Source organism: Providencia zhijiangensis (assembly GCF_030315915.2).
Classification (GTDB): domain Bacteria; phylum Pseudomonadota; class Gammaproteobacteria; order Enterobacterales; family Enterobacteriaceae; genus Providencia; species Providencia zhijiangensis.
Map to the genome: position 1 here is coordinate 3,747,018 of NZ_CP135990.1, position 49,423 is coordinate 3,796,440.

The following is a 49,423-nucleotide window of genomic DNA, read 5'->3' on the forward strand; positions in this document are numbered from 1 at the left end:
ATTTTCTCGCGAATACCTTTAGCCATTTTTTAGCTCCTTAGTACTTCTCACCGCGGGTACGCAGTTCAGCAAGAACAGCATCAATACCCTTTTTATCGATAACACGCATACCTTTAGCAGATACACGCAGTGTTACGAAACGTTTCTCAGACTCAACCCAGAAACGGTGAGAGTGCAGGTTTGGCAAAAAACGACGTTTGGTCGCGTTTAATGCGTGTGAACGGTTGTTACCGCTCATTGGACGCTTGCCGGTAACTTGGCAGACTCGTGACATGTCTATTCTCCAAAAATCTAATCAGCTCGAGCTTTTTTGTTCTGGGCTTGACTGCCTCGTCAGGCTTAGGAGCCCATCTCAGCAAACTTTTAAGTGATCAACAAAATATCTTTATCTTAGCAAAAAAATTTACTGAGATAGGCTCTTCTCGTCAAACCCGAGATCCTTAAAGGTGGCGTAGTATACGCTTTCAATCGTTTTCACTCAAGCCCAACACAGCAAAAGTTGTCATTTTTTAGTCAAAAAAATGATTTTACAGCCATCCGCGCTCGGCAAATGAGGTACAAGATTTGTGTCCAACCACAAAATGATCAAGTAATTTAATCCCCATCATGTCACAAGCGCTCTGAATTTTCTCAGTAACGTACTTATCTGCCATGCTTGGCTCAGGGTTTCCCGATGGGTGATTATGGGCAAGCACTATCGCTCTGGCATTCATTTTCATGGCAAACCGGATAATTTCTCTTGGATGCACTTCAACACGATTGATTGTGCCTTTAAACATCTCTTCATGGCAAATCACCTGATGCTGATTATTCAAAAATAGCACCATGAAAACTTCTCGTTCCTGCCCTGAAAATAATTCAAGCAACCTCGATTTCAATGTATTGGGATTATCCATCACATCATCACAAAGCACTTGCGCAGAGAAACAACGCCTTGCGAGCTCACTAGCTGCTTGCAATTGGCTTAATTTACAAGCCCCCAACCCTTTACATTCAATCAGCTTTGCGTAGTCAGCTTGCACTAATAAATAGAGTGAACCAAACTCATGAAGTAAGCGCTGAGCAAGTTGTAAAACGGGTTCACCCCGTGTTCCAGTGCGCAGAAAAATCGCTAATAATTCTGCATCTGATAATGATACAGCCCCATACGCCAACATTTTTTCTCGTGGTAAAAGCTCCATATATTCGTGCATCGACTCACCCTCTTTCGCGTCGTTGCCCTCTTTGTAGCCAACCAACATGCTCAGGGCAATCATCTAAACTAGCCTTTGCGTAGCGCTTCGCAAAAATAGCATCGGGATACAAAATCGGCTCTCTCACCAAGCTCATTGATATGGTAAGATGCCCCCCATGTTGACCAAATCGGACAGAGACCATGACTCAACAAACTTCAGTTAACTCATTATTAGGTAAGCGAATTGTTCTTGGTATCAGTGGTGGAATAGCCGCTTATAAAATTCCTGAACTCACTCGCCGACTGCGTGATGAAGGGGCATCTGTACGTGTTGTCATGACACCTGCGGCAAAAGCGTTCATTACACCTCTCACTCTGCAAGCTGTTTCCGGTTATCCGGTCGCTGATGATTTGCTAGACCCCGCAGCGGAAGCCGCAATGGGTCACATTGAATTGGCAAAATGGGCTGATATAATTATTTTAGCGCCAGCAACTGCCGATTTAATCGCACGATTAAGCGCTGGCATGGCGAATGATTTACTCACGACTGTTTGTCTTGCATCTGCGGCGCCTATTGCCATCGTGCCTGCGATGAATCAACAAATGTATCGCGCAGCGGCAACACAGGATAATTTAATCAGACTGCAACAACGCCAGTGTATGATTTGGGGCCCTGATGAAGGCAGTCAAGCATGTGGTGATGTCGGTCCCGGGCGCATGATTGACCCATTAGCGATTGTGAAATTAGCTAGCCAGCATTTTCAATCATGTTTAGGTCAGCAATCCCGTTTAGATCTAGACGGGATTTCAATCATGGTCACGGCAGGCCCAACCCGTGAAGATTTAGACCCTGTACGCTTTATCAGTAATCACAGTTCTGGAAAAATGGGTTTTGCTATCGCGCAAGCCGCAAGTGAACGCGGAGCGAATGTCACTCTCGTTGCTGGCCCTGTTAATCTGGCAACACCGAATGGTGTAAACCGCATTAACGTGACGAGTGCCCTTGAGATGTATGAACAAGTACACCAGTCTATTACTGAGCAAGATATTTTTATCGGCTGTGCTGCGGTTGCAGATTACCGAGCTAAAACTGTCGCTGAAAATAAAATTAAGAAACAAGGGGATGAAGTTTCCATTACTCTTGTACAAAATCCTGACATTGTGGCAAGTGTAGGAAAACTGACGCAAAATCGTCCTTATGTAGTCGGTTTCGCGGCAGAGACCCAAAATGTCGAAGAATATGCACGACAAAAGCGCCAACAAAAGCAACTTGATTTAATTTGTGCGAATGACGTTTCCTTAGCGGATAATGGTTTTAATAGTGATAACAATGCACTACATCTATTTGATGCCCACGGTGATGTTCGATTACCACACAGTAGTAAAATTGAATTAAGCCACCATTTACTTGACGAGATACTCCAACGTTATGAAAAAAATCGATCTGAAAATTCTTGATGCCCGTATTGGGAACGAGTTTCCACTGCCAACTTACGCGACCACTGGCTCTGCGGGTTTAGATTTACGTGCATGTCTTGATGCACCTATCGATTTAGCGCCGGGTCAAACTGAATTGATCCCAACGGGTCTAGCTATCCATATTGCAGACGAGCAACTTGCCGCAGTGATCCTGCCACGTTCAGGTTTAGGTCATAAGCATGGCGTTGTACTGGGTAACTTAGTCGGTTTAATCGACTCTGACTACCAAGGCCAGCTGATGGTGTCTGTATGGAACCGTGGCGATAAAACATTCACTGTTGAACCGGGTGAACGTATGGCACAAATGGTCTTTGTTCCTGTTGTTCAAGCGCAATTCAATATTGTGGATGACTTTGACGCGACTGAACGCGGTGAAGGTGGTTTCGGTCACTCTGGTCGCCAATAATAGGCCTCCAATAAATCGAACCTATTCACGTTGAAATACCGAATATAGGCGCCCTACAAGCGTCTATATTTATGAATAAAAACAATCAGTACGGTATTTTTGTACCTCGTGAATGGATTAGATTTGGTTATAATCTCTACATATTTTAAACCTGTTTTATTCTGAGTGTGACTTTACTCAGAGCGAAATTTTGGATAGTTTGTCTTGCTGTTTTAGCAGGGGTCTTATCAGACATGGCAGAGAATACAATACAAAAACGTAACAGACGTGATGAGATTTTACAGGCTCTTGCGTTAATGTTAGAAAGTAGCGATGGTAGCCAGCGTATTACAACGGCAAAACTCGCTGCAACAGTGGGTGTCTCAGAAGCTGCGCTATATCGTCATTTTCCAAGCAAAATGAAGATGTTCGACAGCTTAATTGAATTTATTGAAGATTCACTTGTTTCCCGCATCAACCTGATTTTAGCGGACGAAAAAGATACACTTGTCCGAATTAAATTGGTTTTAGCGCTAATTTTAGGTTTCTCTGAGAAAAACCCAGGATTAACGCGTATAATGACGGGTCATGCGCTAATGTTCGAGCAAGATAGGCTGCAAGGACGTATTAACCAATTATTTGAACGTATTGAATCACAGCTACGACAAGTCCTAAAAGAGAAAAAAATCCGTGATGGTCAAGGCTTTACCCATGACGAATCATTATTAGCCTCTCAATTATTAGCCTTTTGTGAAGGTATGTTGTCGCGCTTTGTACGTTCTGAGTTTCGTTACCGCCCAACGGTAGAATTTGAAGCTCGCTGGCCTTTAATTTTGGCTCAGCTACAATAACCGCTTATTTATACTACTCACCCCGCCCATTATTGGGCGAGGGCTTTTTTTTCAATTAAATCCCGTACTGCTCACGATACGCTTTCATCGCAGCAAGATGCTGTTGCATATCTTCTTTCTCTGCAAGGTAAGTAATTAAGTCGCTCATTGTGATGATCGAATACACTTTGCAGCCATAATCACGTTCCACTTCCTGAACTGCCGAAATTTCACCTTTTCCTTTTTCTTGGCGATCTAAACACAGCAAGACACCACTCAACGTTGCTTTTTGCTGTTTGATAATTTCCATCGACTCACGAATTGCCGTACCTGCCGTAATCACATCATCAACAACCACAACACGTCCTTGCAGTGGGCTACCCACTAATGTGCCGCCTTCCCCGTGGTCTTTCGCTTCTTTACGATTAAAGCAATATGGCATATCGATATCATGATGTTCTGCCAATGCGACTGCTGTTGTAGTCGCAATCGGAATACCTTTATAGGCTGGACCAAAAATCACATCACACTCAATTGCACTTTCTTTTAACGCTTGTGCATAAAAACGACCGACAAGAGCCAAGTCACGCCCTGTATTAAACAGCCCCGCATTAAAGAAATAGGGACTCTTACGACCTGATTTCAGCGTAAACTCACCAAATTTCAGTACCTGTTTTTTCATGGCAAGTTCAATAAAATCGCGCTGATAGGCTTTCATTGGTCATTCTCCTCATTAATTTGTATTGGTCTTTTTTTGAAACGACTTTCGCGGCTTATCTTCATCAGTAAACAACTTCATCAATAAACTGCGGGCATAAAAAAGGCGACTTTTCAGCCGCCTATTTAATAATAAATTTATTTCAGCGCTTCTCGCTGAGCTTCGAAAATGGTATCTAGCCCCGTTTTCGCTAATGCTAAAAGAGCTAAAAGCTCTTCATGGCTGAATGGTTCACCTTCTGCGGTACCTTGTACCTCAATCATTCGACCATCATCCATCATCACGACGTTCATATCCGTTTCTGCAGCAGAATCTTCAACATACTCAAGGTCACACAGCGCTTCTTGGTTAACGATACCCACAGACACCGCAGCAACCATGGATTTCAGAGGGCTTTTTGCTAATTTACCCTGAGCAACCATGTTGTTCAGTGCATCAACCAATGCAACACACGCGCCGGAAATCGCCGCAGTACGTGTACCGCCATCTGCTTGGATAACATCGCAGTCTAACGTAATGGTGTGTTCGCCAAGTTTTTTCAGGTCAACCGCCGCACGTAATGAACGCGCGATCAGTCGTTGAATTTCCATAGTACGACCGGTTTGTTTCCCTTTTGCCGCTTCACGTTGGTTACGGGAGTTTGTAGCGCGAGGTAACATGCCATATTCTGCGGTTACCCAACCTTGTCCCTGACCTTTTAAGAAACGAGGAACACCCTCTTCAACGGTCGCGTTACATAACACCTTAGTGTCGCCAAACTCAATAAGAACAGAGCCTTCTGCGTGCTTTGTATAATTACGCGTAATTTTTATTGGACGCATCTGGTCTGCTAATCTACCTGCTGGGCGCATGGTGTTATCTCCGTTATCAACTCAAATTGGCACGTATTATACGTTGTTAATCGGATAATGCCTATCCTGTCATCCGTCATAGCGCTATAATCCTGTTATCTCAATGAATGATAGGAACGAATTATGATCCGTAGTATGACTGCTTTTGCCCGTCGTGATATCAAGGGTGAATGGGGGAATGCGGCTTGGGAGCTGCGTTCCGTAAACCAGCGTTATTTAGAAACCTATATCCGTTTACCCGAGCAATTTCGCAGCTTAGAGCCAGTTATCCGTGAACGCCTTCGTTCCCGCCTAACCCGTGGTAAAGTCGAATGTAATCTGCGTTTTGACTTAAATGGTGCTCACCGTGGTGAGTTACTACTCAATGAAGATTTAGCTCGCCAGCTGATTAGCGCAGCAAACTGGGTAAAAAATTACAGCCACGAAGGTGAAATTAACCCATTAGAAATCTTACGCTGGCCGGGTGTGATGTCCGCTGGTGAACAAGATTTAGACGCGATTAGTGAACAACTAATGGCAGGCTTAGATGAAACTATCGATGCCTTTATCCAAAGCCGTGAAGCAGAAGGTGCAGCGCTACAAAGCCTTATCGAGCAACGTCTGGATGGTGTTTTGGTTGAAGTTGCCAAAGTTCGCCAACATATGCCTGAAATCCTACAATGGCAGCGTGACCGTCTACAAAGCAAGCTAGACGACGCACAAATCCAAGTAGACAGTAATCGTTTAGAGCAAGAGCTGATTTTACTGGCTCAGCGCGTTGATGTCGCTGAAGAGTTAGACCGACTGGAAGCGCACGTTAAAGAGACACGCAATATTCTGAAGAAAAAAGAAGCTAGCGGTCGTCGTCTTGATTTCATGATGCAAGAATTTAACCGTGAATCAAACACCCTTGCCTCTAAGTCTATTAATAGTGAAGTGACTAACTCTGCTGTTGAACTTAAAGTGCTGATCGAGCAAATGCGCGAACAGATTCAGAACATCGAATAAAACTCACTTTTCAGAGTAACTTCAAGCCAGCTTATTCACTGAATTTGCTGGCTTTTTTGTTACTGGAAAATAAAAAAGCCCGTTGCTACAATTTGGTGTAATAGTAACCAACGTGACTTGCCGATAGAGTATTTCCCTCAATATCAAACCACGATGGGAAATGCGATATGAATCATCATGACCAGCCTTTTGATCAAATAAAAAAGTTTGACGACTCCGGTATAGAATATTGGTCTGCTCGAGAGCTTTCTAAGCTATTAGAATATTCGGAATACCGTCACTTTATCCCCGTATTAAAAAGAGCTAAAGAAGCATGTTTACACAGTGGACATAGCATTGATGACCATTTCGAGGATGTCCTCGATATGGTTAACATTGGCTCAGGAGCTCAACGAAAACTCAAAGGCGTCATACTGTCACGCTATGCTTGCTACCTGGTTGTTCAAAATGGCGATCCGAGCAAACCAGTCATAGCAGTTGGGCAAACCTATTTTGCGATTCAAACAAGACGACAAGAATTATCAGATAATAAAGCATTCAAAAAATTACGTGAGAATGAAAAACGCCTATATCTTCGTAATGAATTGAAAGAACATAACAAGCTGCTAGTCGAAACAGCTCAGCAGGCTGGAGTAGAAACAAATATTGATTTCGCCATCTTCCAAAATCACGGATATAAAGGCTTATATGGCGGATTAGATCAAAAAGGCATTCATCAGCGTAAAGGTTTAAAAAAGTCACAAAAAATTTTAGATTTTATGGGTTCAACAGAGCTCGCAGCAAACTTGTTTAGAACCACGCAAGCAGAAGAAAAACTAAAACGAGATAACGTACTAAATAAAGTACATGCAAACCAAACCCATTTTGATGTTGGGCGAAAAGTAAGAGAGACTATCCACGAGCTAGGAGGCACAATGCCAGAAGATTTGCCGTCTCCAGAAAAAAGCATTAAACAATTAGAAGCTATCGAGAAGAAAAAGCTTAATAAGTAACATTTAATCAAAAATGCACACTTTATTTTGAAGCCTCCATATAAAAGCCCCGATACAAGACGGGGCATTCACTATATTCAAAAGACCTTTCTTTAAACCATCAACCCACTTTTGCCATTTCCAACGGTTTCTCATGTTGATGCTTATAATGGAAAGAGAAGTAGAAGATCACGGCCAATATTACGGTGTAGGACGAGAACACCAGCCAAATTGACTGCCAATCCTTCACGCCATCCACACTAAAGTAGTCGACGACCAATCCGCTCAATATCGCCCCAAAATAGGCGCCCACACCATTCACCATGGTCATGAACAACCCTTGAGCACTGGCACGCATACGGTGATCCACTTCCTGCTCAATAAAAATAGAGCCGGAAATATTAAAGAAGTCAAACGCACAGCCATACACAATCATCGACATAATTAAGAACATCAAACCGATAGTCGATGGGTCACCGAATGCAAAGAAACCAAATCGTAATGTCCATGCCAACATACTGAGCAGCATGACGGTTTTAATGCCATAACGCTTTAAAAAGAATGGAATAGCAAGAATAAATGCCACTTCGGCCATTTGGGAAACTGACAGCAAAATCGATGGATACTGAACAATCAAACTGTCTTGATACAGCGGGTTACGCGCAAAATCATGCAAGAACGGGCTACCAAACGTATTGGTAATTTGCAGAACCGCGCCCAGTAGCATCGCAAATAGGAAAAATACCGCCATAATCGGCTTTTTGAACAACACTAAGGCATCTAACCCAAGCTTGCTCATCCAACTGGTGGTAATCGCCTGCTTATTCACTGCCATTTTTGGTAATGTCAGGGAATACATCGCGAGCAGCAGCGAGCAACTTCCCGCCACATACAGCTGCATACTACTCAACTCAAACTTCAGTAAACTAATGCTCCACATCGCGGCGATAAACCCAACCGTTCCAAATACACGAATTGGTGGGAAATTAGCAACAGAGTCTAGCTGATACTGACTTAGCGATGAGTAGCTAATAGTGTTCGACAGGGCAATAGTCGGCATAAATGCCATCGCATTAATTAACATTGCCCAGAACATCACTGAAGGATCCGCCACCGTCGCAGCGTAAAACAACGAACCCGCACAAATAATATGGCAAAGCATATACAGGCGGTTTGCAGGAATATATTTATCCGCAATGATGCCGATTAATCCGGGCATCAAAATAGCGGCAATCCCTTTCGAGCTGTACACCATACCGACTTCAGCCCCGGAGAAATCCAAGGTTTTCATCATGTAGGCACCCAATGTCACCAGCCAACTTCCCCAAACAAAATATTGCAGAAAAAGCATGACCTTTAAACGAGACTTAATATTCATACTAGGCTCCGTTTGGAGTGAATTTGGCGGGTAACATTCTCAGCTCGGCAATAATACCCCAAAGGAAAACCGCTCCCGCACTGTCTTTCTATTAATTTGATAAAAAGCTTAATTTGATAAAAAGCTAGAAACGCTCAATCACACCCGTCACTAATTTTAAGAAGGTTGCCTTCACTTTTTCTGCGGTTTCAATCACTTCATCATGGCTTAAAGGCTGTTCTAAAATGCCGCACGCCATGTTGGTCAGGCAGGAAATACCGACTGTTTTAATCTGAGAATGGTGAGCGACCAGCGCTTCAGGTACGGTAGACATTCCCACCGCATCAGCGCCAAGAGTTCTGATCATGCGAATTTCGGCTGGCGTTTCATAGGTTGGGCCTGTCCACCATGCATACACGCCTTGGCGCAGAGACACACCTTGCTCCTTCGCGACATCCAAAATCGTTTGGCGCAGCTCTTTGTTGTACACTTCGCTGACATCCAGGAAACGTACACCCAGTTCTGGGTTGTTTGGTCCCATTAATGGGTTATTCGCCGTCAGGTTAATATGGTCAGTGATAACCATCAGGTCGCCCGGATTAAAGTCAGTATTCACCGCTCCGCAGGCGTTGGTGATGATCAACTTTTCCACACCCAGCGCTTTCATTAAACGCACAGGGAACGTCACTTGATCCAGCGAAAAACCTTCGTAATAGTGAAAACGACCTTTCATCGCCACTACCGTTTTGCCTGCAATCGTCCCGATCACTAATTCGTTCGCGTGACCTACCGCTTCAGACTTCGCAAAATGTGGCACTTCGCTATAAGGAATATGCACCGCATTTTCTAACGTATCAGCAAATGGGCCTAATCCAGACCCTAAAATGATCCCAACAGTGGGCTTCATATCCGTACGAGATTGGATAAAATTCAGGCTTTCTAAGATATCTTTGGTGTTGTGCATAATGCGCTCCGCAATCAAATCAAATAAAGAAGATGATTGGGATAATAACGTAATTAGAAAATCTAACAGCGATCTTAATCTCATTTTGAGAAAATGTTAATAAACATGACATCTGTTAAAGTACTCGCCATGTGAATCTGTTAATCTTGAATGATTAGCTTTATAACTGGATATTCCACTAGCGAAAACAGGAGGGGGAGCCATTGTTACACCGTTTATTGAACGAATTTCGCACATCCAAAAATTCCAAAACTCAAAAACTCAAAACGCTGTATCGGCTGATCCTCAACCACGGACCAATTCGGGCAGAAGCGCTAACCTCCCTCGCGAACATGAAACCCGCGACCTGTGCCAGGCTCCTCGATGAACTAAGTAAATGCCAGTTACTCTCCACGTCAGAACTTGGGGAATCAACGGGAGGACGCAAACCCATTTTGTACAGCGTCAACCCGGCTGATGGCTACTTAATTGGCATTGAGATGAGTGATATCTACTCTACGATTGTTCTGCAAAATCTGAAGTTAGACATTCTTGGCAAAGTCAAAATCAAGTATGAGCACCTCGAAACCGCTGAAAACATGCTCGACCATCTATTGGACAACGTCGATGACCTGCTTGCTGAGCATCAGTTAGATACTCAAAAAATACTGGGTATCGGCATTGCCATCGACCATATTTTAGAGCGTGATAAAGTGCCTTACTCTGACTACAGCGCACGAATTCAAGCGCTATATCAGTACATTACTCAGCGCGTTCCCTGCTTTGTTCTGTTAGGAAGTGGCATCAGCTTCGCGGCCTTTGCGGAGTACCGTTTACGCTACGCCTCTGATAGCCAACGATTCTTACTCACCACTTGTGACACAGACATTCGCAGCTCGACTATTATCAATAACCAATATGCCCCAACGCCAATCAGCACCGCACAAGCGTTCGGCCATACGACTATCGACATCAACGGTCAGCGTTGTGAATGCGGTTCATTTGGTTGTTTGAAACAGTACAGTTCCTTGCACGCCATTAAATCTCGCGTGATTCAGCATCTAAGACTTGGCAAGCCATCGGTGATTAACCAGCTCGTCAAATCTGAGGATGAAATTAACTATCACACGATTTTTCAGGCGCTTGCCCAGAACGATGAGGTGTGTCTTAAAGCCTTGGAAGAAGCCGCGTATTACTACGGTATCGCCATTGCCAACGCGGTATTAATTACCCAAGCGGATGTGGTGGTTTGCGGGGGAACCCTTACCCCAAAAAACCATTTCTTTGAAATGACCAAAAAATCCATTGAGCAAAAACTCTCGATTTTCCCGCATATCAAACCGCGCATTTACCCAGCTAATGATTCTTATGAAATCGTCGCTCAAGGTGCAGGTGGGATGGTGATGGAAAGCTATCTCTCTGAGTGACGATGGATTCAAATAAAAAATGCCCCAACTTGTGGGGCATTTTCATTATAAATCACCGGTGACTATTTTAATCTTAGTCATTACCAAGCTTTAGTCATTACCAAACAGGTCACGGGTATAGACTTTGTCCGCCACATCATCCAGTTCAGGCACCATACGGTTTGCCAGAATAATGTCGCTTTCTGCTTTGAAGGTCTCTAAATCACGGATAACTTTCGAGCGGAAGAACTCCTCTTCTTTGAGTACTGGCTCGTAAACCACCACTTCAATCCCTTTGGCTTTGATACGCTTCATTACGCCCTGCACCGCAGAGGCACGGAAGTTATCAGAGCCCGCTTTCATCACTAAGCGATACACACCCACTTTACGCGGTGCTTTAGCAATAATCGCATCCGAGATAAAGTCTTTACGCGTGCGGTTAGATTCGACAATTGCGTTAATTAGGTTGTTCGGTACATCGTCGTAGTTCGCCAGTAACTGCTTGGTGTCTTTTGGTAAGCAGTAGCCGCCATAACCGAAGGATGGGTTATTGTAGTGGCTGCCGATACGTGGGTCTAAAGAAACCCCTTCAATGATTTGACGCGCATTCAAACCACGGCTTTCTGCGTAAGTGTCTAATTCGTTGAAGTATGCCACACGCATGGCTAAGAAGGTGTTGGCGAACAGTTTAACCGCTTCGGCTTCAGTCCCGTCTGTAAACAGCACCGGTACATCTTTCTTAATCGCGCCTTCTAACAGCAAGTCAGCGAAAATCTGCGCACGTTCAGAACGTTCTCCCACCACGATACGGGACGGGTACAGGTTATCCCACAGCGCACGCCCTTCACGTAAGAATTCTGGGGAGAAAATCACGTTGGTGTAACCGAACTCTTCACGCAGACGCTCTGTAAAGCCCACTGGAATAGTAGATTTGACGATAATAGTCGCTTCAGGGTTCAGTTTGTTCACATCATGAATAACGGATTCCACTGAATTGGTGTTGAAGTAGTTAGTTTTTGGGTCGTAGTCTGTTGGGGTCGCCACAATCACGTATTGCGCGCCAGTATAGGCTTCGACTTTATCTTCGGTTGCACGGAAATTAAGCTGTTTTTCCGTTAAAAACTGTTCGATTTCGGTATCGATAATCGGGGATTGCTTATTGTTAAGCATCGCCACTTTTTCAGGGATGATATCGACCGCCACCACTTCGTGGTGTTGGGACAGTAACATGGCGTTAGACAGACCGACGTAGCCGGTACCTGCGATTGCTATTTTCAAACTTGCCTCTCAAATCCTTCTGCGGATATTTCAGGTGGTTTATGATATCGATGGTCAGTATTAACGGTGATAATACGATTTATACCAGTCAACAAATGCCTGAACACCCTGTTCAATAGAAACTTGTGGGCGATAGCCGGTGACGTTAAACAGGTCTTCGGTGTCTGCCCATGTTGTATAAACATCTCCCGCTTGCATCGGTAAGAAGTTCTTAATGGCTTCTTTTCCTAACGCATTTTCCAATGCAGAAATAAAATCAATCAGCTTCACTGGCTGCCCATTACCAATATTATAAATGCGGTAAGGTGCGCTGCTTTGCGCTGGCGAATCAGAACGATTTTGCGGGTCTGCTTGCGGAATTATATCTGAAACACGGATAACACCTTCGACAATATCATCAATGAAAGTGAAATCACGGCTAAGATCGCCGTTATTATAAACATCGATAGGTTCACCCGCTAAGATAGCTTTGGTGAATTTAAACAGCGCCATATCCGGGCGTCCCCACGGACCATACACAGTGAAAAAGCGTAAGCCTGTCGTCGGCAGCTGATAAAGATGCGAATAAGAGTGCGCCATTAACTCATTGGCCTTTTTGGTCGCGGCGTACAATGAGATAGGGTGATCGGTGGACATGTCGGTGGTGAATGGCATTTTGTCGGTTACGCCATACACCGAACTTGAAGAGGCATACACCAAGTGTTTCACTTTCGCTTGGCGGCAGCCTTCTAAAATCGCCAAATGCCCATTCAGATTGCTATCAGCATAGGCAAATGGGTTTTGTAATGAGTAACGCACCCCTGCCTGTGCGGCAAGGTGGATAACGCGGTCAAAATTCTCTTGAGTACACAGCACCAGCACTTTTTCGCGGTCAGTGATATCAAGAGGAATAAACCGGAACTGCGGATATTGTTCAAGAATATGCAGTCGAGACTGTTTCAATCCCTGATCATAATAGGCGTTCATATTATCGATACCGATAACTTCATGCCCACTTTCTAACAGTCTTTGACACAATCTAAAACCAATAAACCCGGCACTTCCCGTGACCAAATATTTCATATTCGTTATCTTCTTACGTTATTAAATGATGGTTTATCAACATTCTAGCACTAATTAGAGATAAACTACTTGGTCTCATCTTTATTGGCGACACCGAGCACATGATAAATATAGTGGCGATAACCATCGAGTAACTGCTTATCTTCACAGTCATTCAGTTTACCGTCGCATAAATGGCGCATCTTAATATTTGCTTCATAGAATGGCGAAACTTTTAAGTTCGCGCGTTCCAATAACATGCCGCCAAGGAATGAAATATCCGTTAACTCACCCGTTTTAATTTCGGTACCCGCTTTGAGATTATCTCTTAGGGTAAACTGCGTCGCATAAGCAGGGGACGATAATGTGGACTGATATTTATCTAAGCTGATCCCCGGTTGATGGTCTCCAAAATAGAGGAACATCATTGGACGCTGGCGTTTTTCCATAAACGAAACAAAGTCACGGATCGCATCGTCGGAGTGGACGATTTTTTCCATATAATGACTAAATTCGCCCGCAGAATCTTTATTATCTAGCTTATCTTTAATTCCGTAATCATCACTGTGCCCTTCTTTATAAGGCCCGTGTTCATACATGGTTAGTGCAAAAATAAAGACGGGCTTATCCGTTTCCGTTGCCAAAATTTCTTTCACGTACTTCAGCATATCTTCCGTGCTGATCGTCCATAAATTATCTTGCAACTTACCGGGATAGCCTAACTCTTGAGGCTGAATGATACGGTCAACGCCCAGCGTTTCATAAGCGTGACCAGAATGATAAGCCCCTTTATTAAACGGCGTTAGGACGACTGTATAATAACCGTTGGCTTTCATCTCTTTAAATAAGCTGTTATTTAAATGATCGACCACAAAATAGAACACACCACTTTTTTGTGCCCCGAAATCATCGCTATTTAACCCCGTTAATGCGGAAAACTCAGATAACCATGTTCCACCACCAAAGGTTTGTACGCGCATCGGACTATGTGCAGTTAAATTGGCATCTTGCTGGAACATAAATAACTCTGGCAGTTTCGTTCCCGCAGGTAAATCATAAACTTTTGGGTCAACCGTAGATTCTTGTAATAACAGCAGAATGTCAGGCTTTTCGGTTTGTACATTATTTGCCACAGAAACATTGTTTGCTAAAGAAACATTCTCAGCCTTTTGCTCAAAATAGCTCGCATCACCGACAAAATGCGGTGATTTGTATTTCGCATTCTGTGCAGACATCACCAAGTTAGTCACTGTACCGCGGCCTTTCGGCAAGGTTTGTGACCATTTATCAAAGTAATGCGCACTTGCCCAATCCGCCCCGAAGTAGCCCACGATGACCATGAGCACACTAACCACGCGTGATACCTTGCGTTTACATGGTGTAGATAAACGCCAACTGATCACACCGTTGATGATAAGCAGAATAAATAACGCAAGTACCGCCACCCCCGCCAACCAATAGTGGCCTAATGTCCCTAAGTTGGAGGTATCCGTCATCAAATTAATATCAGTAAAGAAAAGTTGCTCTTTATAATAGTGAACTTTCAACTGGTTAAAGATTTTGATGATAATAAACAGGGTACTCGTAATAATTGCAGAGAAAACCCAGCGAGCAGTAACTGTAAATAAAACACCAAATATGACAGCGTAAACACAAATGGAAATCAGACCAGGATAAATAACGCCGCTTTTTTCAAAGACTAAAAATAGCGAGCCAATAAAAATCAGCGCCAGATAAATACTCGCAATTAGTTTTTTATTCATTTGACTTCCACAATTCACAAAAAGGTATCGAGGTTAATAAAACTGCCAGCATTATAATGGCGGAAACCCTACAATTTATTCAACAAAAATGCCTTTGTCTCGTAAATAATGCCCATCTTCTTTACGACGAGTAAAGCCGCTTTTATCAAAGAACTCGAGAATTTGAATCGCCAGTTTGCGACCAATACCCAATTCATTACGAAAATCAGCGGCAAAAATCACCTCGTGCTCAGCACAGTGGCACGAAATAATTTGGGCAAATTGACGGATCTGTTCGCTGCTATAATACCTATCACGCACAATCGCCACGATCAGCCCCATTTGTGCAGCTTTTTTCAATATACGGCGAATAGTATCTTCATCGTGACCCGTTTCTACGGCAATATCGCGTACCCAACGAGCTTCAGGATGCGTGAACAGCCCTTCCACTTGTTGCCAAATACCTTGCTGCTTGGCATCAAACACTAGCCCATGCTGCGGCATATGCAGCCAGCCACGAGTCTGCTTAATCGCCCCCTCGGCAATCAAATCATTAATCAATTTGAATACCAAGATTTCATCCATCGTGGGTAGCGCCATTCGTTTCAATCGCGCTTTACCTACACCTATCTGGTCGCTATGAACTTCATTGAAGTTTTCGAGGGATTGAATCAATTTATCCTTGGCAACCTGCGCCTTAAACGCAGAAAGTACGACATCGCCGACACGGACGATATCAACTTGTTCCAGCAAGGAATCTAATGCCAACTGAGTTAACTGACGCGACCAACCGTAACTGTTTAAGTCTAGCTCACCGCTGGGTAACTGTAGGTTAAGCTGTGTCAGCTCATCATCCGTTGCACATAAACGAGATAACCAATCGAGGAACTCAGGCTGTCTCTTACCACGACGCGGAGAGACTAAGCGAATAACACGCGCACCAGCCAAGGTGTGTCGCGCACTAATATCGCGAATAATTAATCGGTCATTATCCACCAGCCACAGTGGCGTATCTAAAATCAGCTCGGCCAACATCGGCGTTTCGCCTGATTCCGTCAGCAAAGAGACCCGCCCTGTAATGTGACTTGCACCGTGGTAAAGATGCACGGGTTGCCAATGCTTGAGTGGCGCATCGCAGGTCAACTCCACTATCACTCGAGAAGCGATAAAAGCAGGTTGCTCCGCCAGCAGCCAATCACCGCGGGTTATCGATTCTTTATCGATGTTTCCCGTTAAATTCAGCGCGACGCGATCCCCCGCTTGAGCAAACTCAGCGACTTGATTTTGGCGATGAATACCACGAATACGAACCGAAGTATCAGCTCCTGTAACCCATAAGGATTCACCCACACTCACTTTACCCGCAAGCGCCGTTCCCGTAACCACAATTCCCGCTCCTTTCACATGGAAAATACGGTCGATGGCTAAACGAAAACGCTGTTGCAGATCAGTAGAAGAATTTTGTTGTTGGTGCAGTTGCTGCAAGTATTGGCGCAGTGCACCAATGCCCAGCCCTGTACTTGCTGAAGTGATAAATAATGGCGCATTCAACCAGCCTTGGCGACGCAGTTCAGTGTGAACCTGTTGAGTGACCTCTGTCACTCGCTGCTCATCAACACGGTCGGCTTTAGTTAAAATCACAGAGACATCTTGGCAACCCGCAAGTCGTAAAATCGACAAATGCTCAAGGGTTTGCGCCATGATTCCATCGTCGCACGCCACTACCAGTAGGGCATGATTAACCCCACCGATCCCCGCCAACATGTTCGCGAGGAATTTTTCGTGTCCAGGGACATCAATAAAACCAATTGAGCTACCATCAGATTGCGGCCAATACGCATAGCCGAGGTCGATAGTCATTCCACGTTTCTTCTCTTCTGGAAGATGCGCGGTGTTCACGCCAGTCAGCGCTTGAATTAACGATGTTTTACCATGGTCAACATGACCGGCTGTCGCAAAAATCATGACAATAACGCCTGCACTAATTCGTGTTCATTCTCAAGGCAACGTAGGTCTAGCCACAGTTTGCCCTCTTTTAAACGCCCGATAACAGGCTGAGGTAATTGACGCCAGTGGCTGGCAAGGCGCTCTAAATTACCGCCTTTTCCATCAAGAGGCGCGAATGTAATCGCATAGCTGGGTAATCGGTCAACGGGAAGAGAGCCACTACCGATTTGCGATAAGCAAGGCTCAGCCTCGACAAAGAAGCGATCCCCATAATAGGCTTGCAGCTTCACGAGGATATTCTCGGCACTCTGCCTAATTTCTTCTTGGGAACGTGTTAGCCAACGTAATGTCGGCAGTTCAGTGGTGAGTTTTTCTGGAGTTAAATAGAGTTTTAGCGTCGCTTCTAACGCAGCAAGCACCATTTTATCTACGCGAAGGGCGCGTTTTAAAGGGTGTTTTTGAATGGCATCAATCCATTTTTTCTTACCGAGAATGATCCCCGCTTGAGGCCCTCCCAGTAATTTGTCTCCTGAAATAGAGACCAAATCAATGCCTTGAGATAAATATGCTTGTGGCATCGGCTCCGCTGGCAATCCATACGCGGTCATATCAATCATCGACCCACTGCCTAAATCAATCGCTGTCGGTAATTGGTATTTTTGCCCTAAAACAGCCAGCTCTTCCCCTTCAACTTCCGCGGTAAAGCCTTCAATGCTGTAGTTACTGGTATGTACCTTCATTAACAACCCTGTTTGGTCATTAATGGCATTTTCATAATCCCGTAAATGGGTTCGGTTAGTAGTGCCCACTTCAACCAATTTACAGCCTGCCTGTGCCATTACATCGGGAACACGAAATGCGCCCCCAATTTCCACCAGCTCACCGCGAGAGACAATCACCTCGCGCTGCGGGGCGACCGTGGCTAATAGCAGTAAAACCGCCGCCGCATTGTTATTCACAATACAGGCATCTTCTGCCCCTGTGAGTTGGCACAGTAAATCAGCAATGGCGCGGTCGCGATGCCCTCGCGTTGCGCCATCAAGAGAATATTCTAACGTGACTGGTGAACTCATCACTTGCGAAACAGCATGAATAGCAGAGTTGGACATCACTGCACGCCCTAGGTTGGTGTGCAACACAGTCCCCGTCAAATTAAAGACGTTTTTTAACGCACTGTGTTGCAACTCATCATGGCGAACAGAAAGTTCTGCTAACCAATCACCGTGCCAATCCGGTAAACATCCGTCTTGTGCAATAGACGCTCGCGCTTGTTCCTGCATTTCACGTAGGCATTCTGTTACCCAATGCAGACCCGATTTTTCCACCAATATCTGTGCTTCATCGCATTGTAAAAGCTTGTCGATGGCAGGTAACTGGCGGTATAGCGCGACATTCGATTCATCCATAGTCACTCTTCTCTTTTCTTACTGTGCAGCTAACAGATTATTTTTCGCCCGGGAATAAGAATGGGTTAATGCTGCTACGAGCAAAACCTTCTTCTTCCATACGCGCATCTAAAATGATCGAAGCTAAATCATCCGCTACCGCTTCCACTTTGGCTTCTTTCTCTTGGTATAACACTTTCAGATAGCTACCGCAGTCACCACAGCTTTCCGCTTTCACTGCCGCATTTTCATCATCCAGTGACCAGTAGTTAAGATCGCGAGTTTGTTCGCAGTTACTGCATTTCACACGAACCATGTGCCACTCTGTTTCACACAGTGTGCAGTGTAAATAGCGTAAACCTTGGCTAGTCCCAATTTGTACAATGCTGGAGACTGGCATGCTGTTGCACACTGGGCAGTAATGACGGTGATCGCCGTGCTCTGCGCGAGCTTTACCTGGGATATTGGCCGCCATTTGTGCCCAATAGACAGACAATGCCGCCCAAATGAACATGGATTTATCCGCAGGGACTTTTTCAAACTGTTCGTTTAACAGCGCAGTTGCCATCTCTTCGAGTTCAGCTTCTGAGGCTTTTTCTAAGTTTTCGAGGGCAGTACGAACAGAATCTGGCACGATCGGCATCAATTCGGCGATGATTGAACGTAATAATTTGTGCCAGTGACCAGTGCGTGGGAATGTTTTTGCATCTAATGGTGCGGTATTCGTTGCCATTGAACGTGCTAAAACCGCTTCCATATCCATCTCTAATGGATTGTCATGCTGCGCATTATTTTGCGCCGTTGCCACTTCCGCAGCGAAGTTCAGATAATCTGCAAAAGGATGTTCACCAACGCCTAACTCTTTTAATCTTTCTGCACGACGTTGATAAAGGCTTTTTAAATTCGGGAATAAAACAGGCGGAATAAAACCGATGCCTTTCTCTTTTAATCTCTCTTGACCTAATTCTTCTTTCGGGACGATACGAATACCCATTGCTCTCTCTCTTTTATATTTTTTATAACAACTTACCCCGAGAAATTGCCTATTCGCATTTCCCCGCAAGCCTCTAAGAAAATATTCGATTAACCAGCAAGTCTTGCCGTTGTACCCGTCAGGATAAAACAAAAGTCACTGATAGGCTACTCTAGCCCTCCGAATATTCACCGTTGTTAACCCTAGTTTGTCTGTGGAAATAACAAATTGGTACTAAGGCATTTTTATTTGATATAAATACTGTTATTCCCATGATGTTAATCCAATTGGCACCTATAATGGTGTGCTCTCTATCCGTATAAAGGGCAATAATATGTCGTCATTATTTCACTTCGAAGCGAAGTCTCACACACCCTTCTTTTTATTGCTTGCCTTTATTGGCGGATTTGTCGATGCCTGCTCATTTGTCATCTTTGAGGTGTTTACTGGCCATCTGACAGGAAATAGCATTTTAAGTATGATTTACCTCGCCAAAATGAATATTGGCATGTTGCTACTCTCTGCAATTTCCATATTAGGATTTTTTGCAGGAACATTTTTAGGTTCTTGGATTCGGCTCAAGCATAGCGCAATTGTGTTATATCGCTTTGTTCTAGGTCTGGTATTTTTAATATTTAGTGGTGTTTTCACTATTTATTTTTTCATCCAGCCTTTGTATTCACCTGATTTAGCCATTTTGCTGATCAGCTTATCAATGGGCATTCAAAATGGTTATTTTAATAAGGCGGGCACGGTTGGGATCCATTCCACCTATGTCACCGGCATGACCACATCCTGCATTAATGCCTTTTTAAAAAATGTGCCTGGGGACAGTAGCAAAAAAGTTTTACTCTTAGCGGTACTCTCTTTTATTACGGGGGGATTAGCGGGCGGGATTTTATCGGTGAATTACCAGTATGTCGGGTTTTCTGCTGTATTAGTTCTCTTGGGATGTGCGCTAATTTACAGCTTCACAATCCGTGATTGATTAACTTAGCCTTCGCCATAAAAAAACCCACAACTAATGTTGTGGGCTTGATTCATCGAGACAAAAACGCTTAGTTTTTCTCTTGCTGCTCTTGTTGCTGTTTCTCTTTAGCAACTAGCTCGCGGTACCAGCGTGGATGATGCTTTCTCGCCCAACCTCGTGTTACCCAACCTTCAACCATCGCACGCACAGAGCCTTTGACCCAAATTGCCGCATACGCATGCACAACAATCATCAGGATCAAGCCAATGGCTGACAGCGAGTGAATCAGAATCGCTGCGCGGTACACTGGAATTGGGAAGTAGTCCGCGAAGAATGGACGCCACATAATCACGCCAGTGACAACCAATGCCAGTAAGCAGATAGTGACCACCCAATACACCCCTTTCTGACCGAGGTTATATTGGCCCACGTCGCCAGCTTCTTCGTTTTTCAATACCTTACCGATATTTTTCCCCCATTTGATATCTTCTTTATTAATGAAGTTATGGTGGAAATAACGGAAGAACATAAAGACGAACAGCAAGAACATCGCCGTACCCACGAATGGATGCAAAATTCGAGACAGTTGTGGCGTGCCTAAAATGTTCATAAACCAGTTCAGCGATGGGAAGAAAAAGCCCAGTCCGCTGATAGCCGTGAACAAGAAGCAAATTACAACCGCCCAGTGATTGATCCTTTCAATCGGTTTGTGGCGAATAATTTTGTCGTTATCATCTGGCATCATTTCTGATCCTCCCCTTCTTTTGATTTCGAAGTGTCAGACGACATTGCGTTGTGCAAATCTTCTAGAGCCTCTTCTTCATCTTTCTTGGAGACGCGGTTTGGACCAATTCCCACATAGTGGAAAATTGCCGCCGCAAATGTTGCCGCAAAACCAACCGCAGCAATCGGCTTCCAGATACCTTTCCAGAAGGTAACTGTTGGGCTGATGGTCGGGTTTTCTGGTAATCCGTGATACAACTGCGGCTTATCCGCATGGTGCAATACGTACATAACGTGCGTACCGCCCACACCTTGTGGATCGTATAAACCTGCGTTTGCATAACCACGAGTTTTCAGCTCTTCAACACGTTCGCCAGCCATGCCAATCATGTCTTCTTTGCTACCAAAATGGATAGCGCCAGTTGGACATGTTTTCACACAAGCAGGCTCTTGACCGACTTCAACACGGTCAACACACAGCGTACATTTGTATGCGCGGTTGTCTTCTTTGTTGATGCGTGGCACGTTGAACGGGCAACCCGCGATACAGTAACCACAGCCGATACAGTGTTCAGATTGGAAATCCACGATACCGTTTTTGTACTGGACGATTGCGCCTTCTGACGGACATGCCTTCAGGCAACCCGGATCAGCACAGTGCATACAGCCATCTTTACGGATCAGCCATTCAAATTTATCGTTCTCTTCCACTTCAGAGAAGCGCATGACTGTCCATGACTTATCGGTTAAATCCGTTGGGTTGTCATACACCCCAACGTTTGTTCCGATTTTGTCACGGATATCGTTCCATTCGGAACACGCAACCTGACACGCTTTACAGCCGATACAGGTTGTGACGTCAATCAGCTTTGCAACTTCTTCCTTATAGTCCCGCACCTGAGGTGCGGGCGTCAGGGAATTGGTGGCAGAGCGACGAATAATGTCCTGAGATTGCATTGACATAATTTATCTCCTTACACCTTTTCCACGTTGACAAGGAATGATTTAAATTCCGGCGTCTGAGTATTCGCATCACCCACATATGGCGTTAATGTGTTGGTGATAAAGCCTTTCACTGCAACACCTTCAAAGCCCCAGTGAATTGGAATACCGATGGTATCGATGTCTTTTCCATCCACTTGCAGGGTTTTAATGCGTTTAGTGACCACGGCTTTCGCTTTGATGTAACCACGTTTAGAACTGACTTTAACCGTATCGCCTTGCTCGATGCCTTTTTCTTTCGCTAAACGTTCACCAATTTCAATGAACTGTTGAGGTTGGATAATGGCATTTAACAGCGCGTGCTTCGTCCAATAGTGGAAGTGCTCAGTTAAGCGGTAAGTGGTACCCACGTATGGGAACTCAGTCGCTTTACCCATTTGCGCCCAGTCGTCTTTAAACACACGAGCTGCAGGGTTTGACACCACATTTGGATGCAGCGGGTTAGTATCCAGCGGCGTTTCGATTGGTTCGTAATGCTCTGGGAATGGACCTTCTGCCATCTTATCCAGTGCAAATAAACGGCCCATACCTTCAGGCTGCATGATAAATGGACCGACACCACTTCCCGGCGCTGCTGTGCTGTAGTCTGGAATATCCATACCTACCCACTTGCTACCATTCCACTCAAGGATTTGGCGCTTCGGATCCCATGGTTTACCCATTGGATCAGCAGATGCACGGTTATAAATCACACGACGGTTCAGTGGCCATGCCCATGCCCAACCTAATGTGTTACCCAGACCGGTTGGGTCGGAGTTATCACGGTTAGCCATTTGGTTACCTTTCGGCGTCCAGCTACCAGAGAAGATCCAGCAACCACTTGCCGTCGTACCGTCATCACGTAATTGAGCAAACGAGCTAAGCAGTTCGCCTTTTTTCACAATTACGTTACCGTCGGCATCTTTCAGGTCTTCTAATGCGTAACCGTTACTTTCTTGAGCCACTTCTTCCGGTGTTGGATTATCGCGGTCGAGGTAATCCCAAGTCATGCTCAGAACCTGTTCAGGTGCTGCGCCGCCTTCGGTTTCATACATTTGACGCAGGCGATGGTAGATACCCGACAGGATTTCACCATCACTGATAGCTTCACCCGGGGCGTCCGCACCTTTCCAGTGCCACTGTAACCAACGTGCTGAGTTAACAATTGAACCGTTTTCTTCAGCGAAACAGCAAGATGGCAGACGGAACACGGTGGTTTGAATCTCTTCCGGTTTCACATCGTTCATTTCGCCGTGGTTTTGCCAGAAGTTTGCAGTTTCTGTGTTCAGCGGGTCGATAGTAATTAAGAATTTCAGCTTAGAAAGCGATTTCGAGACTTTATTCTTGTTCGGGAATGAGGCTAATGGGTTAAAGCCTTGGCAGATATAGCCGTTAACTTCGCCCTTATCCATCATTTCGAAATAACGTAGAACGTCGTAGCCCTGATCCCACTTAGGTAACAGGTCGAAGCCCCAGTTATTCTCTTTCTGCGCTTTATCACCATAGAAAGTTTTCATTAAGCTGACGAAGAATTTAGGGTAGTTACCCCAATAGTTCACCTGACCAGCAACGGTCGCTTTTGGTGTATTCGCCGCTAAATAGCTTTCTAAAGTTGTTTGTTTTTCTGATGGTAATGTCAGGTAACCCGGTAAGCTCTGAGATAACAGACCTAAGTCAGTCAGACCTTGGATGTTGGAGTGTCCACGCAGTGCGTTCACACCACCACCTAACATACCCATGTTACCAAGCAGTAACTGGATCATCGCCATGGTACGAATGTTCTGCGCACCAACGGTGTGTTGAGTCCAACCCAGCGCATATAAGAAGGACGCTGTTTTGTCTTTCGCGCTAGTTTCTGCAATGTATTCGCAGACTTGTAAGAAGTCTTTGATTGGCGTACCACAGATGTTGTTAACCACTTCTGGGGTATAACGGCTCACGTGCTCTTTCAATAAGTTCAGAACACAACGTGGGTTTTTCAGAGTCGGATCGCGCAGCGCTAAGCCGTTCTCATCCATCTCGTAGTTCCACGTGGTCTTGTCGTATTGACGTTTTTCTGCATCGTAACCGGTGAACAGACCGTCATCAAAACCAAAGTCTTCACGGATAACTAAGCTAGCGTTGGTGTACGCCTCAACGTATTCACGTTGAATTTTTTCGTTATCCAGCAAGTATTTGATAACACCTGACAGGAAGGCAATATCGGTACCTGAACGGATAGGCGTGTAAAAATCCGCCACAGCCGCAGTACGGGTAAAGCGTGGATCGATAACGATTAATTTTGCTTTATTGTGGATTTTCGCTTCCATCGCCCAGCGGAAACCGACTGGATGCGCTTCTGCCGCATTACCGCCCATAACGACGATCAGGTTTGCGTTTTTAATGTCAACCCAGTGGTTGGTCATCGCACCGCGACCAAATGTTGGAGCAAGACTTGCTACCGTTGGTCCGTGTCAGACACGCGCTTGGTTATCCACGGCAAGCATGCCGAGGGCGCGACTAAATTTTTGGGTGACAAAACCTGTTTCGTTACTTGCCGCTGATGCACACAGCATACCGGTGGTTAACCAACGGTTGACCGTTACACCATCTTTATTCTGTTTAATGAAGTTTGCATCACGGTCTTCTTTCATTAACTTGGCGATGCGGTCAAACGCGTCGTTCCAAGTAATGCGTTTCCATTCGTTAGTGCCTGGTTCGCGAACTTCTGGATACTTGAGTCGACTCTCACTGTGGATAAAGTCGATTAATCCTGCACCTTTAGGACAAAGTGCACCACGGTTTACCGGATGATCCGGGTCCCCTTCGATATGAAAAATGCTTTCTTTCGCATTCTTCGCGCCATCACCTAGGCTGTACATTAACAGCCCACAGCCGACAGAACAGTAGGTACAGGTATTTCGAGTCTCTTTAGCACGCAGTAATTTATACTGACGTGTAGAGGCTAATGCAGTTGCTGGAGCAAAACCCAGCGCTGCTGCCGTTGTACCTGCCATACCGCCAGCGCAGATCTTAAAGAACTGCCTTCTGCTGACTTGCATGGGGGATCTCCTCATATACATTGCTCATGTTTACCTAACTTCGTTATAAAATTTGAGGTAAACTGTTCTTATTCAACGTCTTCCTTACGTATTCAGGTTCATTGCCTGATGAATGGTGTAAATTCTTTTTACCCATATCGAATATTATGTATCATTAGTGATAGGAATTCATCTAATGTATGAAACAAATACTACAAATAACCCCAAATTATCTAAAATGATCGGCGCTCAATCCACAATCGTGCAACAAAAAAATAACCTCGGTTCGCTGGTTAATGATTTCGTTGCAGAGGAAATCCCTATCGCTCTCGTTTATAACGGGATATCTCATGTGGTAATGATGGCGACACCCAAAGATCTGGATGATTTTGCTGTCGGTTTTTCATTATCAGAAGGGATCATACAATCCCGTGATGAAATTCGCGGAATTGATATTGTGCAAGGTTGTCACCGAGGCATTGAAGTTCATATCGAGTTATCAAGCCGCCGTTTTATGGCGCTCAAAGAGCGTCGTCGTAATCTGACTGGGCGAACTGGCTGCGGTATTTGTGGTACAGAACAGCTCGATGAGATATTTAAGCCTATCACTCCGCTGCCATTCACTCAAACATTCTCATTATCTTATCTCGATAACGCCCTACAAGAATTGAAGACAGTTCAAGAAATTGGCGCATTAACGGGTTGCACTCATGCCGCTGCGTGGATCTCCCCAGAAGGTCGATTAGTGGGCGGATGTGAAGATGTGGGTCGCCATGTTGCGCTAGATAAATTGCTCGGAATGAAAAGCCGTTCAGACTGGCAGCAAGGGGCAATTTTAGTCTCCAGCCGCGCAAGTTATGAGATGGTACAAAAAGCCGCAAGCTGCGGTGCGGAAATTCTGTTTGCGGTTTCAGCCGCGACGTCATTGGCAATTGAAGTCGCCGAAAAAGCCAATTTAACGCTAGTGGGTTTTTGCCGCCAAGGTAAAGCCACTGTATTTACCCATCCGAGCCGGGTGATTGACTAGCCTATATCTACTCACCGCTTAAATGAATTCACTAGCAATTTCTGTGGACTCAAACCATTTTCCCGATGTCAGGAAAATGGTTTTTGTTTTTTATTTCACTTAATTACTTACCAATACAGAAACTAAAAATGTAAAACTATTCAAATTGTTAGAAGAATATTGGCGCACATGTGGAGTGCAACTCATTTGTCGGGTTTTGTCATGGAAGTATCTATTCTAGGGGATTCTCAATATTTTTAAAGTGGGATATCTGGGAAAGTGGGAAAAGAATATAAACTGCTATTGTTACCCATTTTGAAGTTTGTATTATCAGTACAAACTATTGATTTTTAATAATTATTTATCAAAATAGCTTGCATTTTACTACCTCCATGCGAATCTTTATAAAGCAGGAGGTAATCATGAAAAAATACCCATCTTTATCATTAATCGCTTTATGTGTGTCCTTGTCTGGTTGCGTAACTGGACCCCGTCATTATGCTCAAGATGAATCTCGGGCTTTAAATCTAGCGCGAGCCGGGGGCATCTACGATTTGGATTTGAGAGATTCCCACGATGGTGTCCACTCTTATAGCAAGGGTATGTTGGTTCCATTGCTTGATCTCGCCAGGCTAACGACTTCATTTGATGATCCGCTTAGGCGTCTTTCTGGTACGCAGACGTTCGCGTTTAACGCTACCGATATAATGATGACACCAGACAATCCCTCGGCTAGACCAAGTCTAATGGGATGGATGCCCGCATCTGCTGCTACTTCAGAATCTCAGGCTTATGAGAAATACGTGCATCTTGTCGACCAGGCTATCCAGCATGTGGCCGATGATATGGCGTTGAATGTCACTAAACTGAGTAATGTAGAAACACCGGAAATTGATGGCCATCCCATGATTCTTTGGTCTGTTGAAAGCGCTGAGCATGGATGCGGTATTGGTCAATGTGTGGTTGCTTACAACATTACGACTCCTTATCTCTGGAAAAGCCCGCTCTATATTAAAGGTGGTGAGTCCGAAAGCTATAACATCGTCGCCAATCACTCGAAGAACTATTCTCGCTTTGTTTTCCGCCAGTCAGGCCAACAAGACTTTCCAGTTGATGAGTTTTATAGAGCCGTCAGTGCTGCATTGCCATCGTGGATGGTGATCTATTACCCACCTAACCTTGTGGTTCAGGATGGCCAATCTCTCCCATATCCAGTGCTGTATGAACAAGGAAAACAACTGTTGTTTAAGGAGCCTGCTTTATGAATAGTGAATATCAGGATCTAGACAATATTGTTCTGGCGATGGATGAACTCCAAACTAACCCCATAATTATTACCTACCTGATCAGTCATCTACTGACGAGAGATTCGGTGTTTCATCAACCTAGAGTGGGATGTGTCAAATGCAAGAGCACGGGAGAATTAGTCTATCCACATAGTTGGATTGAGCTTCCTGGCGGTTGGATTATTGATCTCAGACTGAATCAGACTTTCAACACATTAGACAGCTATCCGCACGGCATTTTTGAGCCATCATCCTATCGTGACCTTCAGTATTTTGGCATGCCTCTTATAGTCCCTGAATTCGAATTATCTGAACTCGATGAAATGACTGATTCTATGTTTTCCAAGTTATTCAGTTTACAGGGAATGGATATTCGAGTGAGCGGAGGTCGTTATGACTGCATTTGACTGGGGAATGCTTGCGCTATTCCTATTTTTTAGTTTGGTCACCTTCTGGTGTCTTTACAGCTATAGCGCCAATCAGAAATTGTCAGGCCAAGACAAACCTCAAACCGAAGAGTTGGAGGGGAAACATGAGTCAAAATCTCAAAAATGATTTAGTAAATATAGTGTTGCTTGGTGTTTTGCTACTGGGATTTATGCTAGCTCAAGACTCTGGATGGGGATTCTTGCTCGCAGGTTTGCCATTGGTCATTTGGTGCTTTAAAGCTTTCGCATTTATCCAACGCAGATGGTGGTTAGCCGTTCCTTTTTGGTGTGCGCTCACTTATTTGTGTTGGCAAATGTCCTTGGCACTTTGGGCTGGCTATCTATTCGTTGCGTTTGTCAGAAATATGATGAAGTTAAATCAAACCTACCCAATACCAAGTCGTCATAAACGAATGAAACCAGATAGTTCCGTTTTCAAGGATAGTTTTGATTACGACTATAGAAACTATATTGGGTTTGATGATTGATTTTGGCACTTAGCTGGTTCCTTTTGAGTACACATCAACGGAACTAGCCATCAGACTGGTTTTACTACCAATAGAACCACCTAAACCAGACCAGAGATAAAGCACCACTTATAACAGACTGTGGAGACTTAGATGTTCATTCGAGCTTACCTTCGCGCATCAACCAAAGAACAAAATGCTGAACGGGCACGCGAATCACTCATCCAGTTTGCTGCTCAGCATGGCCAGCGAATTGCTGCCTTTTATATCGAGAATGTTTCTGGCGCCACGTTGCACCGACCTGAGTTGATGCGTTTGATTGCCGAGTCAGGTGAGGGTGACATTGTGTTAGTTGAACAAATCGACCGTCTGGCGCGGCTTAAGCAAAGTGATTGGGATACGTTGAAACAAAAGCTGGCCAGCAAACGCCTAGCCATTGTTTCACCGGAACTTCCTACCAGTTGGCTGGCTTTACAACAACATAGCGAAACTGACTTTACCGGTGCTATTTTACAGGCGGTGAATGCCATGATGTTGGACATGCTCGCTGCCGTTGCTCGTAAAGATTATGATGACCGGCGACGCCGCCAATCACAGGGGATCGCAAAGGCGAAATCCGATGGTAAATATAATGGGCGTCAACCAGATCTGAAACGTCATCAGCACATAGCCAGTCTATTGAAGACTGGGCATAGCTATAGTGACATTCAGGACATGTTGGGATGTTCGCGGCACCTGATTGCAACTATCTCGAAGAATATCGGTAGTACAGAGCAGTAATTCCACGACTTTCTGCCGTATCATTTTCTTGATTACGGCAATCTAACTTCCTCACATTGACAATCTGTTCTCACTTCTCTAAAAATTTGGTTTCAACTCAAATAAGTTGAGAAAAATCATAATAGTGATAGGGTATGCAACAGTGATAACATCCAGAGTTTATAGTTAAAACACCGTGGAGAAAGCATGATCCGCTGCCACCTTGCCCGCTTAATGGGTGAACAAAAAATGCGCATTAGCGACGTGATGCGAGAAACTGGCCTCAGCCGTACCACCGTGACGCTACTTTACAAAGAAACCGCGATCAAGGTGGATTTAGAAGCGCTCGATAAGCTATGCGATTTATTTAACTGCCCATTGAGCGACATATTGGAAAAAATACCAAGCGATAGACAGTGCTAAAAATTATCAAGGAGTGACGACATGTCGTCAGAAGCAGATACCAGAGCAAACTACATCGACCCAGCGTTAAAAGCCGCACATTGGCAACTGGGCAACATCATTCGGGAACATTACTTTACCGATGGCCGTAAGCTTGCTGGCGGTGTCCGTGGCCGTCGTTGTTTCGTCGATTATCTGCTCCACAAAGACAATCGTTACCTTGCAGTTGTTGAAGCAAAAAAAGAATCTGAACATCCAACCAAAGGCCTTCAACAAGCCATCGACTATGCCAAGAAGCTACTCGTTCGCTTTGTCTATTCAAGCAACGGCAAACAAACCTATGAGTTCGACTTAGAAACTGGTAAAGGCGACTACATCGAGTTTTACCCAACACCACAAGAGCTTGAAAGCCGCTACGCAGGTGTTAATTCGGATCTAGGCCAGCAGCTTCGTAATGTGCCCTTTCATTTAGAAGGCGCAATGCAGCCGCGTTATTACCAAGAATTAGCGGTACATGCCGCCACAGATGCTATTGGTAAAGGTAAGCCACGAGTGTTGTTAACGCTGGCTACTGGTACAGGTAAAACATTTATTGCCTTTCAAATCGTCCATAAACTGTTCCAGTCCCGTTGGAACAAAGAATCTCCGGGTACACGTAGGCCTCGAATCTTGTTTTTAGCTGATCGCAATATTTTGGCCGACCAAGCGATTAATACATTTAATCCGTACGAAAAAGATCTTATTAAAATTAATGGGGAGGAGGTTCGAAAGCGTAATGGTGTTGTGCCTACGAATGCTCATATCTTTTTTGCAATTTATCAAGCTATCGCAGATCGAACGGATAGAGAAAAAGAAAATATTGAAGGGTATTACAAGTCTTATCCAACCGACTTTTTTGATTTAGTAATGATTGATGAGTGTCACCGAGGTAGCGCCAATGACACTGGTTCATGGCGTGCAATTCTGGACCACTTTGGAAGTGCTGTTCACATTGGTTTAACTGCTACACCCAAACGAGAAGATAATATTGATACTTATGATTATTTTGGACAACCAGCTTTTGAATATTCTCTAAAAGCAGGCATTAATGATGGCTTCTTAACGCCATACCGTGTCAAACGGGTGCGCACCAACTTAGACGAGCTAGTGCTAACCAAAGATGACCAAGTGATCGAAGGTGAATCTGGGCAAGACGTCTATCAGGTTGAAGATTACGACAAAAAAATCATCGTGGATGATCGTACCGAACTGGTCGCCAAAGCCATTTTGGACAATATCAATCCACTAGAAAAAACCATCGTATTTTGCGAAAACCAAAATCATGCACTGACCATGCGTGACATGATCAACAAACACAAAAAAGTGAAAGACCCGCACTACTGTGTGCGCGTGACCAGTGATGAGGGCAAAGTCGGCCGCGAGCTACTGGAAAAATTCCAAGATAACGACAAAGACATTCCCACTATCATTACCTCATCGCAAATGTTAACCACCGGGGTAGATGCCCGCAATGTGCGTAACGTAGTGTTGGATAGAACCGTCGGCTCAATGGTGGAGTTTAAACAAATAGTCGGTCGCGGTACCCGTGTTTTTGATGGAAAAGACTATTTCACCATCGTCGATTTTCGCGGTGCAACCAATAAGTTTTACGACAAAGATTGGGATGGCGAACCTGAAGCACCGGAGCCCGGTGGCACTGGGGAGCCAACACCACCACCTTACACACCAGAGCCTCCCGGAGGAACAGATGGCCCAGAGCCTGAACCGAGAGAGCCAAAACCTCGGCTAAAAGTAAAGTTAGGCAAACACCGTGAACTGAAAGTCATTGACGTTGAAACTCGTTATATCGATGAAAACGGTAAACCTCTCACGGTGCAAGAATTTGTTGAGCGTCTAATTACTCAATTACCTGGGTTGTTTAGAACGGTTGATGAACTGCGGCAGATATGGTCAGACCCAGACGAGCGCGAAACTTTGCTCGGTAAACTCGTACAAGCAGGTTTTGATAAAGAGCAACTCGCCACACTACGACGCATGTTTGAAGCAGAAGAGTGCGATATCTTCGATCTGCTGGCTTTTTTAGCCTTTGAACAGCCCATGGCAACCCGTAAAGCTCGTGCCGATCAAGTACGTACTAACAGCACCTTCTTTAATCAGTACCAACAAGAAAAGGCACAGCAATTTTTGCACTTTGTGCTTAACCGATATGAGCAAACCGGCAGCACGGAGTTATCACGCGAGCGCTTGCCAGCGCTTATCGAGCTATCAGGGTTGGGTACTGTCAAAGATGCCTCAACAGCATTCGGTGGAAAACCAGCCTATTTGCTGGCGGCTTTTAAACAATTACAACAACAGCTTTATCACGTGAACTGAAATGGAATTAACACTCGCACCTAACCCGCTGTACGACCAGCCACAAACCTTAAATATCAATAAGGTTGCTACTTTAATTGGTGAAAATGGCAGCGGAAAATCCAGTATCTTACATTCGATCTTTAGAAAGCAGATTGAGGAACCTAGTGAAGCGCTTCAGCTGATCTGTGCTACTTCAGGACAAAATGAAAACTTTTCTTCCTTTTTCGAACGAAGACTAGCCTCTTTACGATCAAGAAAAGATATAAGTGACATTGATTTTTCTAGCCTTTTCTTTACTCAGAAAGATGTTCGATTCCTTACGTTTCTCGCCTACACATTCAAGAGTAACGGCTTAGTTTTTAATTTTGTTAACAACCACAAGGCATTCAAGGATCAAGTTTCAGTTAAATTGAGACTGAAAATATCTGTTCCTGATACTTACATAAAGAATGTACAACAAGACCAGATAGCTGAAGCTAAAGACTATGAACACCCATCGATAAGAAAAAGACCTTTTAATCAGCGACTTGATGCTTTTCTCGAGAAGATAGAAACACTTCCAGACCTTGATGCTCTGCTAGAAAAAGGCAAAGGCTTTAAGTCAACCGAAGTCGAGGTAACTAATGAGAAATTTTTTGATGTTTTTGATGGCTCTAGAGTTGATGCTATAAAATTTCTAATCGAAGGCTCATACAACGAATATTTCTTTTCAGCTTCTGAAAGTTTGCTTTACCTAACTGATAATATTGAATTTTCATTGCTCAGTGATGGTGAGTATCAGTTTCTATTCGTTGCTTCACTAATTGATCTATTTGATAGCACTTCTTCTCTTTTCATGTTTGATGAAGTTGACTCACACCTGCACCATAAAAACGTTGAGCTCCTTTGGGACATCCTAAGCAAAACTAAGGGTAAGGTCATAACCACAACTCATTTAGTCGACTCAATCGCTGAGAATGACTTCGAATCATTGTTTTTGGTTGAAAATGGGCAGATAAAAAATGAGCAAAAATCTCAAAAGTTATTGGAAAGATTGAAGGTTTTATCCAAAAGTAAAGTCGTCGAGTTAGAAATAGCCTCCAAATTGAACAACATTTGCTTGATTGATTACTACAATGATTGGAAGATTTTTGAGTTATTAGCAAAGCAGAAAGGGCTTGACTGGAGGCCTCTGTCCTCAATAAATCCTATAGCCAAGTCATCTGGTTACAATTCGGCGGGTGACAGCTTTGGTGCTTCCAAGATCAAGTGGCTGCATGAGTTGAGAGACATGAAGGAATATCTCAGAGTGTGCAAAGCTGAAGTGCACAAAAAAGATAAAGCTCTTCATCCACGCAAAATAACAAATGTGTTCTTGATATGCGATCGAGACGAACTGCCAGAAGCTAACATTCACGCACAAAGTGGTGTCAAGGTGATTGGAGTTGATTACCCTGACAAATTTGACTTAGGCTTGCCTTGTCCAGAGAGGATAAACTGCTATTTACTGACTTGGAAACGCCGCGAAATCAAAAATTATCTGCTTTCACATACAGCGCTATCGCATCACAACGTACTCGCTGCAATCAATAACGCTGATATTGCACTGCGAAATCATTTACAACCAAATAACCCAGGTGATAACGACGATATTCGCCGTTTGAACGCAAAAGATGTCATCGACCCTCTGATAAACACGAAGGGGGTTGGGCAAGACATTGCCAAGCTCCAAGCCTATATCGATCTGATTCCGCCCGCAGAAATCAGCGAAGATATCACTAATATGTACAATTTTATTATCGGAAAACTATAAGCCATGTCATTACAACAAAAAATTGACCGCATAACCGACATACTGCGCCGCGACGATGGCATTAGTGGTGCTATGCACTATACCGAGCAAACCTCGTGGGTACTGTTCTTAAAGTTTTTGGATGATTACGAGTCTGAAAAAGAAGATGAAGCAGTACTGTCAGGTAAAGACTATCAACCTGTATTGGATGAAGAGCACCGTTGGTCAAATTGGGCCTGCCCGAAAAATGTCGATGGCAAGCTAGATATCAACAAAGTTCGCACGGGCGATGACTTGACGGATTATGTTAATAACGAGTTGTTTCCGTACTTAAAGAGCTTTGCCAACTCGGCTATCACTGGTGCAGCAGCAGACCCAAAGTCCTTTGCCTATAAAATTGGTGCCATTTTCCAGTATTTAGACAACAAGGTGGCGTCTGGCCATACCTTGCGTGAAGTGTTGGATATTGTGGATAGCCTGAACTTCCAATCTGAGTCTGATCTGTTTGAACTCTCGTTGGTGTATGAAGGCCTATTGCAAAACATGGGCGATGCCGGGGGCTATGCGGGCGAGTTTTATACCCCACGCCCAGTGGTACGAGCCATGATTAAGGCTGTTGATCCACAAGCAGGGCAAACCATTTACGATGCAGCTGCTGGCTCATGCGGATTCCTAGTCGAAGCCTTTGACCACCTAAAAGCTAAAAAGAGTGCGCTTTCAACCGAGCAATGGGACTTTATCCAGCGTGACACCTTCTTCGGTTACGAGAAAACCTCGCTGGCGTACGTGATGGGTATGATGAACATGATTTTGCATGGCATCGAATCCCCAAACCTGTTCAGGGGTAATACGCTGACCCAGAATATCCGTGATATTCAGGAAAAAGACCGTTACGACATTATTCTGGCTAACCCGCCATTTGGTGGTAAAGAAAAGTCGCAAATTCAGCAAAACTTCCCTATCCAAAGTAACGCTACCGAATTGCTGTTTTTACAGCATTTTATGAAAACCCTGAAAAGTGGCGGCAAAGCTGCCATCGTAGTACCAGAAGGCGTGCTGTTCCAAACCAATAGTGCGTTTAAACAGGTCAAACAGGAACTGCTGGAAAACTTTAACCTGCACACTATATTAAGCCTGCCCGCCGGGGTATTTTTGCCATATTCAGGTGTTAAAACCAACGTGCTGTTTTTTGAGCGCAGCGGCGGCACCAGCGATGTGTGGTACTACGAATGTGAGCCTGAGCAAAAGCTCACCAAAAACAAACCGATCACCGATGAACACTTAAAAGAGTTTGTTGAGCTGTATAGCAGCCGCGAAACCACAGAGCGGTCGTGGACGGTTTCCGCCAGCAAACTGGCAGAAGACTATGATCTCTCTGCTAAAAACCCTGCCAAACAAAAAGATGCCGAGCACTTAGCGCCCAGCGATATTCTTAAGCAGATCCGCACCAAAGAAAAACTGGTATCAGGCCTGTTGGATGAAATTGAAGACCTGTTGGCGGAGAAATAATCATGGAACAGGTTTTATATAAACTACCGGATGGGTGGGAGTGGCATTCAGTCAAGAAGCTTAGCCATAACATTCAGTATGGGCACACGGCTAAAGCAGAAAGTAACGGTAACGCAAAGTTCTTGCGTATTACTGATATTCAAGATGGAAAGATCGACTGGCAGGGAGTTCCAACCGTATCCCTAGAAAAAAAAGAAATCAACAAGTACGCGTTGAATGATGATGACTTGATCTTTGCCCGTAGTGGTGCAACTGCGGGAAAATCTATTCTAATCAAGAATGCGCCAAAGGATGCCGTATTCGCATCTTACTTAATTAGAATTGTTCCAAACAAAAAGTACATTATTCCAGAATATTTAAGTTATTTCTTTCTAACACCTGCTTACTGGGAGGTTGTTGGTCAGAATGCCGCAGGCGCAGCTCAGCCCAACATCAACGGCACAAAGCTTTCAGAGTTTATTGTACCGGTGGCTCCTCAAGGCGAACAAAAACGCATCGTGGAAAAGCTCGGTGCACTGCTCACCCGTATCGACACCGCCATTGAGCATTTGCAGGAAAGTGTCACATTGGCTGATGCGCTATCTCAGAATGGGCTTGATGTCTATTTTGCTGAACTCACAGAAACAAACCCCGAGTTAACCTTGTCAAAGTTAGCTGATTTTATATCTGGTTATGCATTCAAAAGCGGTGACTTCAAATCGGAATCCGGAATTAAGCCGATTAAAATAACCAACGTTGGTGTTAATGAGTTTTCTGAAAATGCAGAAGAGTTTCTGCCAGCTAGCTATGAAACTGAATATCAGAGATTTGCAGCAAAGACGAACGATATCGTAATCGCATTAACTCGTCCGATAATTAATGGCGGGTTGAAAGTCTGCCGAGTACCTGAAGCTTATAGCGGAGCGCTAGTGAATCAGCGTGTCGCTGCAATAACTTCACACAACAAACACGTATTAGATTTCATTTATCTTTACTTGCAGTCATCCCGCACTAAAAATTATGTGCTGGAAAAATCTAAGTCCCTGAATCAGCCGAATTTATCAATAACAGACCTTAAGAACCTCACGCTTCCTTTACCGGTTAATGACGAGGCCATTGCTAAAGCGGTTGCTGATTGCAATGCTTTGATATCCAAAGCAAGAAAGAGCAAAGCTGAAATTTCTGAAAAAATAACAATGATGCAGCAACTAAAAGCATCAATTCTCGATTCCGCCTTTAAAGGCGAGCTCTAAGGAGGGAGTATGAGTTTACAAACCAATCTCAAAGGTCGCTTACGCAACACTTCTCTATCCAAAAGCCACGGCTTAATGCCGGTCTTTGAGGCGGTGGTAAACTCTATTCACTCGATTGAAGAAAAAGGGAATAGCGATAACGGTAAGGTTGTTCTTCGGATCGATCGCGCGACTCAGGAGAGTCTAGATTTCGATGCCAAATCGCTACCCCCTATCTTGGGTTTCACAATCACTGATAATGGTTGTGGTTTTAATGAAACCAACTTTAAGTCATTTGAAACACTGGATTCCGACCACAAAATTGACAAAGGCTGCCGAGGTGTAGGTCGTTTGATGTGGTTGAAGGTATTTGACCTAGTCGAGGTGGAAAGCCATTTTTTCGATGGGGATGGCCAGCTTAAAAAACGTGTATTTCGCTTTAACGATAAATCAGGTGTTCACAGTGAAAATGTTCAGGTAGCTACCGAACAGCAACCAGGTACTCAAATCAAACTGGTGGGATTTGATGAAAGTTATCGAAAGCAGGTACCAACCAAAGGGCTAACAGTGGCTAATCAGCTACTTGAACATGTGCTCTGGTACTTTGTTCGTCAAGGCAGTGCTCCCAAGATACTGGTAGAGGATGCAGATGAAGTATTCGATCTTGATGACTTGCTTACAGAGCATATGCACGCGAGTTCGTTTCCTGAAACGATTACCATAGGTGACTTCTCATTCGATCTTACTCACATCAAGTTTCGAGCATCAGTAAATAAAAAGCATCAGTTAGCCTTGTGCGCCGCAAATCGTTTGGTTAAAGAAGAATCCATTCAAGGAAAAATTCCCGGCTTGTACGGCAAAATATCTGACGAATCTGGGGAATTTACCTATACCTGTTACGTGTCTTCAGGCTACCTAGATGAGCGTGTACGTAGCGAGCGAACCTCTTTTGATATTGCCGAAAACGTAGAGGACATGCTCAATGAGGTAAGCTTTAAAGATATTCGCGATGCAGTGCTCGCACGAACGAAAGAATATCTGCAAGATGTTTTGGCAGAAAATGTCTCAGCAGGTCGTAAACGTGTAGATGATTTTATTAATAGCCATGCCCCCCGATACCGGCCTATTGCTCACTATGTTGCAGAAGAACAGCTCATTGTTGACCCAGAAAAGTCGGACAAAGACTTAGAGTTACACCTGCATGCTCAGTGGTATGAGGTCGAACGACAGTTAGTCAGTGAGGGTCATGACATCATGCAACCTCAAAATGAGGAGCACGTAGAGGAGTACAAGGGACGGCTGAGTGAGTATCTGAAAAAAGCTGAAGACCTTAAACAATCAGACCTCGCTAATTACGTATCGCATCGCAAGGTTATTATTGACCTGCTGCAAAAATCCATCGAGCGACTGGATGATGGCAAGTATGCCCGTGAGGATATAATTCATGAGCTAATCATGCCGATGCGCAAAGATTCTAGTGAGGTTTTACTGGACTCTTGCAACCTTTGGTTGATCGATGAACGTTTGGCATTTCACAACTATTTGGCTTCCGACAAAACGCTGAATGCAATGCCGATTACTGGTAATGATTCGACAAAAGAGCCCGATTTGCTCAGCCTGAGGGTATTTGATAACCCACTACTGGTTAATGATCAAACCAGCTTTCCCTTAGCATCTATCACCGTTGTCGAAATCAAACGGCCAATGCGCAATGACATGCGCGAAGGTGAAGATAAAGACCCAATAGCTCAAGCCCTCGGTTATGTAGAGAGAATTCGTGATGGGCAAGCGAAAACAAAATCAGGACTACTTATCCCTAGAAATCATGATATCCCCGCATACTGCTATATTGTGTGCGACCTGACCTCAACAATGGTAACGCGCTGCAAAAACTTTAGTTTAACCATGACTGCGGATGGCATGGGATTCTTCGGGTACAACCCCAATTACAAAGCTTATATCGAGGTCATAAGTTTTAATCAGCTTGTGAGGGCCGCAAAGGAACGTAACCGTGCATTCTTTGACAAGCTTGGACTTCCCTCTATGTAAGTAAAAAGGTTGATTGCATGACAGATAATATCCCCCAAGCTCCTCATGGTGAGTTTGTTCTTTTCACCAGTGCTGACGGTCAAACCCGCGTTGAGTGTCGTTTTGAGTCGGACACGTTGTGGCTTTCTCAGGCTGCAATGGCTGAGCTTTATGATAAAGACGTTCGCACAATCAATGAGCATCTAATCAATATCTACAACGAAGGTGAGCTTGTACAAAACGCAACCATCCGGAAATTCCGGATAGTTCGATTGGAAGGTACTCGCCAAGTATCTCGCAAGATCGACCACTACAATCTCGATGCCATTCTGTCTGTTGGCTACAGAGTTCGTTCGCAACGTGGAACACAGTTCCGCCAATGGGCAACGAAAATCCTGAAAGAATACCTGATCAAGGGATTTGCCATGGATGACGAGCGCCTCAAAAATCCACCCGTTGGTCACTCTGCGGTGCCTGACTACTTTGACGAGATGCTTGAACGCATTCGCGATATCCGAGCCAGTGAGCGTCGTGTTTATCTGCGAGTTAAAGAAATCTTTACCATGGCAGCCGATTACGAGCCATCCAACCAAGATACTAATCGCTTCTTTCAAACCATTCAGAACAAGCTGCATTATGCCTGTACGCACATGACGGCTGCTGAGCTGATTGCTAGCCGTGTGGATGCCAGTAAGCCAGATATGGGGCTAACCAGCTATAAAGGCGATGAAGTGCGTAAGACCGATGTCACCATCGCCAAAAACTATCTGCGTGAAGACGAAATCAAAGAGCTTAACCGCATCGTCAATATGTGGCTCGACTTTGCTGAAGACCAAGCGCTTCGCCGCAAACAGGTATTTCTAAAGGACTGGGCCGATAAGCTAGACCAGTTTTTAAGTTTTAATGATCGGGACGTATTAAGCGGAGCGGGGAAAATTACCAAGAAAGACGCAGATGATAAGGCGAAATTAGAGTTTGATCGCTTTGCCCAGCAACGCCGCCGTTTGAAAGAAGCTGAAGGTTCACGGGCCAATATTGCAGCACTCAAGGCTATACTCAAAAAAGATAAATAGCCGATATAGTACAGCCCTGATTTCGAATGAATTGAGGGCTGCGTTGTAAGAGGATAACTATAAAGGATTATCCATCTTAAAATCGTCGATATCGCCTGTCATTTTGAATAGATTGGTGTCATTCCACCTACATAGCTGGCGAATTCTCATCAGATTGGCATTGGCTCTACGGATGATGGCAAAAGCTTCCTCTACTACGTTAATCACAGGTTTTTCCCAGTATTGTGCTTGGGTAAACGTAGTTTTGGGGTATCGGAAATGCCCATCTCGCGGAAGATAATGGCTGATCACTTGGAATCCATCAGCATTTTTTTTAGGCTTAAACTGGTTATAAACCCAAAAAATTTCGAGTTTTTTGTTTCTTAGCCTTACACGACAACCAAAATGACCCGGATAACCTGGTGAGTTTTTACCTCTATGTGCAACGTTGTTCTGCCAGAACAAGTCTGCAATTTTTTGTGCTATGTAGAAGTAGCGGAGCTGTTCTATTTCGGTTGATTTATGGGTGTAGTGTAGATATTGCTCTGATATGGTTAAGGAAAAAAGCATTGCGTCGTCTTGATTAACATTTGTGCTATTGGCAATAAAGGTTTCCCAGATACTAATCTGTGTTTCTAGTGCTTTTAATGATTTTGAGAAGGCTTTTATGTACTCAGATTGTGGTTGATTTCCCCCATTTAGTGAGGCACTAAATGCAACAATTTGTTGTTCTAAAAATGAATAATTTTTGGTCATGACATAATCCTCTGTATTGTGAATTCAGAGTTAGTCTATTGTCTCATTATCTAATTCATCGCCTGTCTTCATGCCCTTTTTGGGCACTTAGGTCTTTTGGTATGACGCCTTAGCCAGAAGACCCAGCCAATTCCTTTCCAATAACTATCTGATGGGGGACCTTGGACGATTTATTCCATACAAGCTTTATCGCCAATAAAAGACCTGAGCTAAACGATTCCATTTTTAATGGGGGACATGGCTTTAAGAGTTGTAAATCGCCAGGTCTCTAAACTTTCACATGTGAAAGTTTTCTCTGGTTATTCACTGGCGCATAAATTGATACGCTAATGTCGAGAAACTCATTAGTGGCTTAGCTTTTTGCTCCTCAGAGGCTGTTTTTTATCTATATATTGAATAAATGTCATTAAATATTAGCGTGTTGAAATTTATTATTGAAATTCCCCAAAAGGGCAGTTCCAGCGGTCTGCTTAACAACTGATTTTTAGGATGATGCTGCATGAAGGTTCAATAATTTTCAGGAGGCATTATGAATCAAGTTACACCCACCACTGACGAAAGACTACTCACATATCGAGAGGTGTGTTCTCTCACTCAAATATCACCAGCAACACTGCGACGTTATGTCCAAAGTGGAAAATTTCCTTCACCAATCAAACTCAATGCTCATGGCCGATCAGTCCGTTTCCGACACAGCGAGGTATTGGCTTGGATGCAATGTTTGTAGGAGGAAAAATGCAGCTTGAACTACGTAATAATGGTTTATTCCGCATACAGGATGGTGAAGAACGGAAAATTTCCGATCCAATTTGCGTGCTTTTTAGAGTGCGTAGTGATGACCGAATTCGGAGTAGTGGCGTGTTGTGCGAGTGGCTCAATCTGGATGGCTATTCCGTCCAGGAGGTATTTTTAATGAAGATATTGAATGGTAGCCAGTCCATGTTAATCCGAGAACGGTTATTAGACAGTGGTTTTTGGATAGAAACTGGCATCGATACGTGGAAACTGATTCAACAATATTTAGTTCAAGAATCGCGCAAAGCGAGTACTGCAACCATAGTGGAAAGGACTGGTTGGCATCGTGAGGTATTTGTTACGCCCAGTTGGATTTCTGGTAGGAGTGATGAACCGTATCTATATCTATCTCCGCGTGTTGCCCCAAATTTTCAGCAAAAAGGATCTTTGGACGATTGGCGACAAGAAGTCGGGCGTTTTTGTCGTGGTAACCCATATTTAATTTTCGCTATTGGCTGTGCCCTTACAGGACCACTGTTAAAACCCGCCGGTTTGGAGAATGGCGGTATTCATATTGTTTCCAATTCTGCTGATGGTAAAACCGCACTTCTCCAAGTGTGTGCAAGTGTCTGTGGTGGTTCTGACTTCATGAAAAGTTGGAGTGGCACTGCCAATGGTATTGCTGCTGTCGCAAGTGAACATCACGACCTAGTTTTACCGCTTGATGAAATTGGCATGGCCAAAGCGGAAGATATCGATACCTGTTTGTATCAAATTTTTAATGGTGCTGGGAAATTGCGGGCAGATAAAACCGGCAAGCTTGCTGAATCTGAGCATTGGCGTGTGCTGGTATTAAGTTCAGGTGAAAAGTGGCTCTCAGAGATATTTGAAAGTTTGGGTCGTAGCCCGATGGCCGGGCAAGAAGTTCGTTTGATTGAACTTCCGGTAATTGGTCAGCATGGGGTGCTGAATGATCTTCACAGCTTTTCCACACCTCAAAAGGCCATTGATCATCTGAAGTCTGCAAGTGCGAGAACGTACGGATCATTGCTGAGATCATTCATCGAATTGATCACGACTGATGTAGTGGATCTTAATCAATACGTGCCAAAGGAATTACAACGCATTGTTGATAGCTGGCTACTGCCGGATTCATCCTCACAGGTGCAGCGAGTCACCCGGCGTTTTGCGCTGATTTTAGTGGCCTTGCAGCTTGCCTCTCGTAACTTTCTGGTTAATTGGAGTGAGGACGAATCAGAGCAAGCAGTGCACAGCTTATATCGGGTTTGGTTGGGAAGTCGCGGTCATTTAATGAATCTTGAGGAATATAGCTTACTACAAAAGATTGGCGGTGTTCTCGCTAAGTGGGACAAACGACTTGCTAAAGAAGGCGATGTATATAGGCCAACAAGCATAGGATATCGACGGTTTATCGATGGTGAGGAGCTTTGGCTCATCCACAAAGATGAATTTTTGAAAGGCTTAAATTTGCCAACTCATTATATGCGTGATGTTGAGCTGCTCTTCCGCCGTCAATGTCTTGAAAGTAATGAACGCAGCCGTGGTACCTATAAGCTAAAGATGAGCGGTCGCTACTATCGTTTTTTTGCCCTTTGGCCTGACAGGGTGAGGCAAGCAATGCTGAAGATGGAGCAAGTCGATGATGAATAATTCAAATATCCCACTTTCCCACTTTTCCCTGTTTGATTCTGAGGTAGGAGTATCAACATGACTGAAAAAGAGATGCTTCAGCGCATGCTGATGGATATGTCATTGCTTAAAAAACTGATTACCGATCATATCAAAAACGAGCAACGTCCTGACACGACAAAGGAAATCCTCACCGTTGAGGAATGTGCTGAGCTGACGGGGCTAAAGAAAAGTACTTTGTACCGGTTGACTCACGAACGCAAGATCCCATTCTTCAAACCCAATGGTAATCGGGTGTTCTTCAGGCGAGCAGATATCTTGGCTTGGTTGCAGAGTAATCGTGTGGCGTCTTCTGATGAGATTGATAAAGCCGCTGCTGATCATCTCGTTGCTAACCGAAAATTGTATGGCCGGAGATATTAGGTTGATGTTTAACCTTTTGAAAATAAATAGGAATGGTCGGATGCGTTACATGTCACAGTTCTTTAACTGTGACATGTAACGGTTACTCGTTGGATTGACAGCTCAGGCTTTAATGACTAAGTCTTAATGTGCGTGCGAATGCGCTTTTAAAAACACATCATTAGCTAGATATGTCTGTAAAACATACTCCAACAGGTGTTGTACACAGCGGTGCTAAAGGCGGCACCACTGGCTGCGGTACTGACACAAAGAAAAATGCTGATCACTGGGTTAATTCCCACGAGAAAATCACATGTGATAAGAATGGCTGTAAAAACTAACGATCTTATGTGGTTGATGGAGGGCACTGTCGAGGTGCCCTTTTCTTTGTAAAGATGTATTCGTTTGGTCGTAATAATGCTCTTAGTCTGATGACTCATCGAAGATATCCGGAAAGGTCCGCATGGCCTCTGTGCGACGGGTTTCCAGAATATCTGCGTAGATTTCTGTTGTTCTGAGTTCGCTATGGCCAAGCAATCTGGAAAGGGAATAGATGTCTAGCCCTCGGGCAAGTTGGTTTACTGCAAAGGTGTGGCGGCCTGCATGAAAGGTCACGTGTTTGGTGATCCCGGCACGTACAGCCCACTGCACTAGCGCGACGTTGCTATAGCTGTCGTAACGCAATCCCTTAAAAACCCGTTCTGTCGGTTTTCCCCTGTTTTCCAAGTTGAGCAAACGTACTGCTGAATCCGGTAAGTCGAGATATTGCAGGCCATTGCCTGAGTTTTTGAGCTTTATCTGGGAAAAGATTATTCGGTAGTGCCCTTGAGCAAATAGTTCAATTTCACTCCACACCAGTTTATGAATGTCTGACCAGCGTAGACCCGTAGTGCAGGAGAACAGAAATGCTCTCCGTAGTACATCGTAACGGCATTCTGCCTTGGTAAGGGCCTTTACCTCATCCAGAGTGAGATAAGTGCGCTGTGTCCTCTCTGCTTTGATGGATTTGACTTGTTCAACAGGGTTATCTCTGATGATTCGGTCGCGTTGCGCTTGGTTGAGTGCTGCCCGGATTTTATTGAAGTAGCTACAGGCGGTATTCCTGGAGAGGCCGGTATCTGATTTTGTTATTGCCTCATGCTGTAGGTAATGACGGAACCCTTCCAAAAAGTATTTATCTACCTGTTCAAAAGTGAGTTCTGCGTGGCGGTGATAACGGTGGAGATGGATGCCCGCAGAAACCCAGATTGAGTAGTTGGATTTGCTACCGGATGCTTTACTCGCTGTAATTTGGTCGAAGTAGTCAAAGAAGCTGGCATTGAGTTTTGTGCGGTCATCTAAGCCGTGTTTGGCTGATTCCATTTCCAGTAGACGCTTGGCTCGAATGGCCTCAGCTTTTTGCAATGTAGTTTTATTGTGCTCGCGCTCAACTGCGTTTTTGGGCTTGGCGTAGAGGAACAGGTTTAACGTCTCATATGAGCGTTTCTGAGCTCTTGAGCCGTCTTCCGAGGTCTTTGAACCGTAATAGTACACAAGCCTGATAGCACGTTGGCCATTCTTATCTGGATCTCGTTTATGTATGCTGATTTTCATAGGTTTTTCTCATCTTGTGCGCCATATGTGCGCCAGAATTTATCTGTGGCGCACACGTGGCGCAAGAATCGACAAAACCCTTCAAATCACTTCCCACCCAATAAAACAAAATTATTTTAAAATCATAATGTTGTTTTTATTTGGTTTGATACGTTTTACTATTTTACTTCCCGATACAGAAACTCGAGAAAATACGCCCTAACAAATCATCGGAGGTAAATTCACCGGTGATTTCGCTCAGTTCTTGCTGAGCTAAGCGTAGCTCTTCAGCCAATAGCTCACCAGAGCGAGCATTCACTAACTGGTCATAGCCTTGTGCAAGGTGAGTGGCGGCATTGTTCAGTGCTTGTAAGTGGCGACGACGGGCAAGGAAACCGCCTTCTGTATTGCTATTAAAGCCCATGGTCTCTTTGAGGTGATCGCGCAGCAAATCGATACCTTTTTCTTCACGGGCAGATAAACGAATCAGTGGGTAACGGGCATCAGCAACAAATTCTACAGATTCCCCTGTTTTATCTGCTTTATTACGAATAACCGTGACTGGCAATGTTTCTGGCAAGCGAGCCATAAATTCAGGCCAAATCTCTTGTGGCTCAGTGGCATCCGTCGTGGTGCTGTCTACCATAAATAGAACACGGTCGGCTTGCTCGATCTCTTTCCATGCGCGTTCGATACCGATGCGCTCTACCTCATCGCTGGCTTCACGTAAACCGGCGGTATCAATAATGTGCAGCGGCATACCATCGATATGAATATGTTCGCGCAACACATCACGAGTGGTACCTGCAATATCCGTCACAATCGCTGCTTCGCGCCCCGCTAATGCATTCAATAAGCTAGATTTACCCGCATTCGGGCGGCCTGCAATCACCACTTTCATACCTTCGCGCAGCAAACTCCCTTGGCGAGCCTGTGAGCGTACGTCTTCTAAGTCTGCGACCACTTCGTTTAATTTGGCTTCAATTTTACCGTCAGACAGGAAATCAATTTCTTCATCTGGAAAATCAATCGCCGCTTCCACATAGATGCGCAAGTGAGTGAGTGCTTCCACCAATTGATGGATATGGGAGGAAAAAGCACCCTGCAAAGAGTTCATCGCTGAACGCGCCGCTTGCTCTGAACTCGCATCAATCAGATCGGCAATCGCTTCAGCTTGCGCCAAATCGAGTTTGTCATTTAAAAATGCACGCTCAGAAAATTCCCCCGGATTGGCAATACGAATATTGGCAATAGTCAGAATTCTTCTAAGTAATAAATCGAGGATAACAGGACCACCATGCCCTTGTAGTTCAAGAACATCTTCCCCAGTAAAAGAGTTAGGTCCCGGGAAATAAATAGCAATCCCTTGGTCAAGGACAGAGCCATCTGCATCACGAAATGGCAGATAATCGGCATAGCGCGGCTTCGGTAACTTTCCGAGTACTGTTTCAGCAACAAGAGCTGCTTGCGGGCCGGATACACGTAAAATTCCAACCCCACCACGACCGGGAGCGGTTGCCTGTGCGACGATAGTATCGTTGATTTGCATGATGTTTCTCTGTCTATGACTAAAAAAAATTGAGGCGACCCTAAATGGATCGCCTCAATGTTACTATAGAATCTGGCTTTGTGAAGCCCTCTAAACTCGATTGGAATTTAGATTATTTCTTCGCTTTCTTATCACGGCTATGTAAGCCACGTTTTTCCAGACCACGGTAAATAACCTGCTGCTGGATAATGGTGACTAAGTTGCTCACGATATAGTACAGAACCAGACCTGATGGGAACCACAGGAAGAACACGGTAAACACGACTGGCATGTAAGTCATGATCTTCTGCTGCATTGGGTCAGTCACGGTAGTTGGTGACATCTTCTGGATAACAAACATCGTCACACCCATCAGCACTGGCAGGATGTAGTACGGGTCTTGTGCAGACAAGTCTTGGATCCAACCAAAGAACGGTGCGTGACGCAGTTCAACAGAACCCATCAACATGTAGTACAACGCAAGGAAGATTGGCATTTGAATCAGCAGCGGTAAACAACCACCCAGTGGGTTTACTTTTTCTGATTTGTACAGCGCCATCATTTCTTGGCTCATACGTTGTTTATCGTCACCAATACGCTCACGCATTGCAGCCAGTTTAGGTTGCAGTAAACGCATTTTCGCCATTGAGGTGTACTGCGCTTTAGTCAGCGGGTACATAATACCACGGACGATAAAGGTGATAACGATGATGGCAATACCCCAGTTACCGACGAAACCGTGAATGAATTTCAACAGTTTGAACAGTGGCTGAGAGATAAACCATAACCAACCGTAATCTACGGTTAAGTCTAAATGAGGAGCAACTTCCGCCATTTCTGACTGAATTTCAGGACCAATCCACAGTGTAGAAGAGTAGGTCGCAGCACCATTTGATGCGATGGTCAGAGGTTCACTCTTATAACCAACGATGGCTGATTTCTTATCGAGATCAATGGTGTAGAAAGTGCTTTGCTCAGAAGAAGCTGGGATCCACGCAGTTGCAAAGTATTGTTGCAGCATCGCGACCCAACCACCTTTGGTTGTCAGGCTTAAGTTTTTATCTTCGATGTCACTGAAACTATATTTTTTATAGTTATTTTCATCAGAAGAGTAAGCCGCACCACGGTAGGTGTGCAGAGCAAAGTTGCTGCTGCCAGTATCACGCTGTTCTGGTAAAGCGATGGTTTGCTTTAATTGCCCGAAGAACGCAAGCGTTAAAGGCTGTGCAGTTGGGTTTTGAATGTTGTATTCAACATCAACAGTGTATTTGCCACGCTTCAGAATGTACGTTTTCTGATAAACCACACCGTTATTATCGGTGAAGGACATCGGAATGCGTAATTCGTCTTGACCATCTTTTAACTCAAAGCTTGCTGCTTCTGATGTATAAAGAGGGCGTTGACCATTGTTATTCGCTGGGTTGTCTGGACCATGAGGACCGATCAGACCACTTTGTGCCTGATAAACAAAACCTGGTGTGGTTTCCAATAAACGGAATGGGTTTGGTGAATTCAGGGTTGCTGGATAGGCTAACAGGTCAGCCTCATCGATATCACCACCACGAGTATTGATACGAATATCAAGTACGTCGGTTTTAACGGCAATAAGCTTACCTTGTTCACTACCTGTGACCGCTTGACCATCATTGCTTGCACTGCTCGGCATGTCCGTCTTTTGCTGAGAAACTTGAACAGCCTTGGTTTCCTGAGCAACTTTATCGCTCTCCCAAGCCTGCCAAACTAAGAACGACACGAACAACAAAGCGATGAGTAGAAGATTGCGTTGGGAATCCATCGTTATAATTCTCTATTATCATCAGTTTTTCTAGGTGGGACAGGATCATCTCCACCAGCGTGTAAAGGGTGGCATTTTAATACGCGTTTGGCAGTTAACCAACTACCTTTTAGCATACCAAACCTGCGCAATGCCTCAATTCCGTAATTAGAGCATGTGGGATTGAAACGACAACGAGGTCCTAACAACGGACTAATAGCCAGTTGGTAACCTCTGATCAGCATGATCAGGACTTTTGAGCCAAGCGACGGTGACGACGCCATAACTTATCCAATGATTCCGTAATCTGTTGATTGTCGAGATCGGCTACCCCTCTGCGAACCAGAACCACAAAGTCCATTGAAGGCAACTCATGTTGATGCAAACGAAAATATTCACGGGCTAATCGCTTGATACGATTACGCTCATGAGCACGTTTAACATTTTTTTTGGCGATGGTAAGACCGATGCGGGGATGCCCCAGCTCGTTAAGGCGACCAAGGATTGTTATCTCTGGGGAACTCGCCCTCTGCGGCTGCTTGAAGACATTGTCGAAATGCCTGGGAGTTAACAAACGTAACTCCCGGGTAAAAGCGAGCGTAACCACTATAGAGGGCTAGCTTTATTACTTAGATGAAACGGTCAGACGAGCGCGGCCTTTAGCACGACGGCGAGCCAGAACCTGACGACCATTTTTAGTGGCCATACGAGCACGGAAACCGTGTGAACGGTTGCGCTTCAGTACGGACGGTTGAAAAGTGCGTTTCATAACGATTTCTACCTAACTTTAAAATTTATTACTGATTCAGTAAACGCGTTGGCAACCAGTGGAAACTGATTTACACCTGTGCCTCTATCGCAACAATATAGAAAGAGGCAGGATTGTAATAAAACATAGGGGGTCACGTCAATAAAATGACGTAATCAAACCACTTTTTATTTAAACCTGGCTGACCGGTTTGCCGATATGTGCCGTGACAAGCTACGTATGGAACTCATTTATGCTGCCTTTTAGGCAAGTCTAACAGTTTAACTTTCAATCAACTCAAGCGTTTATTGACGTTACCCATAAAACCATGCTGCCTAAATTCATCATAAAAAGTGACATTCGCAGTGTACACAGGGAGGAAGATTATACGGACTCCTCCCTAAAGCGCAAGGATCTTAGCGGGATCCGAAAATATTTTTTGATCTTGGGAGATTATTTCTATATATAGGCTAAAGTTATCCCCAGACATGTGGAAAATTTGTCGTTGCCCGCGATCACCCAGCAAAATTCTCCCCTACCAGAGCCGCCTTATCACATTTGCCTGTGGATAAAAAGCATAAAAACTGTGTAAAAGAATGGAGATCTTGAGTGAATTTTGCGGTATGATCGCAGGTCTATTTCTGATCGGAGGATCAGGAATATGCTGTGGATAGATATGGTGAGTAAAAGTTAGTCAAACACCTTCTCTGGCCCCCTATTCTCTTAGTGACCACGAAAAGTGACTAATGGAATAGTTGCCAGTAAAAAATTCTTAACGAAATCCGTAATTCTTGTTTCATTGACCTTGTTAGGGGAGTCCAAC

At 44.4% G+C, this 49,423-nt stretch carries 45 protein-coding genes (1 of these 45 running past the window's edge); 22 read left to right on the forward strand and 23 right to left on the reverse strand.

Annotated elements, in window-relative coordinates:
* From rpmG to radC, 3 genes are all read right to left on the reverse strand, one after another.
* On the reverse strand, window positions 1–26 hold the start of the coding sequence (rpmG, locus tag QS795_RS17235; RefSeq protein ID WP_004265124.1) for a 50S ribosomal protein L33. The gene continues 142 nt to the left of window position 1, outside the view; the window shows 26 of its 168 coding nt (coding positions 1–26); its start codon is at window positions 24–26; the stop codon falls past the left edge of the window.
* Between the two features lie 11 nt (window positions 27–37).
* On the reverse strand, window positions 38–274 hold the full coding sequence (gene rpmB / locus QS795_RS17240) for a 50S ribosomal protein L28 (protein WP_004265123.1): 237 nt from the start codon (window positions 272–274) through the stop codon (window positions 38–40).
* A 253-nt stretch (window positions 275–527) separates the two neighbouring features.
* Window positions 528–1,193, reverse strand: coding sequence for a RadC family protein (gene radC, locus QS795_RS17245; RefSeq protein ID WP_286272563.1), 666 nt, complete (start codon window positions 1,191–1,193; stop codon window positions 528–530).
* Window positions 1,194–1,375: 182 nt separating this feature from the next.
* Between radC and coaBC the strand changes: the two genes are divergently transcribed.
* The 3 genes from coaBC to slmA all read left to right on the forward strand — a co-directional run bounded on the left by coaBC (window position 1,376) and on the right by slmA (window position 3,889).
* Window positions 1,376–2,632: a bifunctional phosphopantothenoylcysteine decarboxylase/phosphopantothenate--cysteine ligase CoaBC gene (gene coaBC / locus QS795_RS17250; RefSeq protein WP_318626677.1), complete on the forward strand. Its 1,257-nt coding sequence runs from the start codon at window positions 1,376–1,378 to the stop codon at window positions 2,630–2,632.
* A complete protein-coding gene (dut, locus tag QS795_RS17255; protein ID WP_154603302.1) occupies window positions 2,604–3,059 on the forward strand; it encodes a dUTP diphosphatase in 456 nt (151 codons plus the stop codon). Before coaBC ends, dut begins: the two co-directional genes overlap by 29 nt.
* 233 nt (window positions 3,060–3,292) lie before the next feature.
* Window positions 3,293–3,889, forward strand: coding sequence for a nucleoid occlusion factor SlmA (slmA, locus tag QS795_RS17260; RefSeq protein ID WP_286272541.1), 597 nt, complete (start codon window positions 3,293–3,295; stop codon window positions 3,887–3,889).
* 55 nt (window positions 3,890–3,944) lie between these two features.
* Here the strand turns inward: slmA and pyrE are convergent, their stop codons facing one another.
* Window positions 3,945–4,586 (reverse strand): orotate phosphoribosyltransferase, encoded by a 642-nt coding sequence (gene pyrE, locus QS795_RS17265; RefSeq protein ID WP_286272542.1) that lies wholly within the window; start codon window positions 4,584–4,586, stop codon window positions 3,945–3,947.
* 137 nt (window positions 4,587–4,723) lie between these two features.
* Window positions 4,724–5,437 (reverse strand): ribonuclease PH, encoded by a 714-nt coding sequence (rph, locus tag QS795_RS17270; RefSeq protein WP_036950714.1) that lies wholly within the window; start codon window positions 5,435–5,437, stop codon window positions 4,724–4,726.
* Between the two features lie 123 nt (window positions 5,438–5,560).
* Here rph and QS795_RS17275 point away from each other — a divergent pair, with 123 nt between their 5' ends.
* A complete protein-coding gene (locus tag QS795_RS17275; RefSeq protein ID WP_286272545.1) occupies window positions 5,561–6,424 on the forward strand; it encodes a YicC/YloC family endoribonuclease in 864 nt (287 codons plus the stop codon).
* Between the two features lie 167 nt (window positions 6,425–6,591).
* Window positions 6,592–7,416 carry a DNA damage-inducible protein D gene (gene dinD, locus QS795_RS17280; protein ID WP_286272547.1) on the forward strand — a complete coding sequence of 275 codons (825 nt, stop codon included), beginning with the start codon at window positions 6,592–6,594 and terminating at the stop codon, window positions 7,414–7,416.
* A gap of 100 nt (window positions 7,417–7,516) precedes the next feature.
* Here the strand turns inward: dinD and QS795_RS17285 are convergent, their stop codons facing one another.
* Both QS795_RS17285 and QS795_RS17290 read right to left on the reverse strand, forming a co-directional pair.
* Window positions 7,517–8,773 (reverse strand): nucleoside permease, encoded by a 1,257-nt coding sequence (locus QS795_RS17285; protein WP_318626678.1) that lies wholly within the window; start codon window positions 8,771–8,773, stop codon window positions 7,517–7,519.
* Between the two features lie 124 nt (window positions 8,774–8,897).
* The gene (locus QS795_RS17290; RefSeq protein ID WP_286272551.1) at window positions 8,898–9,716 is read right to left on the reverse strand and encodes a purine-nucleoside phosphorylase; all 819 of its coding nucleotides are present in this window, start codon (window positions 9,714–9,716) and stop codon (window positions 8,898–8,900) included.
* Window positions 9,717–9,919: 203 nt separating this feature from the next.
* Here QS795_RS17290 and QS795_RS17295 point away from each other — a divergent pair, with 203 nt between their 5' ends.
* Window positions 9,920–11,122, forward strand: coding sequence for an ROK family protein (locus QS795_RS17295; RefSeq protein WP_036950706.1), 1,203 nt, complete (start codon window positions 9,920–9,922; stop codon window positions 11,120–11,122).
* A 90-nt stretch (window positions 11,123–11,212) separates the two neighbouring features.
* Here the strand turns inward: QS795_RS17295 and QS795_RS17300 are convergent, their stop codons facing one another.
* The 6 genes from QS795_RS17300 to fdhE form a co-directional block, all read right to left on the reverse strand.
* Window positions 11,213–12,379: a nucleotide sugar dehydrogenase gene (locus QS795_RS17300; RefSeq protein WP_318626665.1), complete on the reverse strand. Its 1,167-nt coding sequence runs from the start codon at window positions 12,377–12,379 to the stop codon at window positions 11,213–11,215.
* Between the two features lie 60 nt (window positions 12,380–12,439).
* Window positions 12,440–13,441, reverse strand: a complete 1,002-nt coding sequence (locus tag QS795_RS17305) for an NAD-dependent epimerase (RefSeq protein ID WP_108479134.1) — start codon at window positions 13,439–13,441, stop codon at window positions 12,440–12,442.
* Window positions 13,442–13,506: 65 nt separating this feature from the next.
* Window positions 13,507–15,183 (reverse strand): LTA synthase family protein, encoded by a 1,677-nt coding sequence (locus QS795_RS17310; protein ID WP_154603195.1) that lies wholly within the window; start codon window positions 15,181–15,183, stop codon window positions 13,507–13,509.
* Window positions 15,184–15,258: 75 nt separating this feature from the next.
* The gene (selB, locus tag QS795_RS17315; protein ID WP_286271805.1) at window positions 15,259–17,127 is read right to left on the reverse strand and encodes a selenocysteine-specific translation elongation factor; all 1,869 of its coding nucleotides are present in this window, start codon (window positions 17,125–17,127) and stop codon (window positions 15,259–15,261) included.
* Window positions 17,124–18,515 carry an L-seryl-tRNA(Sec) selenium transferase gene (gene selA, locus QS795_RS17320; protein WP_154603197.1) on the reverse strand — a complete coding sequence of 464 codons (1,392 nt, stop codon included), beginning with the start codon at window positions 18,513–18,515 and terminating at the stop codon, window positions 17,124–17,126. Before selA ends, selB begins: the two co-directional genes overlap by 4 nt.
* A gap of 37 nt (window positions 18,516–18,552) precedes the next feature.
* Window positions 18,553–19,488 carry a formate dehydrogenase accessory protein FdhE gene (gene fdhE, locus QS795_RS17325; protein WP_154603198.1) on the reverse strand — a complete coding sequence of 312 codons (936 nt, stop codon included), beginning with the start codon at window positions 19,486–19,488 and terminating at the stop codon, window positions 18,553–18,555.
* A gap of 313 nt (window positions 19,489–19,801) precedes the next feature.
* Here fdhE and QS795_RS17330 point away from each other — a divergent pair, with 313 nt between their 5' ends.
* Complete coding sequence (locus tag QS795_RS17330; protein ID WP_154603199.1) at window positions 19,802–20,455, forward strand: YoaK family protein; 654 nt, start codon at window positions 19,802–19,804, stop codon at window positions 20,453–20,455.
* A 70-nt stretch (window positions 20,456–20,525) separates the two neighbouring features.
* On the opposite strand, the gene fdoI is transcribed toward QS795_RS17330, so the two are convergent.
* The 3 genes from fdoI to fdnG are packed head-to-tail and all read right to left on the reverse strand — an operon-like array spanning window position 20,526 to window position 25,182.
* Window positions 20,526–21,182, reverse strand: coding sequence for a formate dehydrogenase cytochrome b556 subunit (gene fdoI, locus QS795_RS17335; RefSeq protein ID WP_036950687.1), 657 nt, complete (start codon window positions 21,180–21,182; stop codon window positions 20,526–20,528).
* Window positions 21,179–22,123, reverse strand: coding sequence for a formate dehydrogenase subunit beta (gene fdxH / locus QS795_RS17340; RefSeq protein WP_318626679.1), 945 nt, complete (start codon window positions 22,121–22,123; stop codon window positions 21,179–21,181). Before fdxH ends, fdoI begins: the two co-directional genes overlap by 4 nt.
* 11 nt (window positions 22,124–22,134) lie before the next feature.
* Window positions 22,135–25,182 carry a formate dehydrogenase-N subunit alpha gene (gene fdnG, locus QS795_RS17345; protein ID WP_154599595.1) on the reverse strand — a complete coding sequence of 1,016 codons (3,048 nt, stop codon included), beginning with the start codon at window positions 25,180–25,182 and terminating at the stop codon, window positions 22,135–22,137.
* Window positions 25,183–25,357: 175 nt separating this feature from the next.
* Between fdnG and fdhD the strand changes: the two genes are divergently transcribed.
* The 12 genes from fdhD (at window position 25,358) to QS795_RS17405 (ending at window position 39,456) form a co-directional block, all read left to right on the forward strand.
* Window positions 25,358–26,188: a formate dehydrogenase accessory sulfurtransferase FdhD gene (gene fdhD / locus QS795_RS17350; protein ID WP_286271793.1), complete on the forward strand. Its 831-nt coding sequence runs from the start codon at window positions 25,358–25,360 to the stop codon at window positions 26,186–26,188.
* 401 nt (window positions 26,189–26,589) lie between these two features.
* The gene (locus QS795_RS17355; RefSeq protein WP_011920338.1) at window positions 26,590–27,432 is read left to right on the forward strand and encodes a hypothetical protein; all 843 of its coding nucleotides are present in this window, start codon (window positions 26,590–26,592) and stop codon (window positions 27,430–27,432) included.
* Window positions 27,429–27,860 carry a hypothetical protein gene (locus QS795_RS17360; protein ID WP_318626680.1) on the forward strand — a complete coding sequence of 144 codons (432 nt, stop codon included), beginning with the start codon at window positions 27,429–27,431 and terminating at the stop codon, window positions 27,858–27,860. The genes QS795_RS17355 and QS795_RS17360 overlap by 4 nt, the downstream gene beginning before the upstream one ends.
* A gap of 125 nt (window positions 27,861–27,985) precedes the next feature.
* Window positions 27,986–28,369 carry a hypothetical protein gene (locus QS795_RS17365; RefSeq protein ID WP_318626681.1) on the forward strand — a complete coding sequence of 128 codons (384 nt, stop codon included), beginning with the start codon at window positions 27,986–27,988 and terminating at the stop codon, window positions 28,367–28,369.
* 132 nt (window positions 28,370–28,501) lie between these two features.
* Window positions 28,502–29,128, forward strand: a complete 627-nt coding sequence (locus tag QS795_RS17370) for a recombinase family protein (protein WP_286271786.1) — start codon at window positions 28,502–28,504, stop codon at window positions 29,126–29,128.
* A gap of 186 nt (window positions 29,129–29,314) precedes the next feature.
* A complete protein-coding gene (locus QS795_RS17375) occupies window positions 29,315–29,530 on the forward strand; it encodes a helix-turn-helix domain-containing protein (RefSeq protein ID WP_286271785.1) in 216 nt (71 codons plus the stop codon).
* 21 nt (window positions 29,531–29,551) lie between these two features.
* Window positions 29,552–31,882, forward strand: coding sequence for an EcoAI/FtnUII family type I restriction enzme subunit R (gene hsdR / locus QS795_RS17380; RefSeq protein ID WP_311748547.1), 2,331 nt, complete (start codon window positions 29,552–29,554; stop codon window positions 31,880–31,882).
* 1 nt (window position 31,883) lies between these two features.
* Window positions 31,884–33,656: an ATP-binding protein gene (locus QS795_RS17385; RefSeq protein WP_286271782.1), complete on the forward strand. Its 1,773-nt coding sequence runs from the start codon at window positions 31,884–31,886 to the stop codon at window positions 33,654–33,656.
* Window positions 33,657–33,659: 3 nt separating this feature from the next.
* On the forward strand, window positions 33,660–35,144 hold the full coding sequence (locus QS795_RS17390) for a class I SAM-dependent DNA methyltransferase (protein ID WP_286271780.1): 1,485 nt from the start codon (window positions 33,660–33,662) through the stop codon (window positions 35,142–35,144).
* 2 nt (window positions 35,145–35,146) lie between these two features.
* On the forward strand, window positions 35,147–36,376 hold the full coding sequence (locus QS795_RS17395; protein ID WP_286271779.1) for a restriction endonuclease subunit S: 1,230 nt from the start codon (window positions 35,147–35,149) through the stop codon (window positions 36,374–36,376).
* A gap of 9 nt (window positions 36,377–36,385) precedes the next feature.
* Window positions 36,386–38,404: an ATP-binding protein gene (locus tag QS795_RS17400; RefSeq protein WP_286271778.1), complete on the forward strand. Its 2,019-nt coding sequence runs from the start codon at window positions 36,386–36,388 to the stop codon at window positions 38,402–38,404.
* A 17-nt stretch (window positions 38,405–38,421) separates the two neighbouring features.
* Complete coding sequence (locus QS795_RS17405) at window positions 38,422–39,456, forward strand: virulence RhuM family protein (protein ID WP_286271777.1); 1,035 nt, start codon at window positions 38,422–38,424, stop codon at window positions 39,454–39,456.
* Between the two features lie 57 nt (window positions 39,457–39,513).
* Here QS795_RS17405 and mobI read toward each other — a convergent pair whose 3' ends face one another.
* Complete coding sequence (mobI, locus tag QS795_RS17410; RefSeq protein WP_107033653.1) at window positions 39,514–40,191, reverse strand: conjugative transfer protein MobI(A/C); 678 nt, start codon at window positions 40,189–40,191, stop codon at window positions 39,514–39,516.
* A gap of 529 nt (window positions 40,192–40,720) precedes the next feature.
* On the opposite strand from mobI, the gene QS795_RS17415 reads away from it, so the two are divergent.
* From QS795_RS17415 to QS795_RS17425, 3 genes are read left to right on the forward strand one after another with little or no spacing between them, the layout of a single operon-like run.
* Window positions 40,721–40,918, forward strand: coding sequence for a helix-turn-helix transcriptional regulator (locus tag QS795_RS17415; protein WP_080004013.1), 198 nt, complete (start codon window positions 40,721–40,723; stop codon window positions 40,916–40,918).
* An 8-nt stretch (window positions 40,919–40,926) separates the two neighbouring features.
* A complete protein-coding gene (locus tag QS795_RS17420) occupies window positions 40,927–42,597 on the forward strand; it encodes a DUF927 domain-containing protein (protein WP_119298325.1) in 1,671 nt (556 codons plus the stop codon).
* Between the two features lie 57 nt (window positions 42,598–42,654).
* Entirely contained in the window at window positions 42,655–42,999 is a 345-nt protein-coding gene (locus QS795_RS17425) for a helix-turn-helix transcriptional regulator (protein WP_000136520.1), read from the forward strand.
* A gap of 402 nt (window positions 43,000–43,401) precedes the next feature.
* Here the strand turns inward: QS795_RS17425 and QS795_RS17430 are convergent, their stop codons facing one another.
* The 6 genes from QS795_RS17430 to rpmH form a co-directional block, all read right to left on the reverse strand.
* The gene (locus QS795_RS17430) at window positions 43,402–44,571 is read right to left on the reverse strand and encodes a site-specific integrase (protein ID WP_107033656.1); all 1,170 of its coding nucleotides are present in this window, start codon (window positions 44,569–44,571) and stop codon (window positions 43,402–43,404) included.
* 163 nt (window positions 44,572–44,734) lie between these two features.
* Window positions 44,735–46,099: a tRNA uridine-5-carboxymethylaminomethyl(34) synthesis GTPase MnmE gene (gene mnmE, locus QS795_RS17435; RefSeq protein ID WP_036950677.1), complete on the reverse strand. Its 1,365-nt coding sequence runs from the start codon at window positions 46,097–46,099 to the stop codon at window positions 44,735–44,737.
* 112 nt (window positions 46,100–46,211) lie between these two features.
* The gene (gene yidC / locus QS795_RS17440; RefSeq protein WP_154603203.1) at window positions 46,212–47,873 is read right to left on the reverse strand and encodes a membrane protein insertase YidC; all 1,662 of its coding nucleotides are present in this window, start codon (window positions 47,871–47,873) and stop codon (window positions 46,212–46,214) included.
* Between the two features lie 2 nt (window positions 47,874–47,875).
* Complete coding sequence (gene yidD / locus QS795_RS17445; RefSeq protein WP_006660611.1) at window positions 47,876–48,136, reverse strand: membrane protein insertion efficiency factor YidD; 261 nt, start codon at window positions 48,134–48,136, stop codon at window positions 47,876–47,878.
* Window positions 48,100–48,459 (reverse strand): ribonuclease P protein component, encoded by a 360-nt coding sequence (rnpA, locus tag QS795_RS17450; protein WP_006660612.1) that lies wholly within the window; start codon window positions 48,457–48,459, stop codon window positions 48,100–48,102. Before rnpA ends, yidD begins: the two co-directional genes overlap by 37 nt.
* Before the next feature lie 18 nt (window positions 48,460–48,477).
* Window positions 48,478–48,621 carry a 50S ribosomal protein L34 gene (gene rpmH / locus QS795_RS17455; RefSeq protein ID WP_004906236.1) on the reverse strand — a complete coding sequence of 48 codons (144 nt, stop codon included), beginning with the start codon at window positions 48,619–48,621 and terminating at the stop codon, window positions 48,478–48,480.
* Between the last annotated feature and the right edge of the window lie 802 nt (window positions 48,622–49,423).

Bases quoted from the DNA above. Each gene is read 5' to 3' on its own strand.
- mnmE (WP_036950677.1), bottom strand. From the start codon at position 46,099: ATGCAAATCAACGATACTATCGTCGCACAGGCAACCGCTCCCGGTCGT.
- slmA (WP_286272541.1), top strand. From the start codon at position 3,293: ATGGCAGAGAATACAATACAAAAACGTAACAGACGTGATGAGATTTTA.
- rpmH (WP_004906236.1), bottom strand. From the start codon at position 48,621: ATGAAACGCACTTTTCAACCGTCCGTACTGAAGCGCAACCGTTCACAC.
- QS795_RS17390 (WP_286271780.1), top strand. From the start codon at position 33,660: ATGTCATTACAACAAAAAATTGACCGCATAACCGACATACTGCGCCGC.
- QS795_RS17355 (WP_011920338.1), top strand. From the start codon at position 26,590: ATGAAAAAATACCCATCTTTATCATTAATCGCTTTATGTGTGTCCTTG.
- QS795_RS17425 (WP_000136520.1), top strand. From the start codon at position 42,655: ATGACTGAAAAAGAGATGCTTCAGCGCATGCTGATGGATATGTCATTG.
- QS795_RS17275 (WP_286272545.1), top strand. From the start codon at position 5,561: ATGATCCGTAGTATGACTGCTTTTGCCCGTCGTGATATCAAGGGTGAA.
- QS795_RS17400 (WP_286271778.1), top strand. From the start codon at position 36,386: ATGAGTTTACAAACCAATCTCAAAGGTCGCTTACGCAACACTTCTCTA.
- fdhD (WP_286271793.1), top strand. From the start codon at position 25,358: ATGTATGAAACAAATACTACAAATAACCCCAAATTATCTAAAATGATC.
- yidC (WP_154603203.1), bottom strand. From the start codon at position 47,873: ATGGATTCCCAACGCAATCTTCTACTCATCGCTTTGTTGTTCGTGTCG.
- QS795_RS17370 (WP_286271786.1), top strand. From the start codon at position 28,502: ATGTTCATTCGAGCTTACCTTCGCGCATCAACCAAAGAACAAAATGCT.
- QS795_RS17290 (WP_286272551.1), bottom strand. From the start codon at position 9,716: ATGCACAACACCAAAGATATCTTAGAAAGCCTGAATTTTATCCAATCT.
- QS795_RS17395 (WP_286271779.1), top strand. From the start codon at position 35,147: ATGGAACAGGTTTTATATAAACTACCGGATGGGTGGGAGTGGCATTCA.
- QS795_RS17330 (WP_154603199.1), top strand. From the start codon at position 19,802: ATGTCGTCATTATTTCACTTCGAAGCGAAGTCTCACACACCCTTCTTT.
- pyrE (WP_286272542.1), bottom strand. From the start codon at position 4,586: ATGAAAGCCTATCAGCGCGATTTTATTGAACTTGCCATGAAAAAACAG.
- QS795_RS17310 (WP_154603195.1), bottom strand. From the start codon at position 15,183: ATGAATAAAAAACTAATTGCGAGTATTTATCTGGCGCTGATTTTTATT.
- QS795_RS17420 (WP_119298325.1), top strand. From the start codon at position 40,927: ATGCAGCTTGAACTACGTAATAATGGTTTATTCCGCATACAGGATGGT.
- QS795_RS17285 (WP_318626678.1), bottom strand. From the start codon at position 8,773: ATGAATATTAAGTCTCGTTTAAAGGTCATGCTTTTTCTGCAATATTTT.
- fdxH (WP_318626679.1), bottom strand. From the start codon at position 22,123: ATGTCAATGCAATCTCAGGACATTATTCGTCGCTCTGCCACCAATTCC.
- QS795_RS17365 (WP_318626681.1), top strand. From the start codon at position 27,986: ATGAGTCAAAATCTCAAAAATGATTTAGTAAATATAGTGTTGCTTGGT.
- QS795_RS17360 (WP_318626680.1), top strand. From the start codon at position 27,429: ATGAATAGTGAATATCAGGATCTAGACAATATTGTTCTGGCGATGGAT.
- fdoI (WP_036950687.1), bottom strand. From the start codon at position 21,182: ATGATGCCAGATGATAACGACAAAATTATTCGCCACAAACCGATTGAA.
- coaBC (WP_318626677.1), top strand. From the start codon at position 1,376: ATGACTCAACAAACTTCAGTTAACTCATTATTAGGTAAGCGAATTGTT.
- QS795_RS17430 (WP_107033656.1), bottom strand. From the start codon at position 44,571: ATGAAAATCAGCATACATAAACGAGATCCAGATAAGAATGGCCAACGT.
- selB (WP_286271805.1), bottom strand. From the start codon at position 17,127: ATGATTTTTGCGACAGCCGGTCATGTTGACCATGGTAAAACATCGTTA.
- yidD (WP_006660611.1), bottom strand. From the start codon at position 48,136: ATGGCGTCGTCACCGTCGCTTGGCTCAAAAGTCCTGATCATGCTGATC.
- dinD (WP_286272547.1), top strand. From the start codon at position 6,592: ATGAATCATCATGACCAGCCTTTTGATCAAATAAAAAAGTTTGACGAC.
- radC (WP_286272563.1), bottom strand. From the start codon at position 1,193: ATGCACGAATATATGGAGCTTTTACCACGAGAAAAAATGTTGGCGTAT.
- QS795_RS17305 (WP_108479134.1), bottom strand. From the start codon at position 13,441: ATGAAATATTTGGTCACGGGAAGTGCCGGGTTTATTGGTTTTAGATTG.
- selA (WP_154603197.1), bottom strand. From the start codon at position 18,515: ATGGATGAATCGAATGTCGCGCTATACCGCCAGTTACCTGCCATCGAC.
- QS795_RS17405 (WP_286271777.1), top strand. From the start codon at position 38,422: ATGACAGATAATATCCCCCAAGCTCCTCATGGTGAGTTTGTTCTTTTC.
- rph (WP_036950714.1), bottom strand. From the start codon at position 5,437: ATGCGCCCAGCAGGTAGATTAGCAGACCAGATGCGTCCAATAAAAATT.
- dut (WP_154603302.1), top strand. From the start codon at position 2,604: ATGAAAAAAATCGATCTGAAAATTCTTGATGCCCGTATTGGGAACGAG.
- QS795_RS17385 (WP_286271782.1), top strand. From the start codon at position 31,884: ATGGAATTAACACTCGCACCTAACCCGCTGTACGACCAGCCACAAACC.
- rpmB (WP_004265123.1), bottom strand. From the start codon at position 274: ATGTCACGAGTCTGCCAAGTTACCGGCAAGCGTCCAATGAGCGGTAAC.
- QS795_RS17415 (WP_080004013.1), top strand. From the start codon at position 40,721: ATGAATCAAGTTACACCCACCACTGACGAAAGACTACTCACATATCGA.
- mobI (WP_107033653.1), bottom strand. From the start codon at position 40,191: ATGACCAAAAATTATTCATTTTTAGAACAACAAATTGTTGCATTTAGT.
- QS795_RS17375 (WP_286271785.1), top strand. From the start codon at position 29,315: ATGATCCGCTGCCACCTTGCCCGCTTAATGGGTGAACAAAAAATGCGC.
- hsdR (WP_311748547.1), top strand. From the start codon at position 29,552: ATGTCGTCAGAAGCAGATACCAGAGCAAACTACATCGACCCAGCGTTA.
- fdhE (WP_154603198.1), bottom strand. From the start codon at position 19,488: ATGGGTATTCGTATCGTCCCGAAAGAAGAATTAGGTCAAGAGAGATTA.